The following is a 51734-nucleotide window of genomic DNA, read 5'->3' on the forward strand; positions in this document are numbered from 1 at the left end:
CGTGGGCCCGGGGAGTCAGGCCGAGCAGGGCCCGCAGCAGGGTGGTCTTGCCGGCCCCGTTGGGGCCGACGACGGCGATGGTGGTGCCGGGCTCGGCGTCCAGGGTGAGCCGGGTGAAACCGGTGACCTCGGCGCGCAACGACCAGCGCTCCCGCTCCGGCACGGGCCGGACCTCCGCGCCGGCGGGCTCCGGGACCGCCGAGGCCGCAGGGGCCGTGTCCGCCGACGGCACGGCGCGCCGGGTGCGGTCGGCGGGCGTTCCGGTCCAGCGTCCGCGCAGTGCGACGAGGACGACCATGGCGATGGCGAGCAGCAGCAGGGAGACCGAGGTGGCGGCCGCCGGCTCGTCCTGGAGCAGGAGGTAGACCTGGAGCGGCAGGGTCTGGGTGGTGCCCGGCAGGTTCCCGGCGAAGGTGATCGTGGCGCCGAACTCGCCGAGCGCCCGCGCCCAGGTGAGCGCCGCGCCCGCGATCAGGCCCGGCGCGACCATGGGCAGGGTGACGGTGAAGAAGACCCGGACCGGTGTGGCGCCGAGCGAGGCCGCCGTCTCCTCGTACCGCGGCCGGAGCCCGCCGAGGGCGCCCTCCAGGCTGATGACGAGGAAGGGCATCGCGACGAACGTCGCCGCGAGGACGGCGCCCGAGGTGTGGAACGGCAGGGTGATGCCGAGGGCGTTCTCCATCCACGGCCCGAGCAGCCCGCGCCGGCCGAAGGCGAGCAGCAGCGCGACACCGCCGACCGTGGGCGGCAGCACCATGGGCAGCAGGACCAGGGAGCGTACGACCGCCTTCCCCGGGAAGCGGACACGGGCGAGCAGCCAGGCCAGGGGGACGCCGAGCAGCAGGGACAGGCCGAGCGCCCAGAACGACACCACGAGGGACAGGCGCAGCGCCTCGACCGTACCGGGGGAGGAGAGGTGGCCGGCGAGCTCGCCCCACTCGGTACGTACCAGGATGCCGAGCAGAGGGAGGGTCAGGAACGCCACCGCCACAAGCGCTGGCAGCGCCAGCGTGAGGGGCGGACGGGCGCCTGACGTACGGCGGCCTGCTCGTTTCATGGATGATCCCGAAGATGCGGATGGACGACGAAGGGGCTGTCCGCTCCCCCGGGACGGACAGCCCCTCCCTGTGAGAGTGGTCTGAGTGAACTGACCCGGTTACGGCTTCTGGAAGCCCGCGTCCTGGAGGATCTTCTGCGCCTCCGGCGTGCTCAGCCACGCCACGAACGCGGCCGCGGCTTCGGCGTTTCCGGAGTCCTTGATCGTGGCGGCCGGGTACTCGGCTATGGCGTTCTGCGCGTCCGGGATCTCGACGGCGTCGACCTTGTCCTTGGCGCTCTCGGCGTCGGTCTTGTAGACGAGACCCGCGTCGGCCTCGCCCAGCTCGACCTTGCTGAGCACGGCGCGGACGTTCGGCTCCTGGGAGACCGGCTTCACCGTGATCTTCTGGGCGTCGAGGACCTTCTTGCTGTACTTGCCGGCGGGCACCTCGGGAGCGGCGAGGACGACCTTGAGCTTGGTGTCCGCGAGGTCCTTCAGGTCGTCGACCTTGTGCGGGTTGCCCTCGCCGGTGGCGATGACGAGCCGGTTCCTGGCGATGATCACCGGAGTGCCGGTGTCGGCCTTCACCTTGTCCATGCTCTTGGTGTCGGCGGTGACCAGGGCGTCGGCCGGGGAGCCCTGGGCGACCTGCGCCACGAGCTCCTGCGAGCCGGCGAAGGAGAAGGTGATCTTCGTGCCCGGGTGGGACTTCTCGTACGCGGCGCCGGCGGTCCTGAACACGTCGGTGAGGGAGGCCGCGGCGAGCACCGTCAGGTTCGCCTTGGGCGCGGCGCTCGCGGACCCGGACGCGGTGGACCCGCCGGTGCCCTTCTTGGTGTCGTCCTCGTTGCCGCAGGCGGCGAGCGGGACGAGCAGGGCGGCGGTCAGGACGGCCGCGGCGGCACGACGTCTGGTCGGGGTGAGATTGACGGACATCAGGTCTGAACTCCTTGGGGACGAGAAGAAGATGCGAGGGCGGGGCTAGCCGGTCGCGCCGACGGCCGCCGTCGCCCGGTACTGCGTGAGAGGTCAGGTGCGGTCGATGTGCACGCTGGTCGACTTCACGCGGGCGGTGGCCTGCATGCCGACTTCCAGTCCCAGCTCCTCCACGGCCTCCCGGGTCAGGAGCGAGACGAGACGGTGTGGGCCCGCCTGGATCTCGACCTGCGCCGCGACGTCGCCGAGCTTGATCGCCGTGACGATGCCCGGGAAGGCGTTGCGCGCCGAGGTGTACGACGCGTCGTCCTCGCCCGTGCCGCTCTGGGCGACCTCCACGGAGAAGGCGGCCAGCGCCTTGCCGTCGATGAGACGGCGCCCGCTCTCGTCGCGGTGGGTGGTGACCCGGCCCGCGTCCGCCCACCGCCGTGCGGTGTCGGGGCTGACGCCGAGCAGACGTGCGGCCTGACCGATGGTGTAGGACTGCATGTGCGACACCGTAGGGCGATCAGGCTCGCATCTGCAAGAAAGCTGTAGGTCCCTCCATCACGTGTGCGAGTGCTCTTGGAGGAACGGCCGACGTCAGGTGCCCGAACTGCCCTGACGTCTCACCCCTCGGATACGCGGGGCGGGCGGCAGGTGCCGATCCAGATGCCGGTGACGGCGCTGACGTAGCGGGCGCCGCAGCGGTCGGAGGGCACGACGAGCTGGGTGCCGGATGCGTCGAGGGCCTCGTCGTCCATCCGGGTGACGAGCAGCACGGGAGCGTCGCCGAAGTCGGCGTCGATCTCCGCCCACGACAGGACGGTGTGGTGCCCGTCCCCGCCGCTCACGGCGAGCAGGAAGTGCGAACCTGCGGGATTCGGATCCCCATGAGCCGGCTCAGCGCACCGCCTGCCGGTCTCATGTGCCAAGGGTGAGGGGGCCGTGGGAAGCCACGACGCGGCGGGGCGGTCCGCTGGATGAACAACCGAGAGGCATTCAGTCCCGGCGCCTATGCATTTACGATGGGCCAACTCGTATTCGCCTCGTAAATGTGAGGTGCGGGCTAACTCGGTGGATGCCGGCCCGCGACCGCGCAAGGAGCTCCCGTATGCACGTCGACCATCTCCTCCGGCTCGAACGCCTCGACCTCTCCCTCGTCTGGGGCGACCAGTCGCTGCTCGGCCAGGAGATCGCCGGGGTCACGGCGACCGACCTGGAGGACCCGGCCCGGTTCCTGCAGCCGGGGGAGATCGTGCTCAGCGGCCTGGTGTGGTGGAACCGGGAGGACGGCCGGGACAAGGCCGACCGTTTCGTCTCCGCGTTGCGCGAGGCCGGGGCGGTGGCGCTGCTCGCGGGTGAGGAGACCCACGGGGAGGTGCCCGGCGAACTGGCCGAGGCCTGCCGCAGCCACCGGATCGCCCTGCTCGGAGTGCCCGCGCACACCAGCTTCCGGGCCGTCACCGAAGCCGTCTACCTGCGCCAGTGGGGCGAGCTCAGCCGCCGTCCCACCGACCACTACGCGCTGCCCGAGAACGTACGCGCCGAGCTCGGCCGCGAACTGGAACGCGGCGCGCCGGCCGGCGAGCTCCTCGACCGGGCCTTCGCCCACCTCGGCATGCCCGCCTGCTACCTGCTGACCGGCAGCGGCCGTACGGTCGCCCGCACCGCCACCGCCGCCGTACTCCCCGCGCAGCGGGCCGCCGGGCTCCTGCGCGGGTCGCACGGCACGACGCTGCGCGTCGAGGCCGACGACACCGCCTTCGACGCCTGGCACCTGCACCTTCCAGACGAGAGCCAGGCGCCGCCGCGGGTCCTCCAGGAGATAGCCGAGCTGCTCGGCAGGCACCGGCGCCGCCACGACCGGCGCCAGGCCGCGCGCGGACACGCGTACGCGGAACTCATGGCGCTCGTCGGCGCCGCGTACCCCGAGGCGAACGCCGTCCAGAGGGCGCTGGGCGCGTGCGGACTGCCCGACAGCGGTCCGTACACCGTGATCGTCGCGGCACTCGAACCGGCCGAGGAGGGCAGCGGGAGCGGCGCCGCGCTCACCGAGGCGCTGCGCCATCTGCCGTCGGCCGCCTACGCGTTCGCCGTGGCCGATCGTCCCGGCGGTGAGGCGATGGCCGTCGTCGCCCGGCACGAGGAAGGACACGGCACGGAGGGCACAGAGGGCACGGAGGGTGCAGCGGACGTCCGCTCCGGGCTCGACGTCCGCGCCGAGCTGGCCAAGGTGTGGTCCCTGCTGCACGCCTGCCACCCCGAGGCGGCCCTGCACGCCGGCGTGAGCGAGCCGGCCGCGGCCCCCGCCGATCTGGGACGCGCCGTCGGGCAGGCCCGTTACGCCCTCGCCTCCGCCCGTACGGTGCACCCCGGCACCGCCCACGTGTCGGGCGTCGGTGACCTCTCCGGTCTCCAGCTGCTCCTCGCGGGGATACCCGGCGACGTACGGGCCGTCTACCGCGACAGCGTGCTCGGCCCGCTCCTGCGGACCGGACGGGCCTCGAACGCCGTGCTGCTGGAGACGCTGGAGGTCTTCCTGGCCAACAACTGCTCCTGGGCCAGGACCGCCGAGGCCCTGCACCTCCATGTGAACACGGTGCACTACCGCATCCAGCGCATCGAGAGCCTCACCGGCCGGGACCTGTCCCGCCTCGACCAGAAACTGGACGTGCACGCGGCCCTGTTGTGCCGCTGAGGCCTCGGCCTGACGAGCGGGTCAGGGCAGGTCGATGTGCACGTTCGTCGACTTCACCCGGGCCGTGACCGTGACGCCGACGTCGAGGCCGAGCTCCTCGACGGCTTCCCGCGTCACGAGCGAGACCAGCCGGTGCGGGCCCGACTGGACCTCCACCTGCGCGGCCACGTCGTCGACCCGTACCGCCGTCACGATCCCCACGAAGGAGTTGCGTACGGAGGTCGGGACGTCGTCCTCCGGTACGGCGAGCTGGCCGGCGCCGCGCTCCTTGGCGAAGCGCGCGAGGCTCACGCCGTCGATCACCCGGTTGCCCGAGCCGTCCCGGTCCATGCGCATCCGACCGCCGTCCGCCCACCGGCGAACGGTCTCCGAACTCACTCCCAGCAGCCTCGCGGCCTGCCCAATGCTGTACGACGGCACACCCGCACTCTAGGCCACGGCCGCCCCGGGGCTCTCAGTAGACGTCGCGGACATAGCGCCGGTCGGCGGCCATCTGCTCGACGTAGGCGGCGGCGTCGTCCTCGCCCATCCTGCCGTGGCGGGCGACCAGCTCGCGCAGGGTCACGTCGACGTCCTTGGCCATGCGGGCGGCGTCGCCGCAGACGTAGAAGTGCGCGCCGTCCTGGAGCCAGGACCAGAGGGCGGAGCCGTGTTCGCGCATCCGGTCCTGTACGTAGATCTTGTTGCGCCGGTCGCGGGAGAAGGCGACGTCGAGGCGGTCGAGGTGGCCGGAGGCCCGGTACGCCTCCAGGTCCTCGCGGTAGTAGAAGTCGGTGGCCTCGCGCTGCTCGCCGAAGAACAGCCAGTTCCGCCCGGAGTGGCCGCGGGCCAGCCGGTCCTCCAGGAAGCCGACGAAGGGGGCGACGCCGGTTCCCGGGCCGACCATGATCATGGGGGTGGCGGGGTCGGCCGGCGGGCGGAAGCCCGGGGAGCGCCGCACGAAGACCTGGACGGGACCGTCGTCGGCGCCGTCGGCGAGGTAGCTGGAGCACACGCCCTTGCGGTCCCGGCCGCGGTCGTTGGCGTAGCGCACGACCGACACGGTGAGCCGGACCTCGCTCGGGTGCGCGAGCGGGCTGGAGGATATCGAGTAGAGGCGCGGCTGCAGGCGCTTGAGGACCCCGGTCCACTCGGCGGCGGAGGCGCGCAGGGGGAAGGCGCCGATCAGGTCGGCGGCCTGGAGCCCCCAGCTCCACTTGGCGAGTTCGCCCTTGTTGCCCGGGCGAAGGAGCCGCTTGAGGTCATGGCTCCCGGTGCGCTCGGCCACGAACCTCAGCAGGTCCGGGGTGATACGCGCGATGTCCAGACGGGTGCGCAGGGCCTCGGCCAGCGCGACCGGACCCGCGCCGCCCACGTCTACCGGGTCCTCCGCATCGAGGCCGGTCAACGCCAGCCACTCGGCCACCAGACCGGAGTCGTTCGCCGGCCACACACCGAGGGCGTCGCCCGCCTCGTACGCGAGCTCGCCCCCGCGGGTGTCGAACGCGAACTGGCGGACCTCCTTCCCGGAGCCCGGGAGGCTCAGCAGCCGGTTCCCGACGAGGAGCGTGGCGAAGGGCGACGCCTTGGTGTACGCGGCCGGGCGCGCGCCCGAGCCGCCTCCGGGGGGAGCGGGAGCCGGGGGCGACGGGGCGGTCAGCGAGGCGAGCACGGCGGTCAGCCAGGCGTCGGAGCCGCCCTCGTGGTCGGGTTCGCAGTCCGTTCGGGGATGGAGACGGGTGGCGCCGAGTTCGGCGAGCCGCTCGTCCAGCCGGCGGCCGTGCCCGCAGAAGTCGTCGTAGGAGGAGTCGCCGAAGGCCAGGACGGAGAAGCGGACCCCGTCCAGACGCGGGGCGTCGGGGGCGCTCAAAGCCTGCCAGAACCCGGCGCCGTTGTCCGGGGCCTCACCGTCCCCGAACGTACTGGTCACCACCAGCAGATCGGAGCCGGGAGCGATCCGCGCGGGCTCGGCCTCCACCATGGGCACGAGCGAGGGGACGCACCCGGCCTCGGAGAGGCGGACCGCGGCTCCGGCGGCGAACTCCTCGGCGGTGCCGGTCTGCGAGGCCCACAGGACGAGCACGGGGCGCCCCGCCTTGGGGCGCGGGTCGGCGGTAGTGCCGCCGGATACGGCTCCGGCCATGTCGCCGTGGACGGCGCCGGGTATGCCGGCGCGGGAGTACATCCCGGCGAGCACCCCGTCCACCCACAGGGCGTGGGCCGGATCGAACGGCGCGGAGGCCGGAAGCACCGGGACGCGTCCGTCGGACGGCGTGCCGGAAAGCCCCGTCAGGTATCCCGCGAGATAGCGCCGCTCCGGCTCGGTGAGCGGAGGCGGGGCCAGGTCCCCGACGCCGAACACGGCCGCGAGCGAGGGCGCGTGCGCACTCGCGGCGGCGGGCGGCGCGGCAGCGGCGGGCGGCGCGGCGGCAGTAGCAGGCGGCGCGGCGGCCGCGTCCGGCACCGGCACCGGCGCGGTCGTCTTGGCGAGCGTCACCGCGCACGCCTTGAACTCCGGCTGGAAGGAGATCGGGTCGACGGCGTCGTTGGTGACGGCGTTGATGCTGAGGTATTCGCCGAAGAGGTCGTTCCAGTGGAACGGGGCGAAGCAGTCGCCCGGCCGGACCCGGTCGGTGACGACGGCGGGCAGGACGGCGCGGCCGCGGCGCGAGGCGATCTCCACGTGCTCGCCCTCGGTGACGCCGAGCGCGAGCGCGTCCTCGGGGTGGATCTCGACGAAGGGGCCCGGGTTGAGCTTCGCGAGCTTGGCGACCTTGCCGGTCTTGGTGAGGGTGTGCCACTGGTGCTGGAGTCGCCCGGTGTTGAGGACGAACGGATAGTCGTCGTCGGGGAGTTCGGCCGCCGGAAGGTGCGGCCTCCCGAAGAACCGGGCGCGTCCGCTCGCCGTGGGGAACACCAGGCGGGGGCGGCTGCCGTCCGCGCGCTCCAGGAGGTTCTGGCTGACGCCGTCGTTGAGGTAGCGGACCGGGTTGCGGTCCGGGCCGTCGCCGGTCGGGGCCGGCCACTGGACGGGGGTGGTCCGCAGCCTCTCGTAACCGATGCCGCGCAGGTCCCAGCCGGTCTGGGGGTTCCACGCCCGCTTGAGCTCCTCGAACACCTCCTCCGCGCAGGAGTACGTGAAGGCCTCGGCGAAGCCCATCTCGCAGGCGACGCGCGCGATGAGCTGCCAGTCGGGCAGCGCCTGCCCGGGCGGGTCGACGACGCCCTGCACGAGGGTCAGGTTCCGCTCGGAGTTGACCATGACGCCGTCCGCCTCCGCCCACAGCGTGGCGGGCAGGACGACGTCGGCGTACGCGTTGGTCTCGGTCCCGGCGAAGACGTCCTGGGTGATGACGAGTTCGACCGCCTCCAGGGCGGCGATGACGGTCCTGCGGTTGGCCACCGAGGCGACCGGGTTGGTGCACATGATCCAGCACGCCTTGATCGCCCCGGCCGCCATCCGCTCGAACATCTCGACCGTGCCGCGCCCTACGTCGGTACGCAGCGAGCCCTCGGGGATGTTCCACAGCCGCTCGACGAAGGCGCGGTCGGCGTCGACCAGCACCGACCGCTGCCCGGGCAGCCCCGGACCCATGTAGCCCATCTCGCGGCCGCCCATGGCGTTGGGCTGGCCGGTCAGCGAGAACGGGCCGGAGCCGGGACGGCAGACGGCGCCGGTCGCGAGGTGCAGGTTGACCAGGGCGTTGGTGTTCCAGGTGCCGTGGGTGGACTGGTTCAGGCCCATCGTCCAGCAGCTCATCCACTCGCCGGCCTCGCCGATCCACCGTGCCGCCTGCCGGATGTCCGCCTCCGCGAGACCGGTGATCCCGGCGACCTTCGCGGGCGGATAGTCGGCGAGGAAGGCGGGCATCTGCTCCCAGCCGTCCGTGTACTCGGCGATGAACTCCTCGTCGGTGTGGCCGTTCTCGACGAGCAGGTGCAGCAGTCCGTTGAGCAGGGCCAGGTCCGTGCCGGGCCTGATCCGGAGGAACAGGTCCGCCTTGTCGGCGGTGGCGTTGCGCCGCGGATCGACCACGATGAGCTTCGCGCCCGCCTTGACGCGGTCCATCATGCGCAGGAACAGGATCGGATGGCAGTCCGCCATGTTGGCGCCGATGACGAGGAACGTGTCCGCGCGGTCGAAGTCCTGGTACGAACCGGGCGGGCCGTCGGCGCCGAGCGACAGCTTGTAGCCGGAGCCGGCGGACGCCATGCACAACCGGGAGTTGGACTCGATCTGGTGGGTGCGCACGAAGCCCTTGGCCAGCTTGTTCGCCAGGTACTGCGCCTCAAGGGACATCTGCCCGGACACGTAGAAGGAGAGGGCGTCGGGCCCGTGTTCGTCCAGGAGCGCGCGCAGCCGGCCCGCGACGGCGGTCACGGCCGCGTCGACGTCCGTCGCGACCGGCTCGCCGCCCCGCTCCGTCCGTACCAGCGCCGTCGTGACCCGGCCCGGGGCGGCCATCATGTCGGCGCTGGTGGCGCCCTTCGTGCACAGCCGGCCGGAGTTCGCCGGATGGGCCTTGTCACCGGAGGCCTTCACGGCGCGCCGCAGACCGGTGGCCGGGTCGCGCGCGATGTCGAGGACCACGCCGCAGCCGACCCCACAGTACGAGCAGACCGTCCGAACAGTCCCGGCCTGCGAGTTCCGCGACGTCACCGGCACTCCTCCCCGTCGACAGCCTTCCGGCCGCCTGCCGCGTTCGGCAGGGCGGCGGGTGGGAAGTCTCCCACGCCACGACCGTAGGAACGTCCGGTTTCCGGACGATCACGTCCTCGGCGTACGGGGGGTTACGACGCACGCACGGTTCCCGCCGGGGCCTCGTGAGATCGTGCGCGGGCACGACGCACACGAGGCCCGGCGGCGGTCTCAGCTCGTCAGGCCGGCGAACATGCCGGGCTGGTAGGACCCACCCTTGTTGCGCACGATCACGCCGAGCCGGTTGGCCGCGTTGATCATGGCGACCAGATAGACGAGCGCGGCGATCTGGTCGTCGTCGTAGTGCTTGCGCACCTCGGCCCAGGTCTCGTCGGAGACTCCGGTGTGGGCGTCGGCGAGCCGGGTGCCCTCCTCGGCCAGCGCGAACGCGGCGCGCTCGGCCTCGGTGAACACGGTGGACTCACGCCAGGCGGCGACCAGGTTGAGCCGGACCGCCGTCTCGCCGGCGGCCGCGGCGTCCTTGGTGTGGAGATCGAGGCAGAATCCGCAGCCGTTGATCTGGCTGGCGCGCAGCATCACCAGCTCCTGGGTGTCCCGGGGGAGCGGCGACGACTGGATCGCCTGGCTGACGCTGGCGAACCGCTTGCCGAGCCTGGCGCTGAGCTCGTTGGTCATCAGGTTGAAACGGGGTTCCATCTCTTCGTCCTCACTCGTGGACCCGAATGCCGCGGAGCGTTCCCGCGGCGTCCTTGCGACCACGAGACGCCGGCGCCCCGATCCGTGTGACAGCGCCCGGATGTGACCTGCGCCACCGGCCCGCGGTGTCACAAAGCGGCGGCGGCCGGCGTCCTGTGCGCATGGCACGCTCGGCAGCGAACAGAGGGGAGTCGGTCATGAGCGAGTACGGCGATGCGGCCACGGAGGTGTTCGTGACCCACCGGAACCTGCTGTTCACCGTCGCCTACGAGATGCTCGGCTCGGCCGCCGACGCGGAGGACGTCCTTCAGGAGACCTGGCTGCGCTGGGCGGGCGTCGACCTCGGCACCGTACGGGAGCAGCGCGCGTACCTCGTGCGGATCGCCACGCGCCAGGCGCTGAGCCGGCTGCGGACGCTCGCCCGTCGCAAGGAGTCCTATGTCGGCCCCTGGCTGCCCGAGCCGCTGCTCACCGCCCCGGACGTCGCCGAGGACGCCGAGCTGGCCGACAGCGTCTCGATGGCGATGATGCTGGTCCTGGAGACGCTCACACCGACCGAGCGGGCGGTGTTCGTGCTGCGCGAGGTGTTCGACGTGGAGTACGACGAGATCGCGCAGGCCGTGGACAAGACCCCGGCCGCGGTCCGCCAGATCGCCCACCGGGCACGGGCGCACGTCGCCGCGCGCCGCCCGCGGGGGAGTGTCTCCGCGGCGGAGGCCCGCGGTGTGCTCGACGCGTTCCGGCTGGCGGTGGAATCGGGCGATCCGCGGCGCCTGCTCGACCTGATCGCGCCGGACGTCGTCCTCCTGACCGACGGCGGGGGAGTCGTGCGGGCCGCGCTCGAGCCCGTCGTGGGGGCGCATCGGGTGGCCGGCGTGCTCGGCAGGATCGCCGGCACCGCGTCGCTGGAGTCGGCGCAGGTCAACGGGTACCCGGCCCTGATCGTCCGGCTCGAGGGCGCCGTCGACACCGTCATCGCGGTGCGCGTCGACGACGGCCGCATCACCGGGCTCTACGCCGTGCGCAACCCCGCCAAGCTGGCACGCGTGGAGAAGGAGACCGCCGTCAGCCGCTGAGCCCGAAGGCACCCGTCGGCCCGGCGACTTGTGGAAGAGTCGCTCCCATGCCGATATCCACGATGCGGCGGCGCACGCGTGCCGCCATGGCCGTTCTCCTCCTCCCGGGTGCCGCCTTCGCGCTGACCGCGTGCGGTGAGCAGCGCGTGACGGACCCGGTGGCGGCCGGCTCGGTCCCGTCGCCCCGCCCCACGGCCGCCGGCGCCTCGCCGTACGTGGAGCCAGGAGCCGGCGACGGTGCCCCGCACTACCGCGAGAACAACGCCTACCGCCTGCCTGGCGAGATGTCCCCCGCGAGCGCCGAGGACGCGCGGGAGGAGGCCGACCGCATCGAGCCCGTCCTCAGGCGACTCTGGCAGGCCGGGACCTGGGACCCGGAGAGCGTGCGCACGGCGCTGCTCGGGATCGGGTACGAGGAGGAGCGGACCGGCCCGAAGGGGGAGCGGCTCGGCGGGACGCTCACCGTGCGCGCGATGGAGCTGCGCTTCGAGAACGACCACTACGTCAAGCCCGAAGGCGCCCAGGTCGGGGTGCGGGTCCATGACGACGCCTGCGTCACCGCGTTCGTGCAGAAGACCAATTTCGAGGTGAAGACCAACGGCCCGTTCCCCGAGACCGGCTGCTTCGAGCCGCCCGCCGGTCACTGAGGTTGTCCACAGGTTCCGGCGGCCGGGCCGGGGTGTCGGCGCGGGCCGCTAGGCTTTTGGAATGGCCCTCACCGACGCTTCCCCCGAGACCTCCGACGCCTTGCAGGTGCTGCACCGCGTCTTCGGTTACGGCTCCTTCCGCGGCGAGCAGGAGGAGATCATCGAGCAGGTCGTCGCAGGTGGCGACGCCCTTGTGCTGATGCCGACCGGCGGCGGCAAGTCGTTGTGCTACCAGATCCCGGCGCTGGTCAGACCGGGCACGGGCATCGTGATCTCACCGCTCATCGCGCTGATGCAGGACCAGGTGGACGCGCTCACCGCGCTCGGGGTGCGGGCCGGGTTCCTGAACTCGACGCAGGACTCGTACGAGCGGCAGGCGGTCGAGCAGGCCTTCCTCGCCGACGAGCTCGACCTCCTCTATCTGGCCCCCGAGCGGCTGCGCACCGAGGGCACGCAGCGGCTGCTCGACCGGGGCAGCGTGTCGCTCTTCGCGATCGACGAGGCGCACTGTGTCGCCCAGTGGGGCCACGACTTCCGGCCCGACTACCTCGCCCTGTCGATGCTGCACGAGCGCTGGCCGAAGGTGCCGCGGATCGCGCTGACGGCGACGGCGACCGAGGCCACGCACGCCGAGATCGCGGGGCGGCTGGGCCTCGAGGACGCCCGGCACTTCGTCGCGAGCTTCGACCGTCCGAACATCCAGTACCGCATCGTCCCGAAGAACAACGCGCTCAAGCAGGTCCTGGAGCTGATCAGGACCGAGCACGAAGGGGACGCCGGCGTCGTCTACTGCCTGTCCCGGTCCTCGGTGGAGAAGACCGCGGCCTTCCTGGTGGAGCACGGCATCGACGCCGTGCCGTACCACGCCGGCATGGACTCCCGCACGCGTGCGGCGAACCAGGCGCGCTTCCTGCGGGAGGACGGGGTCGTGGTGGTCGCCACGATCGCCTTCGGCATGGGCATCGACAAGCCGGACGTGCGCTTCGTGGCCCACCTGGACCTGCCGAAGTCCGTCGAGGGCTACTACCAGGAGACCGGTCGCGCGGGGCGCGACGGCGAGCCGGCGACGGCCTGGCTCGCGTACGGCCTGCAGGACGTGGTCCAGCAGCGCAAGCTCATCGACGGCTCCGAGGGCGACGAGACGCACCGCCGCTCACTGGCCGCGCACCTGGACGCGATGCTGGCCCTGTGCGAGACGGTCGACTGCCGTCGCGTGCGGCTCCTCGCGTATTTCGGCCAGTCCGGCGAGCCGTGCGGCAACTGCGACACGTGTCTGACGCCGGCCGAGTCCTGGGACGGCACGGTCGCGGCGCAGAAGCTGCTGTCCACGGTGTGGCGGCTGGCCAAGGAGCGGCGCCAGAAGTTCGGCGCCGGCCAGATCATCGACATCCTGCAGGGCAAGAAGACGGCCAAGGTCATCCAGTTCGACCACGACAGCCTCTCGGTGTTCGGCATCGGCGCGGATCTGTCGATGGCGGAGTGGCGGGGCGTCGTGCGCCAGCTGCTGGCGCAGCGGCTGCTCGCGGTGGAGGGCGACTACGGGACGCTGGTCCTGACGGATGCCAGCGGCGAGGTCCTCGGCGGGCGCCGCACCGTCCCGATGCGCAAGGAGAAGGCGCCGGCAGGACCGGCCCGAAAGGAATCCGGGTCGCGCTCCGGAAAGGGCGCCCGCGTGCCGGTCGACCTGCCCGCCGCCGCCGTGCCGGTCTTCGAGGCCCTGCGGGCCTGGCGGGCCGCGACCGCCCGCGAGCAGGGCGTCCCCGCGTACGTCGTCTTCCACGACGCGACGCTGCGGGAGATCGCGACCCTGCTCCCCACCACGGTCCAGGAGCTGGCCACCGTCGGCGGCGTCGGAGAGGCCAAGCTGACCAAGTACGGCCAGGGTGTCCTCGACGCCCTGGCGGAGGCCCACGCCGGCGAGCCCGCCCCGTCCGGCGAGCCCGCCGCGTCCGGCTCGCCTGCCCCGTCCGCCGAGGCGGCTGCGGCGGTCCCGGCGGCCCGTGCACCGAGGGCACCTTCGGCGCCGGTGGAAGAAGAGCCGCCGCCCTTCGACTTCGACGACGCCGAGCCGCCGCCGTGGGACGAGGACTGGCAGTAGCCGGACCACCCGCCGCCGGCGGGCAGGACGACGCTCCGGTCCGCCGCGTCCCGTTCACCGGAGGAGAACGCGCAAGTCGGTCGAGCGCCTGTCGGCGGAGCACAGGATGGGCTGGGAGTCCGGCAGGATGCCTGACGCCGGGTACCGGCAGCCGAGCCTTCGGAGACAGGGAAAGCGAGACACACCCATGAATGTCAGCGCGCACATCGAGGCGGTCTACACGGAGGTCTGCCGGCGTAATCCGGGGGAGGCGGAGTTCCACCAGGCGGCGGCCGAGGTGCTGGACTCGCTCGGCCCGGCGCTGGACCGGCACCCGGAGTACGCGGAGACCGGCATCCTGGACAGGCTGTGCGAGCCCGAGCGGCAGCTGATGTTCCGGGTCCCGTGGGTCGACGACCAGGGTGCCGTTCGGGTGAACCGGGGCTTCCGGGTGGAGTTCAACAGCGCGCTCGGCCCGTACAAGGGTGGGCTGCGCTTCCATCCGAGCGTCAACCTGGGGATCGTGAAGTTCCTCGGTTTCGAGCAGATCTTCAAGAACGCGCTGACCGGGATGGCGATCGGCGGCGGCAAGGGCGGCTCCGACTTCGACCCGAAGGGCCGTTCGGACGGCGAGATCATGCGGTTCTGCCAGTCGTTCATGACCGAGCTCTACCGTCACCTGGGCGAGCACACCGATGTGCCGGCCGGTGACATCGGCGTGGGCGGGCGGGAGATCGGCTACCTCTTCGGCCAGTACAAGCGGATCACCAACCGGTACGAGTCCGGTGTCCTCACCGGCAAGCCGGTGGGCTGGGGCGGCTCCCACGTCCGTACGGAGGCCACGGGTTACGGCGCGGTGTTCTTCGCCCAGGAGATGCTCGCCACCCGCGGTGACGGCTTCGACGGCCGTCGGGTGGTGGTCTCCGGGTCGGGCAACGTGGCCGTGTACGCGGCGCAGAAGGTGCAGGCGCTGGGCGGCCGGGTGGTGGCGTGCAGCGACTCCTCCGGCTACCTCGTCGACGAGGACGGCATCGACCTGGAGCTCCTGAAGGACGTCAAGGAGGTGCGCCGGGCCCGGATCTCCGCCTACGCGGAAGCGAAGCCGACCGCGCGCTTCTCCGCGCGCGGCACGGTGTACGACGTCGCGTGCGACATCGCCCTGCCCTGCGCCACCCAGAACGAGGTGCGTCGCGACGACGCCGTGGCGCTGGTCAAGAACGGGGTCCTCGCCGTCGCCGAGGGCGCGAACATGCCCTGCACGCCGGAGGCGGTGAAGGTGCTCCGGGAGGCCGGGGTCCTCTTCGGCCCCGGGAAGGCCGCCAACGCGGGCGGCGTGGCGACCTCGGCGCTGGAGATGCAGCAGAACGCGGCCCGCGACAGCTGGTCCTTCGAGCAGACCGAGGCCCGCCTCGCCACGGTCATGCGAGACGTCCACACCCAGTGCCGCGCCACCGCGGAGGCGTACGGCGGCAACCCCGAGGACTACGTACTCGGCGCCAACGTGGCCGGCTTCCTGCGCGTCGCGCGGGCGATGACGGCGCAGGGCGTCATCTGAGGTCACCGCCTGCCCCGGGGCGGCGAGGGCCGGCCGGCGAGGACCCGGGAAGCAGTGGGGCGCCGTCGGGCACGGCGCCCCAGGGCCGCGGCGACGTCGCAAGGGACCGCCTCACCCCCGAACCGTTTCAGCCCGGCGCCCCTGGGCAGCCGCCGGGCACAGAGACGAGACCGAAGGGGGCGAGGCCGATGTCGACAGGAGCGATTCTGGCCATCGTCATTCCCGTCGCGGTGGTGATCGCGCTGATCGTGCTCGCCGTCGCCCTGAACAGACGGCGCCGGCAGCGGCTGCGGGAGCAGTTCGGGCCCGAGTACGACCGCACGGTCGACGACGCCGGGAGCAGGCGGGCCGCCGAGTACGACCTCGCATCCCGTGAACAGCGCCACGAGTCCCTGGACATCAAGCCGCTTTCGAGCGGGGCGCGGGAGCGTTACGCCCGGGAGTGGCGCGGGGTTCAGGAGGAGTTCGTGGACCGGCCGGACGGCGCGGTGCACGACGCCGACCGGCTGGTGACCGCGCTCATGCAGGAGCGCGGCTATCCCACGGAGGACTCCGAGCAGAGGATGCGGGACCTCTCCGTGGAGCACGGCCGCACGCTGGAGCACTACCGGGCGGCGCACGAGATCAACGCGCTCAGCTCCACGCCGAAGCAGGCCACCACCGAGCAGTTGAGAGGAGCGATGGTGCACTACCGGGCCCTCTTCGACGAACTCCTCTCCAACGGCAACCAGGCAGGCCCGGGCCGGACCTGAAGCGGAGGCGTGACATGCGTGACCACGACACCCACGAGCAGGCGGACACCGGCCTGTCGACCGAGGACATCGCCGGCCGGCGCGACCGCGGTGAGGAACGGGAACCGGGCACCGAAGCACCACCCATGTACCCCGGCGAAAGCACCGGCACGGGCTCGGCTGCCGGCACCGCGCCGAACGCACGCACCACCGTCGACGATGACACCTCCGCCGCCGATGACACCTCCGCCCCCGACACCTCCGTCGCCACCGAGCGGGCCGACACGGAGGCGGGCAGGGCGGAACGCAGGGCAGACGAGGCGCCCGAGGACGACGACGCGCCCAAGGAGGGCGACGCGCACAGGAAGGAAGAGGCAGCCGGGGAGGACGAGGCCCCCCGCCTGCTGGACGCCGAGGACGAGGAAGCCTTCCGTACCCGCTGGCACGAGATCCAGAGCCTGTTCGTCGACGACCCCCGCGAGGCCGTGCACTCGGCCGACGGCCTGGTCGCCGACGTGATGCAGAAGCTCGCCGGCACTTTCGCCGACCACAAGAGGAACCTCGAAGCGCAGTGGAGCCAGGGCGAGAACGTCGACACGGAGAACCTGCGCATGGCCCTGCGCCAGTACCGCTCCTTCTTCAACCGGCTCCTCACCACCTGAACTCCGCGATCAGGCGCCTCGTCCGTCCGCGGACCCCGCCCGAGGACCCGAAGGAACGACGTCCGAAAGAACGACGTCCGGCCCGGGCTGATGCCCAGGCCGGACGCCTTCCGTCAGCACGCCGCAGGAGCGGTCAGCCGAGGCCCAGGATCGCGGTGAGGACCGCTCCCAGCTCCCCTCGGGGATCCGCCGACGCCCCCTCGGACCGCCAGGCGACGAACCCGTCGGGGCGGACGAGCACCGCACCGTCCGGCGTGACGCCGTGCGACTCGGACCAGTCCCTGTCGTCCGCGGGCGACAACTCCGCGTCCGGCCCGTCGCCGACGCGGTACGCCTCCAGCGGCACCGACAGCTTGCGTGAGACCTCCTCCGCCGCGGCGTGCCACCCACCACCCCCGCTCTCGGAGCTCAGCAGGACCAGGGACCGCTCGTACAGGTCGAGGGTGGAGACCCGGGCACCGGCGCGGTGCACCCACATGTGGGGTGCCCGGCTCCCGGGCTCGCCCGTCAGCCGCAGTGCGTCGGGCACGACCGCCAGCCCCTGGTCGGCCCCCTGGACCGCGCCCTGCGGATAGCGGTAGCCGAGCGCCACGTTGAGGATGCCGCCCTTGCGTCCCGCAGGGCCGCCGGCCCCCGGGGCGTACCCGGGGTGGCTGTGCTCGACCGAACGGGACGAGGCGCGGGCACTCGTCGCCTCGGCGACCGGACGGCGCTCGGCGTCGTACGAGGCGAGCAGGCCGGGGCCGGCCCATCCGCCGAGGACGGCGGCCAGCTTCCAGGCGAGGTTGTGCGCGTCCTGGATACCGGTGTTGGAGCCGAACGCCCCGGTGGGGGACATCTCGTGGGCCGAGTCGCCGGCCAGGAACACCCGGCCGTCCCCGTACCGTTCGGCGACCCGCTCGGCGGCGTGCCAGGGGGCCCTGCCGGTGATCTCCACGTCGAGACCGGGCACGCCCACGGCCCGCCGGATGTGGTCCCGGCACCGCTCGTCGGTGAACTCCTCCAGCGTCTCGCCGTCCTCGGGGTGCCAGGGCGCGTGGAACACCCAGTGCTCCTGGTTGTCCACCGGCAGCAGGGCCCCGTCGGCCTCCGGGTTCGTCAGGTAGCAGACGACGAAGTGCCGGTCGCCGACGATGTCCGCGAGGCCCCGGGACACGAAGGTGATGCTGACGTTGTGGAACAGGTCGCCCCGGCCGGTCTGCCCGATGCCGAGCCGCTCGCGGACGGGACTGCGCGGACCGTCCGCCGCGACGAGGTAGTCCGCGCGGATCGTGGTGTGCTCGCCCGTGTCGCGGCTCTTCACGTGCGCCGTCACCCCGTCGGGGTCCTGCTCGAACGACATCAGCTCGGTGGAGTACCGCAGATCCCCGCCCAGCTCCCGGGCGGTCTCCAGGAGCACCGGCTCCAGGTCGTTCTGGCTGCACAGGCACCAACCGGCGGGGCTGAAGCGGGCGACCCCGCCGCCGGGGTCGATCTCCCTGAACAGCCACTCGCCGACATCGCCCACCAGGCCGGGTGTCTGCAGGATGCCGTTGTTGCGGGCCAGGACGGACGCGGCCTCGTGGATGCGCCGCTCCACGCCGGCACCCCGGAACAACTCCATCGTGCGCACGTTGTTGCCGCGCCCGCGGGGGTGGTACGAGGTGCCCCGGTGACGCTCGACGAGCGTGTGCGGCACGCCGAGACGCCCCAGGAACAGCGAGGTGGACAGACCCACCAGAGAGCCGCCGACGATGAGGACGGGCGTGCGGTGACCGACTGCGCCGGCCTCTTCGTTTCGGTTCATTGATCGCCTCCAGCGTCATCTGTGACGCATGCCAGGGGTGGGATGCAGATTCATGCCCTCCGAGGACCGGTTCGTGCATTCGGGGCACCCGAATGACACGCAGTTCACTCATCCGCCCCGTGGGGCTCGCGCGGATCGCGGAGCACGCCAACGATCGGCACATGACGACCCCGGCCTTTCGGGCGCGGCGGTCACTCCCGACCCTCCCCGAAGAAGAGAAAGAGGTGCGCCGGATGACCACATCGGGACGCATATCGCAGTCGGCGTTCGACGGCTCCAGGCTGCGGGTGATCCTGCTCCTCGACCTGTACGAAGGAGCCCAGCAGCAGTTCCTGGAGGCGTACGAGCTGATGCGCAAGCAGGTCGCCTCCGTGCCCGGACACATCAGCGACCAGCTCTGCCAGTCCATCGAGAACCCCTCGCAGTGGCTCATCACCAGCGAGTGGGAGAGCGCGCCGCCGTTCCTCGCCTGGGTGAACAGCGAGGAGCACGTCGAGACCGTCAAGCCGATGCACAGCTGCGTCCGTGACACCCGGTCGATGCGCTACAGCATCCTCCGGGAGACCGGTCCCCGGCAGCCGCTCACGGCGGACGCGGCGTCCAGGGGCGTGCAGGTGGCGGCCCGCGTGGGCGACGGTGTGGCCCGCCACGCCCTGACCTTCACCGTCAAGCCGGGCTCGGAGTCGAAGGTCGCGGAGCTGCTCGCCGGGTACGAGTCGCCCAAGGCCCAGGTCGACGAGAACACCCGGCTGCGCCGCACCTCGCTCTTCATGCACGGCAACCGCGTCGTGCGGGCCGTGGAAGTGGAGGGCGACCTCCTCGCCGCCCTGCGCCACGTGGCCCGCCAGCCCGAGGTGCGCGCGGTCGAGGAGGCCATCAACCCGTACCTGGAGCAGGACCGGGACCTCACCGACCCCGAGTCGGCGCGGGTCTTCTTCACCCGGGCGGCGCTCCCGGCCGTACAGCACGTGGTGTCCGGCCGGCCGGCCCCCGCGGGCCTGCGGCGGCACGCGCTGTACTACCCGGCCAAGGAGGGCTGCGGCATGGAGCTGGCCCGGCTGCTCGCCCACCAGGACGCGGCCGCCGCCGACGACCCGAAGAGCCCCGTGTACGGCAGCACCGTCTTCCAGCGCGACGACATCGTGGTGCGCCTCATCGACATCACGGCCGACCTCGACCTCGACCCCCTCGCCTCGCTGGGCCTCAAGGGCTCCAAGAAGGCCGCGGAGCTCGAGCGACTGCTCGACGGTGCCGCGATCGGTGTCGAGGGCTCCCTGGCGACGGACCGCAACATCAACCGGCTCCTGTCGCACGCCGACATGCTGCCCGTCACCGACCGCAGCTCGGCGGATTCCTGACCGGGCGGCCGCGGCCCGGGCCGCGGCCGTTCCCCGCCACGTCACAGTCACACTCGGAGGTATCAACCATGCTCAAGCAGCGACCCCGCATCGTGAACCTGAGCGAGACGGAGCCCAACCGCAGGCGCGGAGGTGACCTGCGGGCCATGCTCACGCCGGCCACCGTCGGCTCCACCAGCGGCTTCATGGGCCTGGCCATCGTGCAGCCCGGTGAGCGCATCGGTGAGCACTACCACCCGTACTCCGAGGAGTTCGTGTACGTCGTCTCCGGCGCGCTCGAAGTGGACCTGGACGGGGACACGTACGGGCTCCGGAGCGACCAGGGGCTCCTGATCCCCATCGACATGCGGCACCGGTTCCGCAACGTCGGCGACGTGGAGGCCCGCATGGTCTTCCACCTGGGCCCGCTCGCCCCGCGGCCGAGCCTCGGCCACGTCGACACCGAGGTCGACGAGGACGGCGAGCTCGCCGCCGCCGCCGGGCCGCACCTGTCCGTGGGAGATCCCGGGCAGTCCCCGAAGCGAAGCGGGGCCATCGAGTGACCCGGCGCGTGGCCATAACCGGCATCGGTGTGGTCGCTCCGGGAGGCATCGGAGCAACGGCGTTCTGGGACCTCCTGTCCAACGGCCGTACCGCCACCCGTGGCATCACCCTGTTCGACCCGGCCGGCCTGCGCTCCCGCATCGCCGCCGAGTGCGACTTCGACCCGCTCGCGCACGGCCTCGACCCGGAGCTGCGCGACCACGCCGACCGGTACATCCAGTTCGCCGTGGTCGCCGCCGGGGAAGCCGTACGCGACTCCGGACTCGACACCGGGACGGAGGACCCGTGGCGGGTCGGAGTCTCCCTCGGCAGCGCCGTCGGCGGCACCACCCGCCTGGAGCACGACTACGTCCTGGTGAGCGAGCGCGGGCAGCGGTGGGACGTGGACCACCGCGCGGCCGACCCGAAGCTCCACCTGGCGTTCTCGCCGAGCACGCTCGCCTCTGTCGTCGCCGAACAGTTCGGTGCCCGCGGCCCCGTGCAGACCGTCTCCACCGGCTGCACCTCCGGCCTCGACGCGGTCGGCTACGCCTTCCACACCATCGAGGAGGGCCGGGCGGACGTCTGCATCGCCGGGGCGTCGGACTCCCCGATATCGCCGATCACCATGGCCTGCTTCGACGCCATCAAGGCGACGTCACCCGACAACGACGACCCCGAGCACGCCTCCCGGCCGTTCGACGACCACCGCAACGGCTTCGTGATGGGCGAGGGTGCGGCGGTCCTCGTCCTGGAGGAGTACGAACACGCCCGTGCGCGCGGAGCGCACATCTACTGCGAGATAGGCGGCTACGCCACCTTCGGCAACGCGTACCACATGACCGGGCTGACCGGCGAGGGACTGGAGATGGCCCGCGCGATCGACAGCACGCTCGACCAGGCCCGGCTCGACCCCACACAGATCGACTACGTCAACGCGCACGGTTCCGGCACCCGGCAGAACGACCGGCACGAGACCGCCGCCGTGAAGCGCTCCCTGGGCGCGCACGCGTACGCGACGCCCATGAGCTCCATCAAATCCATGGTGGGGCACTCGCTCGGCGCGATCGGCGCGATAGAGGTCGCCGCCTGCGTCCTCGCGCTGACACACCAGGTGGTACCTCCGACGGCGAACTACGAGACCCCCGACCCCGAGTGCGACCTGGACTACGTGCCACGCACCGCCCGCCCCCGGAAGCTGAGGAACGTGCTCTCCGTCGGCAGCGGATTCGGCGGCTTCCAGTCCGCGGTGCTGCTGACGGGGCCGGGCGGGAGGTCACGATGAGCACCCACCACCCACCGCGCGCGGTCGTCACCGGCATCGGTGTGATCGCACCCAACGGCCTGAGCACCGACGCGTACTGGAAGTCCGTACGGGAAGGCCTCAGCGTCCTCGACCGGATCACCCGCGAGGGATGCGAGAACCTGCCGCTCAAGGTCGCCGGCGAGGTCCGGGCCTTCGACGCCTCGACCCTCATCGAGGAGCGGTTCCTCGTCCAGACCGACCGGTTCACCCACTACGCCATGGCCGCGGCCTCCCTCGCCCTCGACGACGCCGGCCTCTCCGGCGAGGACCCGGAGGACCCGTTCTCCATCGGCGTGGTCACCGCCGCCGGGTCCGGCGGCGGCGAGTTCGGCCAGCGGGAGCTGCAGAAGCTGTGGGGGCAGGGCTCCAAGTACGTCGGCCCGTACCAGTCCATCGCCTGGTTCTACGCAGCGAGCACCGGCCAGATCTCCATCCGCAGCGGCCTCAAGGGGCCCTGCGGAGTGGTCGCGAGCGACGAGGCCGGCGGCCTTGACGCCCTCGCCCACGCCGCCAGGGCCGTACGGCGCGGGACCGGCGCGGTGGTCGTCGGCTCCGCGGAGGCCCCGCTCGCCCCGTACTCGATGGTGTGCCAGCTCGGCTATCCGGAGCTCAGCACCGTCGAGGACCCGGACCGCGCGTACCGTCCCTTCACGACGGCGGCCTGCGGCTTCGTGCCCGCCGAGGGCGGCGCGATGCTCGTCGTCGAGGACGAGAAGCGGGCCCGCGACCGGGGAGCGGCCGTCCGGGCCACCGTGGCCGGCCACGGCGCCACGTTCACCGGCGCCTCGCGCTGGGCGGAGTCCCGTGAGGGCCTCGCCCGCGCGATCCGCGTCGCGCTAGACGAGGCCGACTGCGCCCCGGAGGAGATCGACGTCGTCTTCGCCGACGCCCTGGGCGTACCGGAGGCCGACCGCGCCGAAGCCCTCGCGATCGCCGACGCCCTCGGAGCCCACGCCGCGCGCGTACCCGTCACGGCGCCCAAGACCGGGATCGGCCGGGCCTACTGCGGGGCGCCCGTGCTCGACACCGTGGCCGCGGTGCTCGCCATGGAACACGGCGTCGTGCCCCCCACCCCCAACGTGTACGACATCTGCCACGACCTCGATCTGGTGATGTCCCGCGCTCGCCCCGCCGAGCTGCGCACGGCACTCGTCCTCAGCAGGGGACTCATGGGATCCAACGCGGCGCTGGTAGTGCGCCGCGGCGGCGACTCCGCCCGGTAGGACCGGGCGGGAAGGAGAGAAACGCATGATCACCACCGAACTGACCTTCGGCGAGCTGGCCGCCCTGATGAAGCAGGCCGCCGGCGTCACCGTCGACCCGCGGGAGCTCGAGCAGACCTCGGAAGCGCCGTTCAGCTCCCTCGGCCTCGACTCGCTCGGCCTGCTCGGCATCGTCGGCGAGCTGGAGAACCGTTACGGCACCGCGCTGCCCACCGACGCGGAGCGGTGCAAGACGCCCGCCGAGTTCGTCGTCCTTGTCAACAGCACCCTCAGGACGGGAGTCTGACGTGTCCGGTCACACCGACAACAGCATCACCATCAACGCCCCCTTCGACCTCGTCTGGGACATCACCAACGACATCGAGAACTGGCCCCGGCTCTTCAGCGAGTACGCCTCGGTCGAGGTGCTCTCCCGCGAGGGCGACTCGACGACGTTCCGCCTGACCATGCACCCGGACGAGTCCGGCAAGGTCTGGAGCTGGGTGTCGGAGCGGACCGTGGACCGGGCCGGCCGGACCGTCCGCGCCCGCCGCGTCGAGACCGGGCCCTTCGCCCACATGAACATCAAGTGGGAGTACGTCGAGATGCCGGGCGGCATCCAGATGCGCTGGGTGCAGGACTTCGCCATGAAGCCCGACGCGCCCGTCGACGACGAGTGGATGACCGACAACATCAACCGCAACTCCCGCACGCAGATGGCCCTCATCCGGGACCGCATCGAGCAGGTCGCCCGCGACCGCCGGCAGGCACCGGTCCGCGGCTGACCACCACCAGGAAGGACACTCGATGCACCACGCCCTGATCGTCGCCCGCATGGCGCCCGGTTCGGCGCCGGCGATCGCCGACGTGTTCGCCGCCTCCGACCGCGGCGAGCTCCCGCACCTGGTCGGCGTGACCCGGCGCAGCCTGTTCCAGTTCGGCGAGGTCTATCTGCACCTGATCGAGTCCGAGCAGGACCCGGCGCCCGCCATCGCGAAGCTGGCCGGACACCCCGAGTTCCGGGACACCAGCGAGAAGCTGTCGGCGTACGTCAGCGCGTACGACCCGAAGACCTGGCGCAGCCCCAAGGACGCCATGGCGCACTGCTTCTACCGCTGGGAGCGGGACGCCGGTTCCTGAGCGACGTCCGGCAGTGAAACCCGAGGCCGCCCGCCCCGCGACAGACGCGGAGCGGGCGGCCTCGGGTTTCGCCGCGCGCGGGCTAGCTCGGCACGGTGCACTCGAAGGCGTGGAGATACGCGTTGACCGCGCGGATCTCGCCGATGACGAGCCCCGCGTCCGTCAGCCGGTCGAGCATGCTCTGCCGGGTGTGCTTCGCGCCACCGACGTTGAGGAGCAGCAGGAGGTCCATGGCGGTCGTGAACCGCATCGACGGGGTGTCGTCCACGAGGTTCTCGATCACGACGACGCGGGCGCCGGGCTTCGCCGCCTTCCGGACGTTGGCCAGCGCCCTGCGGGTGCTGTCGTCGTCCCACTCCAGGATGTTCTTGATGATGTACACGTCCGCCTGGACCGGGATGTCCTCGCGGCAGTCCCCGGGCACGACACGGACCCGGGAGGCCAGCGAACCGCCCGCCCGCAGGCGCGGATCGGCGTTGCCCACCACGCCCGGCAGGTCGAGCAGGGTGCCGTGCATGCCGGGGTGACGCTCGAGCAGACTCGCCAGGACGTGCCCCTGGCCGCCGCCGATGTCCGCGACCGAGGCGACGCCCCGCAGGTCGAGCAGGTCGGCGACGTCCCGCGCGGACTGCTCGCTCGACGTCGTCATGGCCCGGTTGAACACGTACGCCGACTCGGGCGCGTCCTCGTTGAGGTACGCGAAGAACTCCCGGTCGTACACGTCCTCGAAGACGTTACGGCCGGAGCGCACCGCCTCGTCGAGCTTCGGCCAGACGTCCCACGTCCACGGCTCGGTGCACCACAGGGCGATGTACCTGAGGCTGTGCGGATCGTCCTCGCGCAGCAGCCGGGACATCTCGGTGTGCGCGAAGGTGCCGTCGGGGAGCTCGGTGAAGACCCCCTGGCAGGACAGCGCGCGCAGCAGCCGGCGCAGTGTCCGCGGCTGGGTCTTCACCGCCGTCGCCAGGTCCTCCACGGTCATGGGCGTGTCGCCCAGCGCGTCCGCCACACCCAGACGGGCGGCCGCGCGGACGGCGGCGGCGCACGCCGCCCCGAAAACGAGCTCCCGCAGCCGCATGGGCGGTGGGGGAGCCGGATCAACAGTCGTCATCTGCTGCCTTGCCTTTGCTGTCGTGCCAGGGGTGGGGGTCGGGGGAGTGGAGGGGACCGGAGTGGGTCAGCACATCCCCGCGGGCTCCGAGACCTTGCAGGTGTTGCCGTGGAAGGTGTTGCCCGTGCCGGTGTCCCGGTTGGCCACATCGGCCGTGCTGTTGCGCAGCACGACGTTGTCGCGGATCTCGTTCCGCTCGTTGAGGGCGCCCACGAAGCTCTTGAACAGCACGATGCCGCCCGACAGCGGGGAGCTGCCCACGTTGTCCTCGACCGTGTTCTCCGCCACCACCGTCTGCTCGGCGCCGGTGAGCACGATGCCCGAGCCCTGCAGGAACGGCAGTCGGGGGGTCTTCGGGCAGTACTTGTTGTTGGCGTGGACGTGGTTACGGCGCAGGGTCATCGCCCCGGCGCGCGGCGTGGACTCGTCGCCCACCACGAACACCGCCGCGCAGTTCCCGGTCGCCTCGTTGTGATGGACGGTCAGGTTCCGCAGGCGCCGCACCGTGACGCCGATCCGGTTCCCGGACACGCGGTTGTGGCTGATCACCGTGCCCTGGGTGTCGGTGGCCCCGGCCTCCGTGTCGGTGGTGTTGGAGACGAAGAGACCGGCGTCGCCGTTGTCCCGGGCGATGTTGTGGCTGAGCACGCTGCGCACGGAACGCTCCTGGGCGATGCCCCAGTTCCCGTTCTTCTCGGCGATCACCCGCTGGACCCTCAGGCGGTCGGTCCACGACGCCCACAGGCCGTTCTTGGTGAAGCCCCGGACGGTCAGGGAGCGCACGGTGACGCCCTCGACGGGGCTGTCCTTCGTCCCGGTCACGCAGATGCCGTTGCCGGCCTTGGCGCACGCGTTGTCCGGGGTCTCGGCGGGCTCGAGGACGGTGGGGAAGACGCCCGATCCACGCAGCGTCAGGTCCGCGGTGGTGATGCGGACGCTCTCACGGTAGGTGCCGGGCGAGAGCACGATGGTGTCCCCCGGCTTCGCGGCGTCCACTGCCTGCTGGATCGACGCGCCGGGCTTCACCCGGTGCACGGTCCGGTGGTGGCCGGCTGTCGGTGCGGCGGCGCCCAGCCCGGTGGCCACGACAACCGCGGCGCAGGCGAGGTGGGCGATCTGTCGTCTGGTCATATGCCGAAGCTATGAGGGGGTGTTCCGGCCTGCCACCGCTGATCCCCCGGGTGGGCAGGCCTGTCCCCCGGAAGGCTTTCGGCTAGGCCGTTCGCCCGCCGCGGACCCCTGCATTCCGCACGCCGCGCCCGCCACCGTGACCTGCGGTGACGAGAGCACAGGGGGAGAAGATCACTCCGACCGGGGGACACCTGCGCGCGCTTCTCGCGTTGCGGTGATCACGGGCGGGAGATTGCCTCGTGCACGGAGCACAGCACAGGCGCCGCGCGGACCAGCCGGCCGGGAAGGCTCCGTAGAGGAGAGAAGCATGCGTCTCGCACGTAGCGGTCTGCAGGCCGCCCTGATCGTCGCCGCCCTCACCCTGTCCACGCCCACCGCCCTGGCCGCCGTCGCGGAACCCGCCGCAGGGGAGTCCGTCGGCGACGTCCAGATCTCCCCGGGGAACGCCGCCCCCGGCACCACCGTCACCGTCACCACCTCCGCCTGCGGCGACGAGACCTACGGCAAGGGCGAGTCGGAGGCGGGCGGGCAGTTCCACCTGCTGCCGGGTGACCGGCAGGGCGTCCTGGTGGGCGAGTTCCAGGTACCCGAGGGCGCCACCTCCGGCACGGACACCGTGACCCTCAAGTGCCCGCCGCGGGTCAAACAGACCGTCACCTACCAGATCTCCGGCCGCCCGAACGGTGCCGTCGACGCCGGCTACGGCTGGGCCGCCGGGGCCGGCGGAGCCGGCGGGACCGCCGACAGGGGCACCCAGCTCGCCCTGGGCGGTCTGCTGCTCGGCGGAGCCGTCGTGGGCGGAGTGATCCGCATGCGCCGGCGCTCCGCGGCCTCGAAGACCTCGGCCTGACGACACGCCCGCTTCCGGCCCCGGCCCCCGCCCTCCGGCTCGTCCGATGAGGCCGGGGGCCGCGGGGGCTCCGGGAACCCAGCGAAGGCACCACCATCATGAGGAAAGGCTCCGGGCCGCCGAAGACCACCGGCCCGACGCCGGGGCGCAGCCCGTCGTTCACGACGCTCGCCTGGACCGCGCTCGCCGGATGCCTGCTGATGGCCCACGCACAGCGCGACGACCCACCCCCACAGCCCACGACGGCCCAGTCCCGCCCGCCCGTCGCGCGGACCGCTCCCCAGGGCGGCCGGGGAAGCGCCCCGAACCACACCGGCGTTCAGCCGCTTCCGGCCTCGGACCCGGTACGGATCCGGATTCCGGCCGTCGGGGTCGACGCCTTCCTGACCCGCCTGGAGCTGGACGCGGCGGGAACACTCAAGCCGCCGCCCGCGACGGCCCCGGCCCTCGCCGGCTGGTACGCCGCCGGAACCACGCCCGGCTCCCCGGGGACGGCCGTCGTGGCAGGACACGTCGACACCCCCTACGGCCCGGCCGTCTTCCACCGGCTCGGTGCCCTCGGACGGGGAGCCGAGATCGGGGTCGTACGCGAGGACGGACGCACGGCCCTGTTCACGGTCGACGCGGTGGAGCTCCACGCGAAGGACGGCTTCCCCGACGACCAGGTGTACGGCAGCTCCGGACGCCCCGAACTGCGGTTGATCACCTGCGGCGGCAGATGGTCCGGCAAGACCGGCTACCAGGCCAACACCGTCGTCTACGCGACGTTGACCGCGGTGAAGTAGCGACATCACTCCACGGCCGGTGAAGCGGCTCAGAGCCCGGTGACGTTGGCCTTCGCCGACAGCTCGTAGACCAGTGTCACCGTGCGGCGCCCGCCCGGCGGGAGGACGACGTCCCACCGCGCGATGCCTTCGGCGTCGAAGGCGTCGGGCGCCGGGGAGCAGGCCTCCTTGCGCAGCCGTACCTCCACCGCCGCGACCTCGGAGACCGGGATCCGCTCGCGCAGGGCGACGCGCCGCTCGCCGTGCTCCCCGGGGGCGGAGAAGCGGGAGAGGTGCAGCCGGACCGTGCGGGTGACCACGGTCCGCTGGGTGAACCCGGCGGAGTCGCGGGACTCCTCGGCCTCCCGGATCACCCGGCAGTCGTCGCGGCTGCCGAAGGCGAGCTCGCACGGGGCGCCGGGGGCGGTGAACTCCAGCGTGCCGCGCCCGCCGAACCCGCTGCCGCGGACCAGGTCCACGGGCCCGGCGAGCAGGGCGTGCCCGGACCGGTTGTCGAACCGCACCACCTGCGTTACCAGCTCGGACAGCTCGGGTGAACACGCGTACTCGCTGCTCGCGGCCGTGGTGAAGGAGGACAGCGGCACCCGGTGGGCCCGGCCGTCGCCGGGCACGCAGACCGGTGCGGGCGCGTGCAGCACCCGGGCCTCGCCGCCGTCGTCCACGCCCGGGAGACCGAGCACAGCGGCGGGCGGACCGAGGTCCCCGATCTCCTCCTCGCGCAGCTCGACGTCGACGGTACGGCGCTCGGCGGCGGAGCGGTCCCTGAGCGTCAGGCGGTCCTCGACCAGGTGCGGCGGATCGGTGGCCAGCGCCGACCGGGCCGTCGACAGCGTCAGCCGTACGTCCGACCAGTCCTCGCCGGTGCGCTGCCAGACCATCGCCTCGGTCTCGAGGGTCAGGGCGTCACCGTCGAGCACGGCCCGGTAGGCGGGCCGCCACAGCGCGCACGGAGTGAGGTGGCTCAGGCGCAGCGCGACCGGTCCGGCGACCGCGGACTCCACGGTCAGCTCGACATGGCCGACCAGTTCGGCGGGCTGCTCCTCGGACAGCCGCAGGGCCCGCCGGGTCTCGACGAGTTCGGCGCCGAGGGCGGACAGCCGGGCCTCCACGGCGCGGAGCCGTTCCGCGTACGTGTCCCGCTCGTCGTCCACCCGGTCCAGTTCGCGGGCCCAGCGCGGTCCTTCGCTCTCCCCGTGGCCGGTGCCTTCGCCGATCTCCCGCAGCACGTCGGTGGCGAGCCGCCCGAGCAGGTCGAGGCGGGCCCGCAGCCGGTCGCGCCGCTGCTCCAGGGTGAGCCGTTCCCGTTCGAGGGCGTGCTCGTGCTGCCGCAGGGCGGAGTCGTCGGCGGAGGGCGGCAGCGGGGCGCGCGGGGTCCAGTCGCGGACGATGCGGACATCGAGCACGGTCGCGGGGTGATCGGCGGTCAGCTCGGCGTGCAGGGTGCGGTCGACGGCCAGCGCGCTGACCGGTCCGAGGCGCAGCCGCTGGACCCCGGCAGCCAGGTCGAGCACGGTGGCGCGCTCGACGTGGGCGCGGTCCTCAAGGCAGGTGACGGCGGTGACGGGCAGGGCGATCGGCTCTGGGGCGGTGGACATGGTGGGGTCAGCTCCTGCGGTTGCCGCCGGCCACGGCCTTGCCGGCCGGGATGCGGATCTCGTAGCCGCCGTCGAGGGCGGTGGTGCCGCCGGCGGGCAGGTCCACCCGCCAGAGGCGTGTGCCGGGGGCGTGGTGCTCCGGCCCCGTGCCGTCCTCGGGCTTCGTCCAGTCGGCCCGCTCCTCGATCCGTACGTCCGGTTCGGAGGTGACGGGAACCCGCTCGTGGACCTCCACGGTGACGGGCCGCGCGAGCCGGTTGGCCAGCTCCACGTGGACGCGGTGGTCGAGCACGGTGGTGTTGTTGCGCAGGCCCGCGGTCGACTCGTGGAGGTTCGTGCGGCGGGTGACCCGGATGCCCTCGGCCGGCCCGAGACCCACCCGGCGGACACCGCCGGGGGCGAGTGTGGGCAGGGCGGCGGTCAGCAGGAAGTCGTCGTCGACGGTGACCTCCACAGGGCCGGCGAGGAGCGCCTGGTCGGTGGCGTTGGAGAGCACCAGCGTCGCGTACACCGTCGGCTCCACGGACGGCACGCAGAGGTACTCGGTGCGCAGGCCGACCGGGATCTCGGTGACGGTGACGGTGTGCCAGGTGCCGTCCGACGGAATGTCCGCGCGGGCGGCGGCGTCGAAGCGGTGGTCGAAGGAACCCGCCGACAGGCGGGGCCGCACGGCGTGCCCGGGCAGCGGTAGCGCGGCCACCGCCTCGGCGCGGCGGCGGTATTCGGCCGCCACGGGGTCGACGGGAGCGCCGGGAAACAGGCGGCCGCGGCGCGTGCCCTGCCCGTCGGGGCCGCTCAGGACGAGGGCGGCGTAGTCGAGCTCGGCGTCGCTCGGCTGCGGCGGACCGGCCGGCGGTGCCGGCGGTGGCGCGGCCGGCGCCGCCGAGCCGGGGGCCTGGGGTGCCATGGCGGCGGGCGCCCCGGCGAAGGACCTGCCGCCGCCACGGGGCCTGCCGCCCGGCTGCGCGGGGGCGGCGGGGCGTGCGAGGCCGGGCGCCCCGCCGCCGAAGGCCTCCGGGGCGGAGCCGTACGCGCCGCCGGGCGCCGGGAGCGCCACGGGCGGCGGCCCGCCGTAACCCTGCGACGCCTGAGGGGCCGGCGGCGGGGGCGGTGGCGGCACGGGCCCGGACGCGCGCCCGCCCGCGACGGCCCCCGCCACGGGCACGGCCGTGGCGGCAGGGGGACGCGGTCCGGCGGCGTCGTAGCCGGAGAACAGGTCGGAGAGCCCCGCCGGGGGCTCGCGCCAGCCCGAAGGCGTGGGGGCGGCCTGGGCGCGTCCGACACGGATCGAACGGAGCCTCGGCAGGTCGGTGCGCCGGCGCAGATCGGCGGTGGCCAGGGCGACGCGCACGCCGGTCCAGTCCTCGCCGGTGCGCTGGGCGACCGAGGCGCGCAGCACCAGACGGCCGCTGCCGTCGCCCTGACGGTGGGTGAGCCGGTAGGCGGGCACCCAGACGGCACCCGGTACCCCGTACTCCAGCTCCACTTCGGCGTCACCGGTGCCGGCGAGGGTGAGGACGGCGCAGACCGTGGTGTCCACGTGCGCCGACGGTGCGTCGGTGGAGGCGCGGACGAGCCGGTCCTCGGCGACGGTGAGATCGTGCGCGGCGCGCTCCACGGCCTCCTCCAGCTCGACGAGGCGGGCGTGCAGGGCCGTCAGGCGGTCGTCGACGAACTCGGCGAGCTCCAGCCACGCGTCGACCGGGGTGCGGCGGTGCGGGTCCTCGCGTTTGCGGGCAGGGGGGACCGGATGCAGGGCCCTGACCTCCTCGATCCGGCTGAGTTGCCGGTCCCTGCGGGCCTCTGCTGCCGCGTACGCGTCGAGCAGCCGCTCGGCCTCGCGCCGCGCCTCGTCGGGCGCGCCTGCGCCGCTACCGGTGGAGGGCGGCTCGGCCTCGACCTCCACCCGGGCCTCGGTGACCCGGACCCCGGGTGCGCCCGTGACACGGGCCCGCAGCGAGCCCGGATCCAGCGAGCGGGGCAGGCCCGTCACCCGCACCCGCCCGTCCGGCGGCACCACGCCCCGCGCCAGGCGCCGGCAGAGCGCGCCCTGCGCGTACACCACGACCGCGTCGAGGGTCGAACCCCACCTCTGTACCGGCTCCGCCGTCATGTGCTCCGCCCCCGTCGCGTCCGTACGGGCGAAGCCTACGCCGGACCGGTCCCCGCGTCCGCTTCGGGACCGGAGCGCGATGTCAGCGGCCCGTCGTACGGTCAGGGCATGAGCACCTCCGACGAAGTCCGTGAACTCGCCCTCGCGTTGCCGGAGACGACCGAGAAGGAGGCCTGGGCCATGCCCACCTTCCGGGTCGCCGGCAAGATGTTCCTCACCCTGCCCGAGAACGAGACGTCGATGGCCGTCCGCTGCCCGAAGGAGGAGCGCGACGAGCTCGTCCTCGCCGAACCCGGGAAGTTCTGGGTCGCGGACCACGAGGCGGCCTTCGCCTGGGTACGGGTCCGCCTCGCCGCCGTCGACGACGCGGGCGAACTCCGTGCGATCGTCGTCGACTCCTGGCGTCAGGCGGCTCCGCCCCGGCTGCTCCACGCCCACCCGGACCTCGCACCCCCGGGATGATCGGAAGGGCACGGCCCGGCCACCGACGCCAGGGCGCCGGGACGCTCAGCGGCTCGCGTCGAGCTCCGCGACGATCGAGGCGGGTGTGTGGCCGCTGCCGTCGGACTGGCGGTGGAAGTCGACGGAGACGTAGTTGGGGCGACGGCCCCCGGTGGCGGTCCGGCACTGGTCGGCGATGCGGTTCCTCAGCTTGGCGCCGTTGTCCAGGGCAGCTGTGAGGACGGTGGGCACGTTGCGGTGGTGGCTCATGGTGAACAGGCGCCGGAACCCCGGCTCCTGGCGGTCCAGGGGCACGTCGGGCCAGCGGGTGACGCACGCGAGGTCGTTGCCGAGGTCCCCGAGGCTCCAGTAGTTGCTCACCGTCCAGGACTTGTCGTACATGACGCCCAGCTGCTCGCGGTCGGACCGGTCGGAGAAGATCAGCAGGCGCTTCCCCGCGGTGACGAGGTCGGCCACCTTCGGCCAGCCGTGCTGCCGTACGCCCCAGTCGTCGGCACGGAACAGCAGCTCGGACAGGCCCCTCACCCTGCCGAGGGAGTTCCGCAGCTGGTCGGCGCTGACGTAGTCCTCCAGGAAGACCGTCACCACGTCCTGCGGATGGGAGGCGAGGAAGTCCACCACAGTCTGCATCGTGCCGTGGAAGGACTGCCGGGGCAGGGCGTACGTGGCACCGGCGAAGGTCTTGCAGTCGCCGTGGCACAGGTACACGTCGCTGGGGTAGCAGTCGCTGCCGAAGCTGATGACGCACAACCAGGTGCTGCGCTCGTACCAGTGGGTGTCCAGGCTCAGGCCACGGACGCCGATGTCGAGCTGGGCGCGCACCGACTCGGACTGGTTCACCGAACTCCAGCGGGAGTCCTCGTAGTTGGTGAACGCGTTGTGGGTGGTCAGGAAGGCGACCTCGTCCAGGCGGCGGTCGCCCCACCGCTCGGAAGCGGCGGCGGAGGCGGCGGCGGAGGTGGGGGAGGGAGAGGAGGCGGAGGCGGGGGCTCCGGCCGGGGGCGAGGCGGCGGTCGCGGTGGTCGCCGCGCAGAGGAGGGCCAGCAGGAGCAGGCACACCAAGGCGGGCAGGCCGGCTCTTCGCGGGTGGGCGGTGCGCGGGGTGTCCGTGCTCCCGGGGTGGCGCATGTCCATGTCAATCATGCGCGGGAGGGTAGCGCGGGGAGGGACGATCCGCCCGCACGCGGACGTGTTCGGCCGGTATCCGACACCGCCCGTCGCGCCGTCACGGCCCGACGCTAGGGTCGGGCGGTCAACCAGTGGTATACGAAAGGGGATTCATGTTCTCCGGCATCCGCCGACGCGTGTACGCGGCCGGCACGGCACTGATACTGGCGGCGGGCGTCCTCGCCTCCGCGCAGAGCGCGACCGCCGAGGAGGCGCAGCCGGCGGAGGTCTCCGCCGTGCCGGCGATGGGGCCGGTGTTCAACGACCCTACCTCCGCCGACCCGGCCCGACAGGACGCGATCAGGACCCGGGTGCGCGAGTTCATCGCCGCGGCCGACGCCGGCTCGACGATCCGGATGGCGATGTACCACCTGTGGGACACCACGGTCGCCCAGGAACTGTCGGACGCCCACACCGCCCGTGGGGTCGACGTCCAGGTCGTCCTCGACGAGACGACCGTCAGTGATCCGGCGGGGAACCCCGACTCGTACGACACCCTCAAGTCCGCCCTCGGAACGGACCGGACCAGGAGCTCGTTCGTGACCCTGTGCGCCAAGGGCCGCTCCTGCCTGGGGTCGAGCGCGAGCGGGATCAACCACAACAAGTTCCTGCTCTTCAGCAGCGTCGCCGGCGGAGCGGCGACGCAGGTGGTGCTGCAGATGACGGCCAACCTGACGCCGTCGAACCACTCCCGCTACTGGAACAGCGCGATCGGCTTCGCCGGCAACGCCACCCTGTACGAGGCGTACACCTCCTACTTCGCCAAGCTGGCGGCGCAGGACCGGGCCGGATGGGACTACACGTACGCCGGCGCCGGCGACTACAAGGCGTACTTCTTCCCGCGCGCAGGAACCACCGACACCACCGACACCGTCGTGAACGCCCTCGACAACGTGGGCTGCACCTGGAGCGACGCCGCGGGTACCCACCGCACCGCGATCCGCGCGGCGATGCTGAAGATCACCCGCCAGGCGGTCGCCGACAAGCTGCGGGCGCTCGCGGCGGCCGGCTGCACGGTCGACGTCGTCTACAGCGAGACCGACACCGGCACCTGGAACGCCCTCCACGGCCAGTCCCGGCTCACCACCCGTTGCTACCAGCACGACCACGACGGCGACCCCGCCACCCCGAACCGCATCGTGCACTCGAAGAACCTGATGATCGACGGCATGTACGCGGGGGCGCGCGAGAAGCTGGTCTTCACCGGCAGCCACAACTGGAGCGGCCCGGCCCTGCGCGACAACGACGAGACGATGCTGCGCATCACGACCCCCGCGGTGTACGACGCGTTCGCGGCCAACTTCGGCCAGGCACGCGCCGCCGCCCAGCCCGGTGCGTCCGACGACACCACCGCCTGCCGCTGAGCAGCCGACCCCGCCTGCGGTCCGCCACACCCAGGGGTGCCCCGAACGGAGCACGGCAACGACCGCGCCCCGCAGACGGCGCCGCGCCGGACGCGCTTCGCGTACCCCTCGCGTGCTACTCGCCGGTAGGCAATGATGGTGGTCAACCATCCATACGGCCGGGGGCTGAGGTAACGGTGACGACTTTCGAGGAACAGGCCACGGTGCACGCCTTCCGGGACGACGCCCTGGGCGAGCACGACGCCGTCGGTCTCGCCGACGCGATCCGGCGGGGCGAGGTCGGCGCCGCCGAGGCGGCCCGGGACGCGGCCGAGCGGGTTCGGGCCGTCGAAGCGCGGCTCCACGCGGTCCAGGTGCACGTCGACGCCCCGGCGCACACCACCGGGTCGGGCGGCGTCCTCGCCGGGGTGCCGACCTTCGTCAAGGACAACACCGACTACCTGGGCCTGCCCACCGGCCACGGCAGTGCGGCCTTCACCCCGAAGGCCGCACGGCGGCACGCCCCCTTCGCCCGGCAGTTCCTGAGCAGCGGCGTCACGGTCCTCGGCAAGACCCGGCTGCCCGAGTTCGGATTCAGCCCCAGCACGGAGTACGAGGGCGCCGAACCGGTCCGCAACCCGTGGAACACCGGCTACTCGGCCGGTGGCTCCTCGGGCGGCAGCGCGGCGCTCGTCGCCGCCGGGGCGGTGCCCATCGCGCACGCCAACGACGGCGGCGGCTCGATCCGGATCCCCGCCGCCTGCTGCGGACTCGTCGGCCTCAAGCCGACCCGTGGCCGGGTCGTGGCGAACGCCCAGAGCCGCCAACTGCCGCTCGACCTCGTCTCCGACGGGATCGTGAGCCGTTCCGTACGCGACAGCGCCGCGTTCCTCGCCGCCGCCGAGACCTACTGGCGCAACCCGAAGCTGCCGCCCGTGGGCCTGGTCGAAGGCCCTTCGGAACGGCGGCTGCGCATCGGCTTCCTGCTGGACTCGCCGAACGGCGTGCGGTCCGACACCGCCACCCGGGCCGCCGTCACGCAGACCGTCGCGACGCTCGAACGGCTCGGCCACACCGTGGAGCCGGTGGCACTGGACCTCGACCCCCGCTTCACCGAGGACTTCCTCACCTACTGGGGCCTGCTGTCCTTCCTCCTCGGCGTCACCGGCCGCACCCTCGGCGCTGACTTCGACCGGCACCACATGGACGGCCTCAGCCAGGGGCTGCGCGATATGTACGTCAAGAAGTGGCAGCGCACCCCGGGCGTGCTGCGGCGGCTGAAGCGTACGAGGGAGGCGTACGCGGCGTCGTTCCGCGGGCTCGACCTCGTCCTTTCCCCCGTGCTCGCCCACACCACGCCGCCGATCGGCCACCTCAGCCCGAGCGTCGCCTACCCGACGCTGATCGAACGGATCCTCGCGTACGTCGCCTTCACGCCCGTCAACAACGTCGTCGGCACACCGTCGATCTCGGTGCCGGCCGCGAGCGCGACGGAGAACGGGCTGCCCATCGGCGTCATGTTCTCCGGCCGCCCCGGCAGCGAACGGACGCTCCTGGAGGTCGCGTTCGCTTTGGAGGCGGATCAGCCCTTCCGGCGCATCCAGGACTGAGCAGGCGGGTCAGGAAGGCATGTTCTGTTCCGCCCAGACGACCTTGCCGGTGATCGTGCGGCACGAACCCCATCTGCGGCAGAGCATGTTGATCAGCTGAAGCCCCCGGCCGCCCTCGTCGCTGAGATCCGCATGCTGGATCTGGGGCAGGTCGGGGCCCGTGTCCGAGACCTCCACGACGAGGCGTTCGCCGCGCATCAGCCGCAGTTGGCCCGGTCCCTTCCCGTAGCGCAGCGCGTTGCCGACGAGTTCGGAGACGACGAGTTCGCACACGTCGGCGAGCTCCGCGAGACCCCATGTGGCGAGCTGGTCGGTCACGAGGCCCCGCGCGACGGAGGCGGCGGGGCCGTCCTTCGGCAGCTCCCACACCCGCAGATCGCCTGACGGGAACGGGGAGCCCGTCGCGACGAGATAGACGGCCTCGTCGAACCGGGCGGCGCCGGCCGGTGCGTGGTCGAGCAGCCGCCCCGCTTCGAGCTCCTTGGGGGTGAGGCCGAGCACGGCCGTGCGCAGCCGCTCCAGTTGGCTGTCCAGGTCATCGGTCCGGGACTTGAGGAGTCCGTCCGTGTACATGACCAGCTGACCGCCGTCCGGGACCCGCAGCCGCAGCGGGTCGTACGGGATCACTCCGGCCCCGAGCGGCGCGCCGGTCGGCACGTCCACGAAGGAGGCCGCGCCCGGCCCGTCGACCAGCAGGGGCGGCAGGTGCCCAGCGCTGGCGAGCGTGTACGACGAGTCGGCCGGGTCGTAGACCGCACACAGACAGGTGGCGACCTGCTCGTCCTCCAGGTCGCGGGTGGCCAGGTCGAGGCGCGCCAGGATGCGCTCCGGGGCCAGGTCCAGGGTCATCAGCGTGCGGGAGACAGCCCGCAGCCGGCCCATGGTGGCGGCGGCGGGCAGCCCGTGCCCCATGACGTCGCCGACCACGAGGGCGGTGCGTCCACTGGGCAGGGCCACCACGTCGTACCAGTCACCGCCCACGCCGTGACCGGCGGTCGAGGGCGCGTACTCGGCGTGCACCCGCAGGCCGGGCGTCGACGGAGTCGCCCGTGGCAGCAGGGTGCGCTGCAGCGAGACGACGTGCTCGCGCTCGCGCCCGTACAGCCGGGCGTTGTCGATGAACACGGCCGCCTTGGAGGCGAGCTGTTCCGCGAGGGCCAGATCCGTGGAGGAGAACGGCGGCGTTCCGGGGCCGCGCACGAAGTCGGCGCTCCCGAGCAGCAGCCCGCGGGCGATCAGCGGCACGGCCAGGTAGCTGTGCACACCGGCGGCCCGCATCTTCGTGGCCGCGCTCGCGGTGGGCGCCACGCGGGCGAAGTCGTCGTCCTTCATCCGGCTGAGCAGGACCGGCTTGCCCTGCCGGAGGCAGTAGCGGTGGAGCAGCGTCTCGTGCTGCATCTCCTCGTGCAGGAACGTCTCACCCACCGGTGTCGGTTCCAGTGACGAGAGCTCGTCGACGGCGCACAGCGCCGTGGCCCGCATCGCGGGGATGCCCGTCCCCGTCCAACGGGCGCCCTCGTCGCCGCGCAGGACGCTCTCCAGGATGTCGACGGCGGCCCCGTCGGCGAACAGGGGCACGGTGAACTCGGCGAGCTCCTGCGCCGTGCGCTCCAGGTCCAGGGTGGTGCCGATCCTGGAGGTTGCGGAGTTCAGCCAGGCGAGCCGGCTGCGCGTGGTGAACCGGTCGGGCGGCACATGGCCCCGGCCACGGCGAAAACGCGGGCTCGCGCCGCCGGCGCCGTACGCCGGCGCACCGCTGCCCGTCGAGGCCCGCCCGGTCCGGCGCCGCTTACGGCTGCCGCCGTTCACTCTTTCGGCCTCCAGTCACGTCTCGACGCTCCTTGGTGCACAGTGTGCCCCGGAAGGGGCGGGGACGCTTGCCGAATGGGCGGGCGGAGAACTCGCGGGCCGGGGACCCCGCGGTCGCTGACCGGCGCGCGGTCAACCGGCGGCCGGGGGGAAGTCCTGTTCCGCCCAGATGGTCTTGCCCTGCCGGCTGTACCGGCTGCCCCAGCGGGTGGTGAGCTGGGCCACCAGATAGAGCCCACGCCCGCCCTCGTCGGTCAGCCGCGCCCGGCGCATCCGGGGGTGGGTCGCGCTGGGGTCGGAGACCTCGCAGATCAGGCGGCCCGCGCGGATCAGCCGTACGTCGATCGGCCCGCCGGCGTACCGGATGGCGTTGGTGACCAGCTCGCTCAGCACCAGCTCGGTGGTGAACACGAGCTCGTCGAGTCCCCACGCGTGCAGCCGCGTCGTGGCGGCCTCGCGTACGGTGCCGACCGCCGCGGGATCGGCGTCGATCGTCCAGGAGAAGGCGTCCTCGGCCGGTATGGCGCGGGTACGGGCGAGCAGCAGCGTGACGTCGTCCCCGAGCCCGTCGGCGGGGCGGCCCGCGACGATCTCGCGGCCGAGCTCCCGCAGGGAACCGGTGAGGGCACCGGGCCGGGCCAGGTGACCGGCGAGCTCGGTCATGCCCGCGTCCAGGTCGTCGTCCCGCCCCTCGATCAGTCCGTCGCTGTACAGGGCGAGGACGCTGCCGGGGGCCAGGTCGGCCTCCGTCGTCTCGAACGGCAGACCGCCGACACCCAGCGGCGGACCGGGGTCGACCGGCAGGTACGACACATGGCCCTCCGGGTCCGCCACGGCGGGCGGCGGATGGCCGGCCGAGGCCACCACGCACTGCAGGGACACCGGGTCGTAGACCGCGTACACGCAGGTCGCGCCGGTGGGGGAGGAGGGGTGCCGGATGCGCCAGCTGTCGCCCTGGTCGTCGTCGGCGTCCGCGCCGCTCTCCCCGTCCTCGATGTCCGACTCGTCCGGTTCGGCGAGCAGTTGGCCGACGAGGTCGTCGAGGTGGGTGAGCAGCTCGTCGGGTTCGAGGTCGAGGTCCGCGAGGGTGCGCACGGCCGTGCGCACCCTGCCCATGGTGGCCGTGGCCGCCAGGCCGTGCCCGACCACGTCCCCCACGACCAGGGCGACCCGCGCGGAGGACAGCGGGATCACGTCGAACCAGTCTCCGCCGACGCCGGTGGTGGTGTCGGCGGGGAGGTACACCCCGGAGGTGGTCGCCGCGGCCGTCTCGGTCTGCGTGGGCGGCAGCATGCTGCGCTGGAGGCCGACGGCGGCGCGGCGCTCGCGGGTGAAGCGGCGGGCGTTGTCCAGAGCGAGGGCCGCACGGTCGGCGATCTCGCGCAGCAGGTCCCGGTCGGCGGCCTCGTACGTTCCACGGTCGGCGTGCCGGCCCAGGGACACGCGGCCGAGCACGATGCCCCGGGCGCGCAGCGGGGCCGTCATGGTGAACGGATAGCCACCGGCGGTGGCGCCGGCACCGCCACCGGCATGGGCATCGGCATCGCCGCCGGTGTCGGAGCCTTCCCGGTCGGCGACGAGGCCGGCGTCCGTCGTGGCGGGCTCGATTCCTTCCGCGGGCCGCCCAGCCACCGCCGTACGGCGCAGCAGCAGCCGCCCGTCCTTGTCCGGCACCGGTTCCTCGCCCAGGGACACCGCGTCCGCGATCTCCACGACGGCGATGTCGCCGAGGCCGGGCACCAGTGCGCCTGCCAGTTCCCGGCCCGTCTCCCGGACCGACAGCGAACCGCCGACGCAGGTCGTGGCACGGTGCAGCAGCGCCAGGCGCTCGCTCGAACGGCGCAGCTCGGTCACGTCGGTGAAGAGGGCCGTGACCCCCAGGACCCGCCCGTCCGGGCCCTGCAACCGGAACGCCGAGATCGTGATGACCACTCCTGCCCGCGGATCGTCGAGGGTCCGCAGGACCTCCTCCACCCCGATCATCGGCTGCCCCGTGCCGAGGACCTCGCGCAGCTTCTCCTCGATCGCCCCCGCGTCCCCGGGCCACAGGAAGTCGCCCAGACGCCGGCCGGTGAGATCGGAGGGCACCCCGGTGTACGGCAGGAGGTGCGTGTTGGTGCGCAGCAGCCGCAGCCCCGTGTCGAAGACGGCGAGTCCCACCCGGTCCTGGAGGAACAGCTCGCTGACGAACGCGCGGTCCTGATGCCAGCGGGCGGCCAGTGACGCCGGCGCGGCCAGCACCAGGCATCCCGCTCCCACCCCCTCCGTCCCGCCCGGCGCGCCGTCGTCCGCCAGCCCGAACGCCTGGAACACGACCGGCAGCTCCTCGCCCCCGCTCGTGCGCAGCACCGCCTCGCCAGCCCGGGCCCCCCGCTCGTACGCCTTCACGAGCGCCGGCCAGGACGCGGGGTCCGCGAGCAGCGCGCGCGCCGGACGGCCGACCACGTCGGCGCCCGTCCGGCCGAGCAGCGTCCGGGCCTCCGGTGTCCAGCCGCTGATCCGTCCCCGGCCGTCGACCAGGACGCCGGCCGTCCCCTCGGAGAAGGGCAGGAGGCCGTCGCCCGGGACGGGTGTGTCGTTCACGGTGCCGCCTCCTTCGGGCCTTCGTCGATGCCGGACAGCGGCCGGGCGCGGGCGATCAGCAGGGCGACGTCGTCGTGGCCGTCGGTGCCGCGGAGCGCGTCCAGGAGCAGGTCACAGGTCTCCTCCAGGGGGAGGGACGGCCGGTCGAGCAGGTGGGTGAGGGTGGCGAGCCGTACGTCGATGTCCTGGTCGCGGGTCTCCACGAGGCCGTCGGTGTACAGCACCAGTTCGTCACCGGCGGCGAACGGGATCTCCTCGTTCCGGAAGGCGACGCCGCCGACGCCCAGCGGCGCCCCCGTGGAGAGGTCGAGCAGGCGCGGTCCCCCGCCCGCGGGCACGTGAACGGGCGGTGGGTGGCCGGCGTTGGCGATGCGAAAGCTCCCGCGGTGGGGGTCGTACACGGCGTACACGCAGGTGGCCATCGCGTCGTCCAGATCGACGACGGTACGGTCCAGCTGGGTCAGGACCACGGCGGGGGACAGGCCGAGCCCGGCGAGCGTGCGGGCCGCGGTGCGGACCTGCCCCATGGTCGCCGCGGCGTTGATGCCGTTGCCCATGACGTCGCCCACGACCAGGGCCGTCCTGTCGTCCGCCAGCGGGATCGCGTCGAACCAGTCGCCGCCGACCTCGACGGCCGCGGACGCGGGCTGGTAGCGGTAGGCGACGTCGAGCCCCTTCAGCCGGGCCGGACCGTGCGGCAGCAGATGGCGCTGGAGGGCCAGGGCGGCCTGGCTCTGGCGCCGGTACCAGCGGGCGTTGTCGATGGCCACCGCCGCGCGCGCCGCCAGTTCCCCGGCCAGCAGGACGTCGTCCCGGTCGAACGGCAGCGAGTTCCGCGCGCGCTTGAGGTCGAGCACGCCGAGGACGACACCGCGCGCACGCAGGGGCACGGCGAGGTACGAGTGGATGCCGGCCTGCCGCAGGAGTACGGCGGCGGTCGGGGAACGCGCGATACGGGCGAGGTCACCCTCGGTGACATGCTCGACCAGGACCGGGCGGCCGGTCCGGGCACACTGGGTGACCAGCCGTTCGGCGCCGTAACGGGCCGGTTCGCCCACCGGGTCCGCGGCCTCGTGCGCCGGCGTGGCATACGCGGCCTTCACCGCGAGGGCGCGGAACACGGCCGGCCCCGAGGCGCTGGTCCCGCCGGGGTGCGGACCGGTCAGGATCTCCTCCAGGACGTCGACGGCCGCGATGTCGGCGAACTCGGGCACCACCAGATCCGCCAGTTCGTGCGCGGTCAGGTCGAGGTCGAGCGTGGTGCCCACGCGCTCGGAGGCGTCGGCGATGACCGCGAGACGGCGTCTGGCCTGGGCGGCCGCCTTGGCGGCGTGGTGCTGGTCGGTGATGTCCACGACGGAGGCGGCGACCCCGACGATCCGCTGGCCCGCGAGCTCCAGGCGGTACAGCGACATCGACCAGACCTGCTCCCTGCCGCCGGGGCGAACGGGACCCCGCACGCTCCTGGAGAGCAGGGGATGCCCCGTCTCTAGCACGTCCCGGAGCGCCGACTCCACCGCGTCGCCGTCGGGCGAGTCGACCACCTCGCGGAACGTGCGGCCCAGATGTCCGGCGACGGTCCGGCCGTCGATCCGCTCCAGCGCGGGGTTGACCAGCACGAACCGCAGTTCGGGGTCGAGCACGGCCAGGCCGATCGGGGAGTGGGCGACCAGCCGCGAGGACAGGGCGAGGTCCCGTTCCACGAGTCTCACGGTGGCCTGGTTGGCGGCAAGGCCGAGCGCGTACAGACGCCCCTGGTCGTCCTGGAGCCGGGTGCTGCGGAACTCCACCAGGACCGTACGGCCGTCCTTGTGCCGTACGGGGAAGACGTCGGCCCAGGGCCCGCCGCCCGCCATCACGCGGTCGAACATCGACAGCATCAGGGCCCGGTGACGTTCCTCGACGAGCAGCCGGGCCGCCGGTCGGCCCAGCGCCTCGGCCGCCGGATATCCGAAGAGCGCCTCCGCCTGAGGGCTCCACAGGACGATCCGGCCGGTCGCGTCGAGGACGACGGCGGCCACTCCGAGTACGTCGAGCAGCCCGCCGGGTTCCCCTGCGGGCTCACCGCTCGCCGGGTCCGGGCCGGCCGGGGGAAACGCCGCCGCGCTCATCCAGACCGCATCCCTCCTCCGCCCCGCCGCCACCGCGCGCCCACGGAGCGGGTGCACGGGTCCCCTCCATCATCGCGCCGCAGGAGCGGACCGCCAGTCGTCAGGGGCGGACAGCGGAGTCGGCTGCGGGGTTCCGGCCGGCACTCGACGGCCGCCGCGACCGGTGCGGGGCCCGGGCAGCGCTGCGAACGGGTCTCCGGAGGGCCGTCGCCCCCCCGTACGTCGCCCGGGCTCACACGTGCGTGTGACACGTTCCGATTACGCCGTTCGAAATCCGGAGTGTCCCGCAACTGGGCGCCGTCCTCGCGTGCGCCTCCCTGAGGCCCCCGCCGAACAGCCCAGTCCCCGATTTGCCTCCGCAGAAATGACTACGTATGGCCATATTCTCGTCCTGCGTTTCCGAGCTCTGCTTGTCGGCTCGTCCGGTCATCTGCAATCCGGCCGTTCACACGAGTGGGGCCGTGAGGTCATTCCGCATCTCATTTCCTGGAGAAATTCATGCGCGTTGCCGTGACCGGTGGCGGTGGATTCCTTGGGTCACACCTGTGCGAGGCGCTCCTGCGGCGCGGCGACTCGGTCGTGTGCCTGGACAACTTCTCGACCGGCGACCCGGAGAACATCGCACACCTGCTGTGCAACCCGGCCTTCGAATTCCAGCACGCCGACGTGAGCGTGTCCGTGGAGATCGCGGGCCGCGTCGACGCCGTCGCCCACCTCGCATCCCCCGCGTCCCCGCCCGACTACCTGCGGCAGCCGCTGGAGACCCTCGCGGTCGGCAGCCGCGGCACAGAGAACGCCTTGCGTCTGGCGCTGCGTCATGACGCCCGGTTCATCCTCGCGTCGACCAGCGAGATCTACGGCGATCCCCTGGTCCACCCGCAGGAGGAGACCTACTGGGGCAACGTCAACTCCCTCGGGCCGCGCAGCGTCTACGACGAGGCGAAACGATACGCCGAGGCGGTCTCCGCCGCGTACCGCCGCACGCACGGCCTCGACGTCGGCATCGCTCGGATCTTCAACACCTACGGGCCCCGGATGCGGCCGCACGACGGCCGTGTGGTGTCCAGCTTCCTCACCCAGGCCCTCACCGGTGAGCCCCTCACCATCTACGGCGACGGCCAGCAGACCCGCAGCTTCTGCTACGTCGACGACCTGATCCGCGGACTCCTCGCGCTCCTCGACTCCTCCGAGATGGGCCCGTTCAACCTCGGCAACCCGGTCGAGCGCACCGTCTCCGAACTCGCCGAGATCGTCCTGGAGATGACCGGCTCGCCGTCCGAGGTGAAGTACCACCCGCTGCCGGCCGACGACCCGGTCCGCCGCCGCCCGGTGATCACCCGCGCCCGCGACGTGCTGGGCTGGGAGCCGGAGGTCGACATCACCGAAGGCCTGCGCCGGACCGCCGCGTACTTCGGCGCCCGCCCGGACCGGCTCGGCGCGGCGGCCGCGGCGATCCGCGGCGGCCAGGACCAGACGGTCCCGCTGGCCACGGTGACGACCCCGGCCGCCACCCTGCAGTCGATCCCCGGCCCTGCCTCCGCCGCCACCGGCCTGGCCTCCGCCGCGCCAGGGGCGTCCGCCTCGGGCGCCTGATCCCCGCGCGCGGCAGGGCGGTCCGCCCAGGGCGGGTGACGGCGCCACGCTCGGGCGGTCCGCCTCGGGCGGGTGAGGGTGCGCCCGCCCCGCCGTGCCCCCGACGCCCGTTGCACCGACCCCCGGCCCGCTTTCGTACCACCTGGAGAACCCGCTGTCATGACGTCGCTGGAGCAAGCTCCCGTCCACCCGGCCGGGACCGTGCAGGATCCCCCGCTCGCCGCCCCGGCCCCCGGCTCACCGGAGGAATGGGACGCGCTGGGCGGGGAGATCCGAGCCCTGTCGAAGGGTGCGGTGGCCTCCATCGGCCCGGACGGCCCCGTCCTCGCGAGGCCGGCGCGCGGGCTCACCCACCTCCCCTCCGCTTCCGTGCGGGCGTTCTCGCGTTCCGACCGCGTCCTCGTTGTTCTGCTGTCCCTCGGCTGGACCGCCTGCCTGGTCTGGTTCTGGGCCTGGTGGCTCGAGCCCTCCCACCGCATCGGCTGGCTCGGCCTGGTCGTCAACAGCGCCCTCCTGCTGTACCTGACGTACCTGCCGGTGCACTTCCTCATCGCGCTGATCCGGATGCGACGCATCAATCCGGCCGTCGAAGTGCCCGCCCTCCGCACCGCGTTCGTGGTCACCCGCGCCCCGTCCGAGGGCTGGGACATCGCCCGTACCACCCTGGAAGCGATGCTCGACCAGGACTTCCCGCACGACTACGACGTCTGGCTGTGCGACGAGGACCCCAGCGAGGAGATCCTCGCCTGGTGCCGGACCCACGACGTCCACGTCTCCTGCCGGCGGGGCCGTCCCGACTACCATCGGTCCGACTGGCCGCGCCGCACGCGGTGCAAGGAGGGCAACCTCGCCTTCTTCTACGACCACTGGGGCTACGACCGCTACGACGTGGTCGCCCAGCTCGACTGCGACCACGTGCCGCGTGCCGGGTACCTCGCCGAGGTCGTCCGCCCCTTCGCCGACCCGGCCATCGGCTACGTCGCGGCCCCCAGCGTGTGCGACTCCAACGCCGACGGGTCCTGGGCGGCCCGTGGCCGGCTGCAGCGCGAGGCCATGTTCCACGGACCCGTGCAACTCGGCCACTCCGCCGGCCTCGGCCCCGTGTGCATCGGCTCGCACTACGCCGTCCGCACCCGGGCGCTGCGGGACATCGGCGGTATCGGCCCGGAGCTCGCCGAGGACTTCTCGACCAGCTTCCTGCTCACCTCCGCCGGCTGGCAGGGAGGGTTCGCGATCGACGCGGAGGCGCACGGCGAGGGCCCGCTCACCTTCGGCGCGATGATCACCCAGGAGTTCCAGTGGTCCCGGAGCCTGGTCGTGATGCTCCTGGGAATGCTGCCGCGCCACCTGGGCCGGATGTCCCCCAAACTGCGGGTGCGTTTCGCCACCGCCCTGATGTACTACCCGCTGCTGGCCATGGCCACCGTCATGGGCATCCTGCTGCCGCCGATCGCGGCGATCACCGGCGCTCCCTGGATCAACGTCAACTACCTCGAGTTCCTGGCGCACTTCTGGAGCATGTCCGTCTGGCTGGTCCTGCTGACCCTGCTCTGCCGCCGCCGCGGTCTGCTGCGCCCCAAGGACGCCCCGGTCTTCAGCTGGGAGATCTGGCTCTTCGGTCTCTCCCGCTGGCCCTACGTCGCCTGGGGCGTGCTGGCCGCGGTGACGCAGCGGCTGCGGCCCCGTCAGATCACGTTCAAGGTCACGCCGAAGAAGCGCGACGGCATGGAGCGGCTCGCGCTGCGCACGGTCGCCCCGTACCTGCTGATCACCACGTTCCTGTCGGGCTCGGCCCTCGTCGGCCAGTTCACCGGTCCCGCCGTCGGCTACGTGTTCCTGTGCCTCCTCGGCTCGGCCTCGTACACGGCCGTGACGCTCGCGATCGGCGCGCTGCACGTCAAGGAGACCGCGCGCGCGACCGGCGTCCCCGCGTCCCGCGCGCTGCGCACGGCCGCACTCCCGCTCGTCGCGGGACTGCTGACGCTGCTTCCCCTGGCGCTCGCGGTCGCCGTCTTCCCCACCTATCTCACCGGCTTCTACGCCTGGTGACGGCCCGCCCCGCGCGGCCGATCGAGAAATGAGGTTCCCCGTGCCCCAGACGGTCCTGGTCACCGGCGGCGCCGGTTTCATCGGCAGCCACACCTGTGTCGAGCTGCTTCGCTCCGGCCACGAGGTCGTCGTGCTCGACGACCACTCCAACAGCTCCCCCGAGGCCCTCGAACGCGTCGCGAAGATCGCGGGCCGCCCGATCGCCGCGGCCCACGTCGCGGACGTACGCGACCGGGGCTCCCTGGACACCGTCTTCGCGAGCCACCCGATCGACGCGGTCATCCACTTCGCCGCGAAGAAGGCCGTCGGCGAGTCGGTGCGGATCCCGCTCACGTACTACGACATCAACGTCGGCGGCACCACGGCCCTGGTCTCCGCGATGCACGACCACGGGGTGCACCGGCTGGTGTTCTCGTCGTCCTGCTCGATCTACGGCGACGCGACGACGGTGCCGCTGACCGAGGACTCCCCGGCGGCGCCCACGAACCCGTACGCCACCACCAAATGGACCTGCGAGCAGATCCTCGCCGACCTGTGCCGGCACATGCCCGGACTGCGGGTGCTGGCCCTGCGGTACTTCAACCCGGCCGGCGCCCACCCCTCCGGGCTGCTCGGCGAGGACCCGCGCGGCGTGCCGAACAACCTCATGCCGTTCCTCACCCAGATCGCCGTGGGCCGCCGCGACGAGCTCAGCGTCTTCGGCGACGACTACCCGACGCCCGACGGCACCGGGATCCGCGACTACATCCACGTCGTCGACGTCGCCGAGGGGCACCGCGCCGCTCTCGACCACATCGACGACGAGGAGCCCGGGATGCGGGTCTTCAACCTCGGCACCGGGCGCGGGGCCTCCGTCCTGGACCTCCTGCACACCTTCGAGGAGGTGTCGGGACGGCCGGTCCCGCACCGCATCACCCGGCGCCGGCCCGGGGACGTCGCGGAACTCGTCGCCGACCCGGCGAAGGTCACCGCCGCCTGGGGCTGGACCGCGCGGCGCGACCTTGCCGCGATGTGCCGCGACGCATGGAACTTCCAGCAGCAGAACCCGTACGGCTACGCACCCTGACCCGCCCCGCACACGCCGGGCGCACCCTTGGCCCCCTCGGCCCTCTCCCCACCTCCCCGCCCAGATCAGGAGATCAGCGCATGCGGTTGACCGTCATCGGAACGGGATACCTCGGAGCCGTGCACGCCGCGTGCATGGCCGACATCGGACACGACGTCCTCGGCGTGGACGTCGACGTCGAGAAGATCACGGCCCTCACCGAAGGCCGACCACCTTTCTACGAACCGGGACTCGACGACGTCCTGACCCGGGCCCTCGCCTCCGGGCGCCTCCATTTCACCACCAGCCTGCGCGAGGCGGCGGCGCACGGCGAGGTCCACTTCGTCTGCGTCGGCACCCCGCAGCAGGCCGGCTCGCAGGCGGCCGACCTGCGGTACGTGGACGCCGTCGTCGACGGGCTCGCTCCGCACCTGCCCGCGTCCTGCCTGGTGGTCGGCAAGTCCACGGTCCCGGTCGGCACGACCGACCGCCTGACCACCCGCATCGCGGGCCTCGCACCCGCGGGGGTGCGCGCCGAGGTGGCGTGGAACCCCGAGTTCCTGCGCGAGGGCTTCGCCGTCGAGGACACCCTGCGGCCGGACCGGCTCGTCGTGGGCGTGACCAGCCCGGAGGCCGACGACACCCTGCGCAGGGTGTACGCCCCGATGCTCGACGCGGGAGTCCCGTACCTCAGCACCGACCCCAACACGGCCGAGCTGGTGAAGGTCGCGGCCAACTCCTTCCTCGCCACGAAGATCTCCTTCATCAACGCGATGGCCGAGGTCTGCGACGCCGCGGGCGCGGACGTGGCCACCCTCGCCGACGCCCTCGGCCACGACTCCCGCATCGGCCGGCGGTTCCTCAACGCCGGCCTGGGTTTCGGCGGCGGCTGCCTGCCCAAGGACATCCGGGCGTTCACCGCCCGCGCACAGGAGCTCGGCGCGGGACCGGCGGTGGCGTTCCTCGACCAGATCGACGAGATCAACCAGCGCCAGCGGACCCGGACCGTCGCGTTCGCCCGCCGGATGGTCGGCGGCGACCTGACCGGCCGCCGGGTGACCGTCCTTGGCGCCACGTTCAAGCCGGACAGCGACGACGTACGCGACTCGCCGGCGCTCGCCGTCGCGGCCGCCCTGCACCGGCTGGGCGCCGACGTACGGGTCCACGACCCGGAGGGCGCCGCGAACGCCCAGCTCGCCCACCCGGAGCTGCGCTGCGGCTCGGACCTGCTCACGGCCTGCCGGGGTGCGGAGCTCGTCCTCCACCTCACCGAGTGGGGTCAGTACCGCGAGGTCGACCCGGACAAGCTGGCCCGCGTGGTCCGCGAGCCGCTCCTCATCGACGGGCGCAACGCGCTCCCGCACGACGAGTGGCGGGCCGCCGGCTGGACCGTCAAGGCGCTGGGCCGTCCCGCGCCGACGGACCGGAGGCCGTCCGCTCGGGCGGGCGAGCGGTTGAGGGCCACGATCGCGTCCCCGGCCACGGAACGCGACCGCGACGCGGCCGTCGCGTCGGTGCTGCCGGCCGGCCGGAGGTAGACCTGCTCAGGCACGCACCGGCTCTGCCCCGCTCTCCCGGCCGTCGACGGTGAGGACGGGGCAGAGCCTCGTACTCGGTCAGTCGGCGGCGGAGGGCTGCGCGGCCCCGACCGCCGGCGCCTGAGGCCGGCCGGGGAGCCGGTTGCCGAAGTAGTCGACGGGCCCCAGGTCGAAGCCCAAGGCCTGCGGGCCCAGGCCGGCGGGTACCGCACCCGCGCAACGCGGCACCAGGTGTCCGGCGCCAGCCCCGTCGGTGAGCGGGGCGTCCAGACCGTTCAGGCAGGGGTCGTCGTTCGAACCCGTCGGCTCGCCGTCGAGCATCTCCTGGCCGGCGGCGTTACGCCATCCGCCGAGCGTCGTGAAGCGCTGGGAGCCCCACCCCAGCACCCAACGGCCGGTGCTGTAGTAGTCGTTGCCCTGGAGCCGGAGGGTGCCGATGCCGTACCCCGACTGGGCATCGACCAGGGGGCCGCCGTCGGTCGCGAAGATGTTGTTGTGGACGCGCACGTCGCGCATGCCGTCGCGCAGCCGCAGCGCCGGCGGCCGGGTCCCCGCGACCTGCGCCGAGGGCAGCTCCTCCGTCCGCATGACGACCGTGTTGTGGTAGATGTCCAGGTTCTTCATACGGGTGCCGTAGGCGACGATGCCGCCGTACTCGGGCAGCTTCCGCGCGTCGTCCCAACTCATGTTGAAGCGGACGATGTTGTTCCTGTGAGCTCCCGTCGGATGCCCGGAGTAGACGAGGAAGCCGGGCCCGTCGTTGCCGTACGCGAGGTTGTACTGCATGACCGAGAACGACACGTTGTTGTCGAGACCGAATCCGCCGCCGTCGACGCGCGAACCGGTGCGGTTGCGGTACGACCTGTTGTTCTCCAGCACCACTCGGGTGGAGTCGTACGCCCAGATGCCCTCGGGTCCCTCCTCGGCATCGGGGGCGGACGCCGACCCGTTGTCGTGGGCCACCGAGCGCACGACCGTCGCGTCCCGGACGCTGCCGAGCGCGATGCCGCTGCCGGTGTTGCGCGCCCTGTTGTGCGGGTCACCGGCGTTGGCGTACGCCTTGACCCGGTCGATCCGGAGCTTCTCGTGCGCGTAGGCAGGGTGGGCGGCCACGAACTCCGGTCCGTAGAAGACGAGTCCGGCCTCGAGGTTGTGATGCACGGAGACGTCGGTGATCCGCACGTCGCTGAAGCCCCCGGCGGCGTCCTCCTCCGCGCCGACGCTGATCCCGTTCTGGAAGCCGCTCGCCTCCACGTTCGTGACCCTGACGTGGTCGAGCCGCCGGCCGCCAGGGAGGGTGTTGCGGAAGGCGATGCCGGCGCCCTCGCGAAGCGACGTGCGGTCACCGACCAGCGCGACGTTCCGGATCTCCACGCCGCCGGTGTCGTGCACGGTGATGCCGGATCTGCCGCGCGGAGCGATCGTGGCGCGACCGGTGCCGTACGACTCGATCACGACCGGCTTCTTCGCGCTGCCCGCCTCACCCTCCTCCAGGGTGAGGCTCCCCGGGAACCGCTCACCGCCCTCGAGCCGGAGCCGGTCACCGGGCCGGAAGCGCGCACCGTTCGCATGGTCGAGGGTCCGCCAGGGCTTCTCCGCCGACATGCCGTCGTTGTCGTCGTCGCCTTCGGGACTCACGTAGAAGGTGTACGGACCGCCGGTGGCGGGCCGGGCCGGCCGGTAGACCCCGGGCAGCACATCGCACCCTGTCACCAACAGCAGCACTGCGGCCGAGACTCCAGCGGCGGTCCTCGTCGTCCGGCTCCGCTTCACCGCGTTCAAGCGCACCCCTTAGGGACGTTCCCGTGCCGCATCAGGCACACAACGCCACAGGCTGCCAGAAAAGCCGCAGACGAAACGCCGACGAGGGCGCGGCATCCGAGTCACGTGTCCCCGCGCATCACGGCCGACAGCGGTGGAGAACAGCCGCAGGGCGGCGTGACGCCGACGCGGTGCCGGGGTACGCCGCCCTCGGGCGGGACGAGTTGCGGGAGGCGGCCCGGGCGGTCCTCCCGGCTACTTCGGATCGCGGTCGAACGCCGACTTCGACCAGAAGTAGCCGAGCACCGCGAGGCCCAGGCACCAGGCGACCGCGATCCAGCCGTTGTTGCCGATCTCGCTGCCGAGCAGGAGGCCGCGGAGGGTCTCGATGGCGGGGGTGAAGGGCTGGTACTCGGCGATCGGCTGGAACCAGCCCGGCATCGCGTCGACCGGGACGAACGCGCTCGAGACGAAGGGCAGGATGATCAGCGGCATGGCGTTGTTGCTTGCCGCCTCGGCGTTCGGGCTGACCATGCCCATCCCCACCGCGATCCAGGTGAGCGCGAGGGCGACGAGCGTCATCAGGCCGAAGGCCGCGAGCCACTCCAGGACGGTTGCGTCGGTGGAGCGGAAGCCGATGGCCACGGCGACGGCGCCGACGAGGACGACGCTGGCGACCGACTGCAGGACGCTGCCGACGACGTGTCCGATGAGCACGGACCCGCGGTGGATCGCCATCGTGCGGAAGCGGGCGATGATGCCCTCGGACATGTCGGTGGAGACGGAGACCGCGGCCCCGATCACGGTGCCACCGATGGTCATCATCAGGATGCCGGGTACGAGGTACGCGATGTACCTGGACCGGTCGGCGCCGCCGCCCATGCCGGCGCTCATCACGTCGCCGAAGATGTAGACGAAGAGCAGCAACAGGATGATCGGCGTCAGCAGCAGGTTGAGGGTGAGGGACGGGTAGCGCCGGGCGTGCAGGAGGTTGCGGCGCAGCATCGTGGTCGAGTCGCGGACGGC

40 protein-coding genes and 1 pseudogene (1 of these 41 only partly in view) are annotated in these 51734 nt (G+C 72.6%); 23 read left to right on the plus strand and 18 right to left on the minus strand.

Annotated features, from left to right (window positions below; genetic code table 11):
* From ACIGEZ_RS29235 to ACIGEZ_RS29250, 4 genes and pseudogenes are all read right to left on the minus strand, one after another.
* Nucleotides 1–1057: the 5' portion of an ABC transporter permease gene (locus ACIGEZ_RS29235; RefSeq protein WP_399836789.1), read on the minus strand. 887 nt of this gene lie to the left of the window's left edge; only the first 1057 of its 1944 coding nucleotides appear in the window; its start codon is at nucleotides 1055–1057; the stop codon falls past the left edge of the window.
* Nucleotides 1058–1156: 99 nt separating this feature from the next.
* Entirely contained in the window at nucleotides 1157–1975 is an 819-nt protein-coding gene (gene modA, locus ACIGEZ_RS29240; protein WP_399836792.1) for a molybdate ABC transporter substrate-binding protein, read from the minus strand.
* 93 nt (nucleotides 1976–2068) lie between these two features.
* A complete protein-coding gene (locus ACIGEZ_RS29245) occupies nucleotides 2069–2464 on the minus strand; it encodes a molybdopterin-binding protein (protein ID WP_399836795.1) in 396 nt (131 codons plus the stop codon).
* Nucleotides 2465–2583: 119 nt separating this feature from the next.
* Nucleotides 2584–2826, minus strand: a pseudogene (locus tag ACIGEZ_RS29250) (molybdopterin-dependent oxidoreductase); the annotation flags it as partial.
* 242 nt (nucleotides 2827–3068) lie between these two features.
* Between ACIGEZ_RS29250 and ACIGEZ_RS29255 the strand changes: the two are divergent.
* The gene (locus tag ACIGEZ_RS29255; protein WP_399836798.1) at nucleotides 3069–4655 is read left to right on the plus strand and encodes a PucR family transcriptional regulator; all 1587 of its coding nucleotides are present in this window, start codon (nucleotides 3069–3071) and stop codon (nucleotides 4653–4655) included.
* Between the two features lie 21 nt (nucleotides 4656–4676).
* Here ACIGEZ_RS29255 and ACIGEZ_RS29260 read toward each other — a convergent pair whose 3' ends face one another.
* The 3 genes from ACIGEZ_RS29260 to ACIGEZ_RS29270 all read right to left on the minus strand — a co-directional run bounded on the left by ACIGEZ_RS29260 (nucleotide 4677) and on the right by ACIGEZ_RS29270 (nucleotide 9990).
* Entirely contained in the window at nucleotides 4677–5075 is a 399-nt protein-coding gene (locus ACIGEZ_RS29260) for a molybdopterin-binding protein (RefSeq protein ID WP_399836801.1), read from the minus strand.
* Between the two features lie 34 nt (nucleotides 5076–5109).
* A complete protein-coding gene (locus ACIGEZ_RS29265; RefSeq protein ID WP_399836804.1) occupies nucleotides 5110–9294 on the minus strand; it encodes a molybdopterin-dependent oxidoreductase in 4185 nt (1394 codons plus the stop codon).
* 210 nt (nucleotides 9295–9504) lie between these two features.
* Entirely contained in the window at nucleotides 9505–9990 is a 486-nt protein-coding gene (locus ACIGEZ_RS29270) for a carboxymuconolactone decarboxylase family protein (protein ID WP_399836807.1), read from the minus strand.
* Between the two features lie 197 nt (nucleotides 9991–10187).
* Here ACIGEZ_RS29270 and ACIGEZ_RS29275 point away from each other — a divergent pair, with 197 nt between their 5' ends.
* From ACIGEZ_RS29275 to ACIGEZ_RS29300, 6 genes are all read left to right on the plus strand, one after another.
* A complete protein-coding gene (locus ACIGEZ_RS29275) occupies nucleotides 10188–11066 on the plus strand; it encodes an RNA polymerase sigma-70 factor (protein ID WP_399836809.1) in 879 nt (292 codons plus the stop codon).
* 47 nt (nucleotides 11067–11113) lie between these two features.
* A complete protein-coding gene (locus ACIGEZ_RS29280; RefSeq protein WP_399836812.1) occupies nucleotides 11114–11713 on the plus strand; it encodes a hypothetical protein in 600 nt (199 codons plus the stop codon).
* Between the two features lie 61 nt (nucleotides 11714–11774).
* Nucleotides 11775–13811: a DNA helicase RecQ gene (recQ, locus tag ACIGEZ_RS29285; RefSeq protein ID WP_399836814.1), complete on the plus strand. Its 2037-nt coding sequence runs from the start codon at nucleotides 11775–11777 to the stop codon at nucleotides 13809–13811.
* 187 nt (nucleotides 13812–13998) lie between these two features.
* Nucleotides 13999–15345 carry an NADP-specific glutamate dehydrogenase gene (gdhA, locus tag ACIGEZ_RS29290; RefSeq protein WP_399836816.1) on the plus strand — a complete coding sequence of 449 codons (1347 nt, stop codon included), beginning with the start codon at nucleotides 13999–14001 and terminating at the stop codon, nucleotides 15343–15345.
* A gap of 188 nt (nucleotides 15346–15533) precedes the next feature.
* Complete coding sequence (locus ACIGEZ_RS29295) at nucleotides 15534–16097, plus strand: hypothetical protein (protein ID WP_399836818.1); 564 nt, start codon at nucleotides 15534–15536, stop codon at nucleotides 16095–16097.
* 14 nt (nucleotides 16098–16111) lie between these two features.
* Nucleotides 16112–16738: a hypothetical protein gene (locus ACIGEZ_RS29300; protein ID WP_399836821.1), complete on the plus strand. Its 627-nt coding sequence runs from the start codon at nucleotides 16112–16114 to the stop codon at nucleotides 16736–16738.
* Nucleotides 16739–16871: 133 nt separating this feature from the next.
* Here the strand turns inward: ACIGEZ_RS29300 and ACIGEZ_RS29305 are convergent, their stop codons facing one another.
* Entirely contained in the window at nucleotides 16872–18524 is a 1653-nt protein-coding gene (locus ACIGEZ_RS29305) for an FAD-dependent oxidoreductase (protein ID WP_399836824.1), read from the minus strand.
* 233 nt (nucleotides 18525–18757) lie between these two features.
* Here ACIGEZ_RS29305 and ACIGEZ_RS29310 point away from each other — a divergent pair, with 233 nt between their 5' ends.
* The 7 genes from ACIGEZ_RS29310 (at nucleotide 18758) to ACIGEZ_RS29340 (ending at nucleotide 24052) form a co-directional block, all read left to right on the plus strand.
* A complete protein-coding gene (locus ACIGEZ_RS29310; protein WP_399836826.1) occupies nucleotides 18758–19882 on the plus strand; it encodes a SchA/CurD-like domain-containing protein in 1125 nt (374 codons plus the stop codon).
* A gap of 68 nt (nucleotides 19883–19950) precedes the next feature.
* Entirely contained in the window at nucleotides 19951–20424 is a 474-nt protein-coding gene (locus ACIGEZ_RS29315; protein ID WP_399836829.1) for a cupin domain-containing protein, read from the plus strand.
* Nucleotides 20421–21689, plus strand: a complete 1269-nt coding sequence (locus ACIGEZ_RS29320; RefSeq protein ID WP_399836831.1) for a beta-ketoacyl-[acyl-carrier-protein] synthase family protein — start codon at nucleotides 20421–20423, stop codon at nucleotides 21687–21689. Before ACIGEZ_RS29315 ends, ACIGEZ_RS29320 begins: the two co-directional genes overlap by 4 nt.
* Entirely contained in the window at nucleotides 21686–22933 is a 1248-nt protein-coding gene (locus tag ACIGEZ_RS29325; RefSeq protein WP_399836834.1) for a ketosynthase chain-length factor, read from the plus strand. The genes ACIGEZ_RS29320 and ACIGEZ_RS29325 overlap by 4 nt, the downstream gene beginning before the upstream one ends.
* Nucleotides 22934–22958: 25 nt before the next feature.
* Complete coding sequence (locus tag ACIGEZ_RS29330) at nucleotides 22959–23219, plus strand: phosphopantetheine-binding protein (RefSeq protein ID WP_399836836.1); 261 nt, start codon at nucleotides 22959–22961, stop codon at nucleotides 23217–23219.
* 1 nt (nucleotide 23220) lies between these two features.
* Nucleotides 23221–23697, plus strand: coding sequence for an SRPBCC family protein (locus ACIGEZ_RS29335; RefSeq protein ID WP_399836838.1), 477 nt, complete (start codon nucleotides 23221–23223; stop codon nucleotides 23695–23697).
* A 22-nt stretch (nucleotides 23698–23719) separates the two neighbouring features.
* A complete protein-coding gene (locus ACIGEZ_RS29340; protein ID WP_399836841.1) occupies nucleotides 23720–24052 on the plus strand; it encodes a TcmI family type II polyketide cyclase in 333 nt (110 codons plus the stop codon).
* An 82-nt stretch (nucleotides 24053–24134) separates the two neighbouring features.
* Here ACIGEZ_RS29340 and ACIGEZ_RS29345 read toward each other — a convergent pair whose 3' ends face one another.
* Both ACIGEZ_RS29345 and ACIGEZ_RS29350 read right to left on the minus strand, forming a co-directional pair.
* Nucleotides 24135–25163 (minus strand): methyltransferase, encoded by a 1029-nt coding sequence (locus ACIGEZ_RS29345; RefSeq protein ID WP_399836844.1) that lies wholly within the window; start codon nucleotides 25161–25163, stop codon nucleotides 24135–24137.
* Between the two features lie 66 nt (nucleotides 25164–25229).
* Nucleotides 25230–26294, minus strand: a complete 1065-nt coding sequence (locus tag ACIGEZ_RS29350; RefSeq protein ID WP_399836846.1) for a nitrous oxide reductase family maturation protein NosD — start codon at nucleotides 26292–26294, stop codon at nucleotides 25230–25232.
* A gap of 307 nt (nucleotides 26295–26601) precedes the next feature.
* Here ACIGEZ_RS29350 and ACIGEZ_RS29355 point away from each other — a divergent pair, with 307 nt between their 5' ends.
* Both ACIGEZ_RS29355 and ACIGEZ_RS29360 read left to right on the plus strand, forming a co-directional pair.
* Nucleotides 26602–27144, plus strand: coding sequence for a sortase (locus tag ACIGEZ_RS29355; protein WP_399836849.1), 543 nt, complete (start codon nucleotides 26602–26604; stop codon nucleotides 27142–27144).
* A gap of 98 nt (nucleotides 27145–27242) precedes the next feature.
* Nucleotides 27243–27929: a class F sortase gene (locus tag ACIGEZ_RS29360; protein WP_399836852.1), complete on the plus strand. Its 687-nt coding sequence runs from the start codon at nucleotides 27243–27245 to the stop codon at nucleotides 27927–27929.
* 29 nt (nucleotides 27930–27958) lie between these two features.
* On the opposite strand, the gene ACIGEZ_RS29365 is transcribed toward ACIGEZ_RS29360, so the two are convergent.
* Entirely contained in the window at nucleotides 27959–29524 is a 1566-nt protein-coding gene (locus ACIGEZ_RS29365) for a mucoidy inhibitor MuiA family protein (RefSeq protein WP_399836855.1), read from the minus strand.
* A 7-nt stretch (nucleotides 29525–29531) separates the two neighbouring features.
* On the minus strand, nucleotides 29532–31637 hold the full coding sequence (locus ACIGEZ_RS29370; RefSeq protein ID WP_399836857.1) for a DUF4139 domain-containing protein: 2106 nt from the start codon (nucleotides 31635–31637) through the stop codon (nucleotides 29532–29534).
* 108 nt (nucleotides 31638–31745) lie between these two features.
* Here ACIGEZ_RS29370 and ACIGEZ_RS29375 point away from each other — a divergent pair, with 108 nt between their 5' ends.
* The gene (locus ACIGEZ_RS29375; protein WP_399836860.1) at nucleotides 31746–32099 is read left to right on the plus strand and encodes an MmcQ/YjbR family DNA-binding protein; all 354 of its coding nucleotides are present in this window, start codon (nucleotides 31746–31748) and stop codon (nucleotides 32097–32099) included.
* A 45-nt stretch (nucleotides 32100–32144) separates the two neighbouring features.
* Here ACIGEZ_RS29375 and ACIGEZ_RS29380 read toward each other — a convergent pair whose 3' ends face one another.
* Complete coding sequence (locus tag ACIGEZ_RS29380) at nucleotides 32145–33242, minus strand: PI-PLC domain-containing protein (RefSeq protein WP_399836863.1); 1098 nt, start codon at nucleotides 33240–33242, stop codon at nucleotides 32145–32147.
* A 137-nt stretch (nucleotides 33243–33379) separates the two neighbouring features.
* Between ACIGEZ_RS29380 and ACIGEZ_RS29385 the strand changes: the two genes are divergently transcribed.
* Nucleotides 33380–34630, plus strand: a complete 1251-nt coding sequence (locus ACIGEZ_RS29385; RefSeq protein ID WP_399836866.1) for a phospholipase D-like domain-containing protein — start codon at nucleotides 33380–33382, stop codon at nucleotides 34628–34630.
* Between the two features lie 176 nt (nucleotides 34631–34806).
* Entirely contained in the window at nucleotides 34807–36219 is a 1413-nt protein-coding gene (locus tag ACIGEZ_RS29390) for an amidase (protein ID WP_399836869.1), read from the plus strand.
* 9 nt (nucleotides 36220–36228) lie between these two features.
* Here ACIGEZ_RS29390 and ACIGEZ_RS29395 read toward each other — a convergent pair whose 3' ends face one another.
* From ACIGEZ_RS29395 to ACIGEZ_RS29405, 3 genes are all read right to left on the minus strand, one after another.
* On the minus strand, nucleotides 36229–38028 hold the full coding sequence (locus ACIGEZ_RS29395; protein WP_399836872.1) for a SpoIIE family protein phosphatase: 1800 nt from the start codon (nucleotides 38026–38028) through the stop codon (nucleotides 36229–36231).
* 132 nt (nucleotides 38029–38160) lie between these two features.
* Complete coding sequence (locus ACIGEZ_RS29400; RefSeq protein WP_399836875.1) at nucleotides 38161–40611, minus strand: SpoIIE family protein phosphatase; 2451 nt, start codon at nucleotides 40609–40611, stop codon at nucleotides 38161–38163.
* Nucleotides 40608–42722 (minus strand): SpoIIE family protein phosphatase, encoded by a 2115-nt coding sequence (locus ACIGEZ_RS29405; protein ID WP_399836878.1) that lies wholly within the window; start codon nucleotides 42720–42722, stop codon nucleotides 40608–40610. Before ACIGEZ_RS29405 ends, ACIGEZ_RS29400 begins: the two co-directional genes overlap by 4 nt.
* Before the next feature lie 498 nt (nucleotides 42723–43220).
* On the opposite strand from ACIGEZ_RS29405, the gene ACIGEZ_RS29410 reads away from it, so the two are divergent.
* The 4 genes from ACIGEZ_RS29410 to ACIGEZ_RS29425 all read left to right on the plus strand — a co-directional run bounded on the left by ACIGEZ_RS29410 (nucleotide 43221) and on the right by ACIGEZ_RS29425 (nucleotide 48947).
* Nucleotides 43221–44315 carry a UDP-glucuronic acid decarboxylase family protein gene (locus ACIGEZ_RS29410; protein ID WP_399836881.1) on the plus strand — a complete coding sequence of 365 codons (1095 nt, stop codon included), beginning with the start codon at nucleotides 43221–43223 and terminating at the stop codon, nucleotides 44313–44315.
* Nucleotides 44316–44474: 159 nt separating this feature from the next.
* A complete protein-coding gene (locus tag ACIGEZ_RS29415; RefSeq protein WP_399836883.1) occupies nucleotides 44475–46364 on the plus strand; it encodes a glycosyltransferase family 2 protein in 1890 nt (629 codons plus the stop codon).
* 40 nt (nucleotides 46365–46404) lie between these two features.
* Nucleotides 46405–47430: a UDP-glucose 4-epimerase GalE gene (galE, locus tag ACIGEZ_RS29420; RefSeq protein ID WP_399836886.1), complete on the plus strand. Its 1026-nt coding sequence runs from the start codon at nucleotides 46405–46407 to the stop codon at nucleotides 47428–47430.
* A gap of 80 nt (nucleotides 47431–47510) precedes the next feature.
* Nucleotides 47511–48947 carry a UDP-glucose dehydrogenase family protein gene (locus ACIGEZ_RS29425; protein ID WP_399836889.1) on the plus strand — a complete coding sequence of 479 codons (1437 nt, stop codon included), beginning with the start codon at nucleotides 47511–47513 and terminating at the stop codon, nucleotides 48945–48947.
* Nucleotides 48948–49025: 78 nt separating this feature from the next.
* Here ACIGEZ_RS29425 and ACIGEZ_RS29430 read toward each other — a convergent pair whose 3' ends face one another.
* Together ACIGEZ_RS29430 and ACIGEZ_RS29435 are read right to left on the minus strand one after the other, a co-directional pair.
* Nucleotides 49026–50672 carry a right-handed parallel beta-helix repeat-containing protein gene (locus tag ACIGEZ_RS29430; RefSeq protein ID WP_399836892.1) on the minus strand — a complete coding sequence of 549 codons (1647 nt, stop codon included), beginning with the start codon at nucleotides 50670–50672 and terminating at the stop codon, nucleotides 49026–49028.
* 291 nt (nucleotides 50673–50963) lie between these two features.
* Nucleotides 50964–51734: ABC transporter permease (locus tag ACIGEZ_RS29435; protein ID WP_399836896.1), on the minus strand; the 771-nt coding region annotated here is incomplete at its 5' end.

It is taken from the genome of Streptomyces sp. NPDC085481, assembly GCF_044541845.1.
Taxonomy (GTDB): Bacteria; Actinomycetota; Actinomycetes; order Streptomycetales; family Streptomycetaceae; genus Streptomyces.

Excerpts from the sequence above, each read along its gene's own strand:
- modA (WP_399836792.1), bottom strand. The coding sequence starts at position 1,975 with ATGTCCGTCAATCTCACCCCGACCAGACGTCGTGCCGCCGCGGCCGTC.
- ACIGEZ_RS29245 (WP_399836795.1), bottom strand. The coding sequence starts at position 2,464 with ATGCAGTCCTACACCATCGGTCAGGCCGCACGTCTGCTCGGCGTCAGC.
- ACIGEZ_RS29255 (WP_399836798.1), top strand. The coding sequence starts at position 3,069 with ATGCACGTCGACCATCTCCTCCGGCTCGAACGCCTCGACCTCTCCCTC.
- ACIGEZ_RS29270 (WP_399836807.1), bottom strand. The coding sequence starts at position 9,990 with ATGGAACCCCGTTTCAACCTGATGACCAACGAGCTCAGCGCCAGGCTC.
- ACIGEZ_RS29275 (WP_399836809.1), top strand. The coding sequence starts at position 10,188 with ATGAGCGAGTACGGCGATGCGGCCACGGAGGTGTTCGTGACCCACCGG.
- ACIGEZ_RS29280 (WP_399836812.1), top strand. The coding sequence starts at position 11,114 with ATGCCGATATCCACGATGCGGCGGCGCACGCGTGCCGCCATGGCCGTT.
- recQ (WP_399836814.1), top strand. The coding sequence starts at position 11,775 with ATGGCCCTCACCGACGCTTCCCCCGAGACCTCCGACGCCTTGCAGGTG.
- gdhA (WP_399836816.1), top strand. The coding sequence starts at position 13,999 with ATGAATGTCAGCGCGCACATCGAGGCGGTCTACACGGAGGTCTGCCGG.
- ACIGEZ_RS29295 (WP_399836818.1), top strand. The coding sequence starts at position 15,534 with ATGTCGACAGGAGCGATTCTGGCCATCGTCATTCCCGTCGCGGTGGTG.
- ACIGEZ_RS29300 (WP_399836821.1), top strand. The coding sequence starts at position 16,112 with ATGCGTGACCACGACACCCACGAGCAGGCGGACACCGGCCTGTCGACC.
- ACIGEZ_RS29305 (WP_399836824.1), bottom strand. The coding sequence starts at position 18,524 with ATGAACCGAAACGAAGAGGCCGGCGCAGTCGGTCACCGCACGCCCGTC.
- ACIGEZ_RS29310 (WP_399836826.1), top strand. The coding sequence starts at position 18,758 with ATGACCACATCGGGACGCATATCGCAGTCGGCGTTCGACGGCTCCAGG.
- ACIGEZ_RS29315 (WP_399836829.1), top strand. The coding sequence starts at position 19,951 with ATGCTCAAGCAGCGACCCCGCATCGTGAACCTGAGCGAGACGGAGCCC.
- ACIGEZ_RS29325 (WP_399836834.1), top strand. The coding sequence starts at position 21,686 with ATGAGCACCCACCACCCACCGCGCGCGGTCGTCACCGGCATCGGTGTG.
- ACIGEZ_RS29330 (WP_399836836.1), top strand. The coding sequence starts at position 22,959 with ATGATCACCACCGAACTGACCTTCGGCGAGCTGGCCGCCCTGATGAAG.
- ACIGEZ_RS29340 (WP_399836841.1), top strand. The coding sequence starts at position 23,720 with ATGCACCACGCCCTGATCGTCGCCCGCATGGCGCCCGGTTCGGCGCCG.
- ACIGEZ_RS29345 (WP_399836844.1), bottom strand. The coding sequence starts at position 25,163 with ATGACGACTGTTGATCCGGCTCCCCCACCGCCCATGCGGCTGCGGGAG.
- ACIGEZ_RS29350 (WP_399836846.1), bottom strand. The coding sequence starts at position 26,294 with ATGACCAGACGACAGATCGCCCACCTCGCCTGCGCCGCGGTTGTCGTG.
- ACIGEZ_RS29355 (WP_399836849.1), top strand. The coding sequence starts at position 26,602 with ATGCGTCTCGCACGTAGCGGTCTGCAGGCCGCCCTGATCGTCGCCGCC.
- ACIGEZ_RS29360 (WP_399836852.1), top strand. The coding sequence starts at position 27,243 with ATGAGGAAAGGCTCCGGGCCGCCGAAGACCACCGGCCCGACGCCGGGG.
- ACIGEZ_RS29365 (WP_399836855.1), bottom strand. The coding sequence starts at position 29,524 with ATGTCCACCGCCCCAGAGCCGATCGCCCTGCCCGTCACCGCCGTCACC.
- ACIGEZ_RS29370 (WP_399836857.1), bottom strand. The coding sequence starts at position 31,637 with ATGACGGCGGAGCCGGTACAGAGGTGGGGTTCGACCCTCGACGCGGTC.
- ACIGEZ_RS29375 (WP_399836860.1), top strand. The coding sequence starts at position 31,746 with ATGAGCACCTCCGACGAAGTCCGTGAACTCGCCCTCGCGTTGCCGGAG.
- ACIGEZ_RS29380 (WP_399836863.1), bottom strand. The coding sequence starts at position 33,242 with ATGATTGACATGGACATGCGCCACCCCGGGAGCACGGACACCCCGCGC.
- ACIGEZ_RS29385 (WP_399836866.1), top strand. The coding sequence starts at position 33,380 with ATGTTCTCCGGCATCCGCCGACGCGTGTACGCGGCCGGCACGGCACTG.
- ACIGEZ_RS29405 (WP_399836878.1), bottom strand. The coding sequence starts at position 42,722 with ATGAGCGCGGCGGCGTTTCCCCCGGCCGGCCCGGACCCGGCGAGCGGT.
- ACIGEZ_RS29410 (WP_399836881.1), top strand. The coding sequence starts at position 43,221 with ATGCGCGTTGCCGTGACCGGTGGCGGTGGATTCCTTGGGTCACACCTG.
- ACIGEZ_RS29415 (WP_399836883.1), top strand. The coding sequence starts at position 44,475 with ATGACGTCGCTGGAGCAAGCTCCCGTCCACCCGGCCGGGACCGTGCAG.
- ACIGEZ_RS29425 (WP_399836889.1), top strand. The coding sequence starts at position 47,511 with ATGCGGTTGACCGTCATCGGAACGGGATACCTCGGAGCCGTGCACGCC.